Origin of the sequence: Pseudoalteromonas sp. P1-25, assembly GCF_001401805.1 — a bacterium.
Taxonomy (GTDB): domain Bacteria; phylum Pseudomonadota; class Gammaproteobacteria; order Enterobacterales; family Alteromonadaceae; genus Pseudoalteromonas.
Genome location: NZ_LKDW01000004.1, coordinates 57,672 through 115,342, shown reverse-complemented (window position 1 = coordinate 115,342; position 57,671 = coordinate 57,672). Strand labels below are relative to the sequence as shown.

At 40.1% G+C, this 57,671-nt stretch carries 48 protein-coding genes and 1 pseudogene (1 of these 49 only partly in view); 27 read left to right on the top strand and 22 right to left on the bottom strand.

Going from position 1 to position 57,671, the window contains the following annotated elements:
• Positions 1-4,236: the 3' portion of an EAL domain-containing protein gene (locus AN393_RS04570; RefSeq protein ID WP_055017462.1), read on the top strand. Its footprint begins 267 nt before the window's first position; the window shows 4,236 of its 4,503 coding nt (coding positions 268-4,503); its start codon lies off the left edge, out of view; its stop codon occupies positions 4,234-4,236.
• Here AN393_RS04570 and AN393_RS04565 read toward each other — a convergent pair.
• On the bottom strand, positions 4,233-5,129 hold the full coding sequence (locus AN393_RS04565; protein WP_055014451.1) for a cation diffusion facilitator family transporter: 897 nt from the start codon (positions 5,127-5,129) through the stop codon (positions 4,233-4,235). The genes AN393_RS04570 and AN393_RS04565 overlap by 4 nt on opposite strands.
• 199 nt (positions 5,130-5,328) lie before the next feature.
• On the opposite strand from AN393_RS04565, the gene AN393_RS04560 reads away from it, so the two are divergent.
• The gene (locus tag AN393_RS04560) at positions 5,329-6,771 is read left to right on the top strand and encodes a diguanylate cyclase domain-containing protein (RefSeq protein WP_055017461.1); all 1,443 of its coding nucleotides are present in this window, start codon (positions 5,329-5,331) and stop codon (positions 6,769-6,771) included.
• A 10-nt stretch (positions 6,772-6,781) separates the two neighbouring features.
• Here the strand turns inward: AN393_RS04560 and AN393_RS04555 are convergent, their stop codons facing one another.
• A complete protein-coding gene (locus AN393_RS04555) occupies positions 6,782-7,654 on the bottom strand; it encodes an SMP-30/gluconolactonase/LRE family protein (protein ID WP_055017460.1) in 873 nt (290 codons plus the stop codon).
• 354 nt (positions 7,655-8,008) lie between these two features.
• On the opposite strand from AN393_RS04555, the gene AN393_RS04550 reads away from it, so the two are divergent.
• Positions 8,009-8,845 carry a patatin family protein gene (locus AN393_RS04550; RefSeq protein WP_055017459.1) on the top strand — a complete coding sequence of 279 codons (837 nt, stop codon included), beginning with the start codon at positions 8,009-8,011 and terminating at the stop codon, positions 8,843-8,845.
• Here the strand turns inward: AN393_RS04550 and AN393_RS04545 are convergent.
• The 3 genes from AN393_RS04545 to AN393_RS04535 are packed head-to-tail and all read right to left on the bottom strand — an operon-like array spanning position 8,837 to position 10,952.
• Positions 8,837-9,076: a hypothetical protein gene (locus tag AN393_RS04545; protein WP_055014456.1), complete on the bottom strand. Its 240-nt coding sequence runs from the start codon at positions 9,074-9,076 to the stop codon at positions 8,837-8,839. The genes AN393_RS04550 and AN393_RS04545 overlap by 9 nt on opposite strands.
• Positions 9,073-10,668 carry a PepSY domain-containing protein gene (locus AN393_RS04540; protein ID WP_055017458.1) on the bottom strand — a complete coding sequence of 532 codons (1,596 nt, stop codon included), beginning with the start codon at positions 10,666-10,668 and terminating at the stop codon, positions 9,073-9,075. Before AN393_RS04540 ends, AN393_RS04545 begins: the two co-directional genes overlap by 4 nt.
• A complete protein-coding gene (locus AN393_RS04535; RefSeq protein WP_055014531.1) occupies positions 10,665-10,952 on the bottom strand; it encodes a hypothetical protein in 288 nt (95 codons plus the stop codon). Before AN393_RS04535 ends, AN393_RS04540 begins: the two co-directional genes overlap by 4 nt.
• A gap of 485 nt (positions 10,953-11,437) precedes the next feature.
• On the opposite strand from AN393_RS04535, the gene AN393_RS04530 reads away from it, so the two are divergent.
• From AN393_RS04530 to AN393_RS04520, 3 genes are all read left to right on the top strand, one after another.
• On the top strand, positions 11,438-11,659 hold the full coding sequence (locus AN393_RS04530) for a hypothetical protein (protein ID WP_055014458.1): 222 nt from the start codon (positions 11,438-11,440) through the stop codon (positions 11,657-11,659).
• 184 nt (positions 11,660-11,843) lie between these two features.
• Complete coding sequence (locus AN393_RS04525; RefSeq protein WP_055014459.1) at positions 11,844-13,871, top strand: ATP-binding protein; 2,028 nt, start codon at positions 11,844-11,846, stop codon at positions 13,869-13,871.
• Between the two features lie 17 nt (positions 13,872-13,888).
• Complete coding sequence (locus AN393_RS04520) at positions 13,889-14,140, top strand: hypothetical protein (protein WP_055014460.1); 252 nt, start codon at positions 13,889-13,891, stop codon at positions 14,138-14,140.
• A 111-nt stretch (positions 14,141-14,251) separates the two neighbouring features.
• On the opposite strand, the gene ahpF is transcribed toward AN393_RS04520, so the two are convergent.
• A complete protein-coding gene (gene ahpF, locus AN393_RS04515; RefSeq protein ID WP_055017457.1) occupies positions 14,252-15,835 on the bottom strand; it encodes an alkyl hydroperoxide reductase subunit F in 1,584 nt (527 codons plus the stop codon).
• 156 nt (positions 15,836-15,991) lie between these two features.
• Positions 15,992-16,561, bottom strand: coding sequence for an alkyl hydroperoxide reductase subunit C (gene ahpC / locus AN393_RS04510; RefSeq protein WP_055014462.1), 570 nt, complete (start codon positions 16,559-16,561; stop codon positions 15,992-15,994).
• Positions 16,562-16,817: 256 nt separating this feature from the next.
• On the opposite strand from ahpC, the gene AN393_RS04505 reads away from it, so the two are divergent.
• The 3 genes from AN393_RS04505 to AN393_RS04495 all read left to right on the top strand — a co-directional run bounded on the left by AN393_RS04505 (position 16,818) and on the right by AN393_RS04495 (position 18,531).
• The gene (locus AN393_RS04505) at positions 16,818-17,237 is read left to right on the top strand and encodes a DUF3429 domain-containing protein (protein WP_055017456.1); all 420 of its coding nucleotides are present in this window, start codon (positions 16,818-16,820) and stop codon (positions 17,235-17,237) included.
• Positions 17,238-17,304: 67 nt separating this feature from the next.
• A complete protein-coding gene (locus AN393_RS04500; protein WP_055014464.1) occupies positions 17,305-17,703 on the top strand; it encodes a hypothetical protein in 399 nt (132 codons plus the stop codon).
• A 3-nt stretch (positions 17,704-17,706) separates the two neighbouring features.
• On the top strand, positions 17,707-18,531 hold the full coding sequence (locus AN393_RS04495) for a class I SAM-dependent methyltransferase (RefSeq protein ID WP_055017455.1): 825 nt from the start codon (positions 17,707-17,709) through the stop codon (positions 18,529-18,531).
• On the opposite strand, the gene AN393_RS04490 is transcribed toward AN393_RS04495, so the two are convergent.
• Positions 18,526-20,136, bottom strand: coding sequence for a GMC family oxidoreductase (locus tag AN393_RS04490; RefSeq protein WP_055017454.1), 1,611 nt, complete (start codon positions 20,134-20,136; stop codon positions 18,526-18,528). The genes AN393_RS04495 and AN393_RS04490 overlap by 6 nt on opposite strands.
• Positions 20,137-20,237: 101 nt before the next feature.
• Here AN393_RS04490 and AN393_RS04485 point away from each other — a divergent pair, with 101 nt between their 5' ends.
• The 4 genes from AN393_RS04485 to AN393_RS04470 all read left to right on the top strand — a co-directional run bounded on the left by AN393_RS04485 (position 20,238) and on the right by AN393_RS04470 (position 24,717).
• Positions 20,238-21,254 (top strand): AraC family transcriptional regulator, encoded by a 1,017-nt coding sequence (locus tag AN393_RS04485; RefSeq protein ID WP_055017453.1) that lies wholly within the window; start codon positions 20,238-20,240, stop codon positions 21,252-21,254.
• Positions 21,255-21,541: 287 nt separating this feature from the next.
• Positions 21,542-22,534, top strand: coding sequence for a Gfo/Idh/MocA family protein (locus AN393_RS04480; protein WP_055014468.1), 993 nt, complete (start codon positions 21,542-21,544; stop codon positions 22,532-22,534).
• Between the two features lie 355 nt (positions 22,535-22,889).
• Positions 22,890-23,639: a FadR/GntR family transcriptional regulator gene (locus tag AN393_RS04475; RefSeq protein ID WP_004587131.1), complete on the top strand. Its 750-nt coding sequence runs from the start codon at positions 22,890-22,892 to the stop codon at positions 23,637-23,639.
• 220 nt (positions 23,640-23,859) lie between these two features.
• Complete coding sequence (locus tag AN393_RS04470; RefSeq protein ID WP_055014469.1) at positions 23,860-24,717, top strand: DMT family transporter; 858 nt, start codon at positions 23,860-23,862, stop codon at positions 24,715-24,717.
• 75 nt (positions 24,718-24,792) lie between these two features.
• Here AN393_RS04470 and AN393_RS04465 read toward each other — a convergent pair whose 3' ends face one another.
• Both AN393_RS04465 and AN393_RS04460 read right to left on the bottom strand, forming a co-directional pair.
• Positions 24,793-25,971, bottom strand: a complete 1,179-nt coding sequence (locus tag AN393_RS04465) for an MFS transporter (RefSeq protein WP_055017452.1) — start codon at positions 25,969-25,971, stop codon at positions 24,793-24,795.
• 78 nt (positions 25,972-26,049) lie between these two features.
• Positions 26,050-27,144 (bottom strand): NADH:flavin oxidoreductase/NADH oxidase, encoded by a 1,095-nt coding sequence (locus AN393_RS04460; protein ID WP_055017451.1) that lies wholly within the window; start codon positions 27,142-27,144, stop codon positions 26,050-26,052.
• A gap of 412 nt (positions 27,145-27,556) precedes the next feature.
• Here AN393_RS04460 and AN393_RS04455 point away from each other — a divergent pair, with 412 nt between their 5' ends.
• From AN393_RS04455 to AN393_RS04435, 5 genes and pseudogenes are all read left to right on the top strand, one after another.
• Complete coding sequence (locus tag AN393_RS04455) at positions 27,557-29,974, top strand: TonB-dependent receptor (protein ID WP_055017450.1); 2,418 nt, start codon at positions 27,557-27,559, stop codon at positions 29,972-29,974.
• Between the two features lie 92 nt (positions 29,975-30,066).
• Complete coding sequence (locus tag AN393_RS04450) at positions 30,067-31,647, top strand: sulfotransferase (protein WP_055017449.1); 1,581 nt, start codon at positions 30,067-30,069, stop codon at positions 31,645-31,647.
• A gap of 218 nt (positions 31,648-31,865) precedes the next feature.
• Positions 31,866-32,825 (top strand): glycoside hydrolase family 19 protein, encoded by a 960-nt coding sequence (locus AN393_RS04445; RefSeq protein ID WP_055017448.1) that lies wholly within the window; start codon positions 31,866-31,868, stop codon positions 32,823-32,825.
• Between the two features lie 42 nt (positions 32,826-32,867).
• On the top strand, positions 32,868-33,473 hold the full coding sequence (locus AN393_RS04440) for a hypothetical protein (protein WP_055017447.1): 606 nt from the start codon (positions 32,868-32,870) through the stop codon (positions 33,471-33,473).
• A gap of 75 nt (positions 33,474-33,548) precedes the next feature.
• Positions 33,549-33,854, top strand: a pseudogene (locus AN393_RS04435) (sulfotransferase); the annotation flags it as partial.
• Between the two features lie 215 nt (positions 33,855-34,069).
• On the opposite strand, the gene AN393_RS04430 reads toward AN393_RS04435, so the two are convergent.
• Together AN393_RS04430 and AN393_RS04420 are read right to left on the bottom strand one after the other, a co-directional pair.
• Positions 34,070-34,414, bottom strand: coding sequence for a hypothetical protein (locus AN393_RS04430; protein ID WP_055017445.1), 345 nt, complete (start codon positions 34,412-34,414; stop codon positions 34,070-34,072).
• Positions 34,415-35,068: 654 nt separating this feature from the next.
• Positions 35,069-36,028, bottom strand: a complete 960-nt coding sequence (locus tag AN393_RS04420) for a hypothetical protein (protein ID WP_055017443.1) — start codon at positions 36,026-36,028, stop codon at positions 35,069-35,071.
• Positions 36,029-36,307: 279 nt separating this feature from the next.
• Between AN393_RS04420 and AN393_RS04415 the strand changes: the two genes are divergently transcribed.
• The 3 genes from AN393_RS04415 to AN393_RS04405 are packed head-to-tail and all read left to right on the top strand — an operon-like array spanning position 36,308 to position 40,038.
• Entirely contained in the window at positions 36,308-38,161 is a 1,854-nt protein-coding gene (locus tag AN393_RS04415) for a CIA30 family protein (RefSeq protein WP_055017442.1), read from the top strand.
• A gap of 27 nt (positions 38,162-38,188) precedes the next feature.
• Positions 38,189-39,229 carry a histidine kinase gene (locus tag AN393_RS04410; RefSeq protein WP_055017441.1) on the top strand — a complete coding sequence of 347 codons (1,041 nt, stop codon included), beginning with the start codon at positions 38,189-38,191 and terminating at the stop codon, positions 39,227-39,229.
• On the top strand, positions 39,226-40,038 hold the full coding sequence (locus AN393_RS04405) for a LytTR family DNA-binding domain-containing protein (protein WP_055017440.1): 813 nt from the start codon (positions 39,226-39,228) through the stop codon (positions 40,036-40,038). Before AN393_RS04410 ends, AN393_RS04405 begins: the two co-directional genes overlap by 4 nt.
• Before the next feature lie 16 nt (positions 40,039-40,054).
• Here AN393_RS04405 and AN393_RS04400 read toward each other — a convergent pair whose 3' ends face one another.
• A complete protein-coding gene (locus AN393_RS04400) occupies positions 40,055-40,465 on the bottom strand; it encodes a hypothetical protein (protein WP_055014477.1) in 411 nt (136 codons plus the stop codon).
• 183 nt (positions 40,466-40,648) lie between these two features.
• Between AN393_RS04400 and uvrA the strand changes: the two genes are divergently transcribed.
• Entirely contained in the window at positions 40,649-43,231 is a 2,583-nt protein-coding gene (uvrA, locus tag AN393_RS04395; RefSeq protein ID WP_055017439.1) for an excinuclease ABC subunit UvrA, read from the top strand.
• Between the two features lie 50 nt (positions 43,232-43,281).
• On the opposite strand, the gene AN393_RS04390 is transcribed toward uvrA, so the two are convergent.
• Positions 43,282-43,899 carry a LysE family translocator gene (locus AN393_RS04390; RefSeq protein WP_055017438.1) on the bottom strand — a complete coding sequence of 206 codons (618 nt, stop codon included), beginning with the start codon at positions 43,897-43,899 and terminating at the stop codon, positions 43,282-43,284.
• 69 nt (positions 43,900-43,968) lie between these two features.
• Positions 43,969-46,431 carry a prolyl oligopeptidase family serine peptidase gene (locus tag AN393_RS04385; protein WP_055017437.1) on the bottom strand — a complete coding sequence of 821 codons (2,463 nt, stop codon included), beginning with the start codon at positions 46,429-46,431 and terminating at the stop codon, positions 43,969-43,971.
• 165 nt (positions 46,432-46,596) lie between these two features.
• Between AN393_RS04385 and AN393_RS04380 the strand changes: the two genes are divergently transcribed.
• From AN393_RS04380 to AN393_RS04370, 3 genes are all read left to right on the top strand, one after another.
• A complete protein-coding gene (locus tag AN393_RS04380) occupies positions 46,597-47,574 on the top strand; it encodes a LacI family DNA-binding transcriptional regulator (protein ID WP_055017436.1) in 978 nt (325 codons plus the stop codon).
• Complete coding sequence (locus AN393_RS04375; RefSeq protein ID WP_055017435.1) at positions 47,574-48,803, top strand: glycosyltransferase; 1,230 nt, start codon at positions 47,574-47,576, stop codon at positions 48,801-48,803. The genes AN393_RS04380 and AN393_RS04375 overlap by 1 nt, the downstream gene beginning before the upstream one ends.
• Positions 48,804-48,910: 107 nt before the next feature.
• Positions 48,911-50,137: a threonine/serine exporter ThrE family protein gene (locus AN393_RS04370; protein ID WP_082422665.1), complete on the top strand. Its 1,227-nt coding sequence runs from the start codon at positions 48,911-48,913 to the stop codon at positions 50,135-50,137.
• Positions 50,138-50,193: 56 nt separating this feature from the next.
• On the opposite strand, the gene AN393_RS04365 is transcribed toward AN393_RS04370, so the two are convergent.
• The 3 genes from AN393_RS04365 to AN393_RS04355 form a co-directional block, all read right to left on the bottom strand.
• Positions 50,194-51,252 carry an alcohol dehydrogenase family protein gene (locus AN393_RS04365; protein WP_055014533.1) on the bottom strand — a complete coding sequence of 353 codons (1,059 nt, stop codon included), beginning with the start codon at positions 51,250-51,252 and terminating at the stop codon, positions 50,194-50,196.
• 11 nt (positions 51,253-51,263) lie between these two features.
• Positions 51,264-51,770, bottom strand: coding sequence for a TetR/AcrR family transcriptional regulator (locus tag AN393_RS04360; RefSeq protein WP_055014483.1), 507 nt, complete (start codon positions 51,768-51,770; stop codon positions 51,264-51,266).
• 396 nt (positions 51,771-52,166) lie between these two features.
• Positions 52,167-53,162, bottom strand: a complete 996-nt coding sequence (locus tag AN393_RS04355; protein WP_055017434.1) for a transposase — start codon at positions 53,160-53,162, stop codon at positions 52,167-52,169.
• Positions 53,163-53,463: 301 nt separating this feature from the next.
• Between AN393_RS04355 and AN393_RS04350 the strand changes: the two genes are divergently transcribed.
• The gene (locus AN393_RS04350; RefSeq protein WP_055017433.1) at positions 53,464-55,371 is read left to right on the top strand and encodes a tetratricopeptide repeat-containing diguanylate cyclase; all 1,908 of its coding nucleotides are present in this window, start codon (positions 53,464-53,466) and stop codon (positions 55,369-55,371) included.
• Positions 55,372-55,381: 10 nt separating this feature from the next.
• Here AN393_RS04350 and AN393_RS04345 read toward each other — a convergent pair whose 3' ends face one another.
• Genes AN393_RS04345 through AN393_RS04335 form a run of 3 tightly spaced genes read right to left on the bottom strand, consistent with a single transcriptional unit; the run spans position 55,382 to position 56,193 of the window.
• Positions 55,382-55,600 carry a DUF6500 family protein gene (locus AN393_RS04345; protein WP_055014486.1) on the bottom strand — a complete coding sequence of 73 codons (219 nt, stop codon included), beginning with the start codon at positions 55,598-55,600 and terminating at the stop codon, positions 55,382-55,384.
• 26 nt (positions 55,601-55,626) lie between these two features.
• Entirely contained in the window at positions 55,627-55,884 is a 258-nt protein-coding gene (locus AN393_RS04340; RefSeq protein ID WP_055014487.1) for a hypothetical protein, read from the bottom strand.
• Between the two features lie 57 nt (positions 55,885-55,941).
• On the bottom strand, positions 55,942-56,193 hold the full coding sequence (locus AN393_RS04335; RefSeq protein WP_055014488.1) for a hypothetical protein: 252 nt from the start codon (positions 56,191-56,193) through the stop codon (positions 55,942-55,944).
• Positions 56,194-56,506: 313 nt separating this feature from the next.
• Between AN393_RS04335 and AN393_RS04330 the strand changes: the two genes are divergently transcribed.
• Positions 56,507-56,932, top strand: coding sequence for a hemerythrin domain-containing protein (locus AN393_RS04330; protein WP_055014489.1), 426 nt, complete (start codon positions 56,507-56,509; stop codon positions 56,930-56,932).
• A gap of 85 nt (positions 56,933-57,017) precedes the next feature.
• Here the strand turns inward: AN393_RS04330 and AN393_RS04325 are convergent, their stop codons facing one another.
• On the bottom strand, positions 57,018-57,431 hold the full coding sequence (locus AN393_RS04325) for a hypothetical protein (protein WP_055014490.1): 414 nt from the start codon (positions 57,429-57,431) through the stop codon (positions 57,018-57,020).
• Positions 57,432-57,671 lie beyond the last annotated feature (240 nt).

Below are 57,671 nucleotides of genomic sequence, written 5' to 3'. Positions count from 1 at the left end.
TTTAAAACCCATGAAGGCAATATTATTGTGTCAACTGAGCTTGCAGGCGCTTTTTTGGTTGATCCTAAAACGTTAGCTACTCGCAATATATTTTCAGGTAGCCTTGCTGGCAATACAGCAAACTACGCCTCAATTGAAGCTGTTGAACAGTATCAGGATACTTTTTACTTTGCCATTTTAAACAACGTGTATTCACTGAGTTCTAGTACAAACTCACTCACCTTAGAGTTTACAGCACAAAGTGAAGAGACCATGGTACGCGCGCTAAAATATTACCAAGGCACGCTTTTTATAGGCACACAAGCAGGTTTATTTAGTTACGACCTAAAAACAGAATCTTTACGCTCTCTTAGTTTACAAGCCCCCAATAAACAAACAGCCGATAATAATAATGTTAAGTTTTTAGCTATCGACCCCATGCTAGGGTTATTAGTCGGCACAGTTGAAGGCATGTACGCGTTAAGTTTAGATAAAAAAGCTCATACGCCTGCATATCAAAGCACTAAACGTGTTATTGCTGATTACAATATTTGGGATTACACCAATACACCTTATGGCGAATTTATTGCCACAGAGCATGGCTTGTTCGAATTTAAGCGAGCAAAAGGGACGACTGAGCTGGTACTTAGCTTTGATCAAAGCAAATTTAATATTACCGAAAATACCATTAACGATTTAATGGTTGACTCAAGCGGCGTGTTTTGGCTTGCATCGCGCACGCAAGGTGTGCTTACTTGGTCAATAAACACACGACGTTTTAAAAAAGTAACCTTACCCAAAAACAACCATATAAATAGTATTTTCCAAGATGCTGACTTAACTATGTGGTATGGCACCGATAATGGCCTCGCTCATGTAAATGCTGACAATCACACCACTTATCACTTAACCTCGCGAGACCCTAAAGCGGTGTATGGCGAATACGCAATTTTTGCCATTAATAAAGCACATTTAGAACCCAATTCGCGGTACTTATGGCTAACGGGATACTACAATTTAATTTTATTTGATAAAAAAACGGGGACCACGGTTGCAAAAAAAGATTTAAATAACGTTATGTCCAAAGATGCAACTATTTATGGTGTGTCAGAGATAGCTCCAGATACATTTGCGTTTTATAATGATCACGGCTTTTATGTTTATAATGGTAAAACGGGATTAACACGCGAAATTAAAGGCTTAAAACAGCATATAGACCCTCTAAATGCGTACACTTTTCATCGTCCTTTTAACGATTACCCCAATGAGTTTGTAATAAGCACAACCACCCATTTTTATCGATATAACGAGCAAACAAACACCTTAACCGCTATTTATAAAACCAGTAAAAAAGGCAACCAAAGTTACCACACAGTAGAAAACTGGTTGATTGATAAAAACAACATTTTATGGCTTGCCACAACCAGTGAAGGCTTAGTGGGAATTGATGCACAAAGCTATGAAAAAAAACACCACTTTAACGTCACTAATGCGCTAAAAACGCAGTCTATTTATTCACTTATTAGCGATGACTATGGGTATTTATGGTTTAGCAGCAAAAATGGTTTGTACCGCTTAAATACCGACACGTTAAGGCTGCGAGTTTTTACGGTAAAAGATGGTTTGTCGGTTAATTCATTTAGTACCTTAGGGGCCATTACGCTTAAAAATAACAATATTATGTTTGGCAGCAGTTATGGTGCGATTTCGTTTGACCCAGCTGAGTTTTTACAGCAAAGCAAACAAACAACCACGGCAATAACCGATATTAGGTTAATGTCGCGCGACTTAAACTATAAACCCAGTCAGTTTGCCGTCTCTGCGTTGGAATTAACACATGAAGATATGGGCTTAGAGGTAAGCTTTTCAAATTTTGATTTTCAAAATAGCGCGGAAACACGTTACAAAATTACGCTTCAAGGGCCTACTTCACTCGAGTATGATAATTTAAAGACAAATAAAATATTTTTTACAACGCTACCGCCAGGTAATTACCAATTAACGGCCAGCGCATATAATTTTAATAGTGCGACAGAGTCGAAGCCGGCGCTGTTAAATTTTAAAGTGGCGTACGCGCCATGGAAGTCTCCTTATGCGTATGCGGCTTATATTTTAATTATAAGCACTATATTGTGTTTACTTTTTTGGCAATACAGAAGCAGGCAGCTAGCTATCGCTAATGCGCAAAAAGCGACTATACACTCGCAAAAACAAACCGAGCTTGCCCTTACAAACAATAAAAGTGGCATTTGGGACTACCACTACCACGACGAGTCGGTAAATACTAACCGTGGTAGTGAACTTGGTTATACAAATTTACCAAAACGCATACCACTAAAGCACTATTTAGCTTTGATTCACCCTGAAGATAAACCACGCGTGATTTCTCATTGGTTAAATTTTACAAAGCAAAAAAAGCAAGAGCATTGGCAAGCAACATACCGGTTAAAGCACAAGTTGGGCCATTGGCTATGGTATCAAGATTTAGGGCAAATTATTTATGATGAACAAACACACAAGCCTGTCTCTGTATCTGGTATATACACCAACATTACTGAGCAACGTGCCAATGAACAGCAAGCCAACATTTTAGGTGAGGCGTTTGGACAGATAAATGACTGGTTGCTTATTTTAGATAATAACTTAGTGCCGGTTTCTGCAAACAACAGTTTTATAAAAACCTTCTCACAAAGTCATACGCAACCACTAAGCTTAAAAGTGTTTGTTAAAGCGATAGGTAAAGCGCAATGTAAACGCTATGCCAACACATTAAAAACCTTAACCGCTAAGCAAAACTGGCGAACTGATACCATTATTAAAACCGCGACTAATCAGCACCACCCGATCCATATAAGTGCTACCGCAATCGCGAAAGAAGCAAACAGCATTAGCTATTATGTAATTGTTATATCCGATCTAACCGAGCAAAAAAAGGCCGAAGATGAGCTACGTTATTTAGCTAACTTCGATCCGCTCACACAGTTGCCTAACCGCAGTTTAATGCATCAAAAAATCAGTCAATCTATTGAGATTGCGCGTGAACAACTAACGCAAAGCGCATTATTATTTATTGACTTGGATAAATTTAAACCGGTAAATGACACGTTTGGACACGCTGTTGGTGATCAGCTTCTATGTAATATTACCCAAAGGGTAAGTTCAATGCTGCCAAGTAATGCCACACTTGGTCGCCAAAGCGGTGACGAGTTTTTAGTCCTTATAGATAAAGTTGAAGACATTTCGATTCTTAATCAAACAGTTAAAGGCATAAGCTCAGAACTTGCTAATAAAGTGATTATTGAAGATTTTTCTATAAATATATCTGCAAGTATAGGCGTCGCTTTATACCCGTATGATGCCAGTTCAACAGATTTATTGATCAGAAATGCAGACGTAGCCATGATGCACGCAAAGCAGGCTGGCAGAAACGGCTTTAAGTTTTTTAATGACTCGATGAACGAGAAAATAAAACAAAAACTCATCCTTGAAAACGATTTAAAAGATGCCGCTAAAGATCAGCTGTTATTTAATCATTACCAACCCATTATCGATACGCAAGCGCAAACAATTAATGGCGTTGAATTACTAATGCGCTGGGAAAATAACGGTCAATTTGTCTCACCGGCTTTATTTATCCCATTAGCAGAAGAAACAGGCCTTATTGAAGCGTTGACTGAACAAGCTTTAGAGCGTGCGCTATCTGAACTAGCACCTACTTTAGCTAAAAACCCATTATTTTATATCTCGCTTAATTTGTCACCAAAACACATTTTGAGAACCAATATAGCCACCAAACTGATTAATATTTTAAAACACCATAAAATGAGCCCAGTGCAGCTGCGCTTAGAAATAACTGAAAACATATTGCTCGAAGATAAGCAAAAAGCCGCTAAACAATTACAAAAATTAAAGGCTGCTGGCTTTAAGCTTTTACTGGATGATTTTGGTACTGGCTACTCATCACTCACCTATCTAAGTCAGTTCCCTATCGATGTTATTAAAATAGATCAAAGCTTTGTTAACAGTATTGGGAGTGATAAGAGTGATGAGTCTATAATCAAAACCATTTATACTTTGGCCCAAAACCTTGGGCTTTATTGCATAGCCGAGGGCGTTGAAACTAAGCAACAAAAAGCGTTTTTAGAAGGCTTAGGCTGTCATGTTGTGCAAGGTTATTATTTTGCAAAACCAATGCGCGCACAGCAATTGCAAAGCGCAGAAACCATTGAGCATATTCAGAGTTTAATAAACAATTAGCTATGAATATGTTGGCATTCGTGGCTCTCTATTTGCAATACACTGCTTTTAACATTAAAACGAGCCGCAAGGAGCTTTTCTATTTTTAAGCGACAAGCTTCGTCGTGCTTTTCAATAGTACAATGCTGTTTTAACACTACATGAGCGCCGACAATAATATCATTGTCTTTACGCAGTACCGTCACATTATGTACATTATGTACATGCTCTAAGTCGGTAATAGATTGCTCAATGTCTTTTACTTTAGGCAATTTAGCGCTATTAAAAAACAGTCCTTTAATACAACTAGTAATTACTTTACCGCCTGTAAAGAGCACAAACGAGGCTATCAACATGCTCGATAAAATATCAATAATGCTCCAACCTGTATAGTAAATGAGTACACCGGCTATAAACGTAGAAATGGTCGATATAATATCGAAAAACGAATGTAAAAACACAGCGTAAACATTAATGCTCGCTTTGCGCCCTTTGTAAAGTACCCACGCTGCGGCACCATGAAATAAAAATCCTACAGAGGCAATACTCGACATTAAAAAGCTGTTTATTTCTAAATCATGGCCATCGTTATGATGGGAGATTCTTTCAATACCTTCATATAAAATAACGGAACTAATAGCCAAATACAGCAGACCATTTATAAGACCACCAATAAGTTCAGCGCGTTGGTAGCCATCGTTATAAGTTTTAGCAAAGTGAATGGCTAAGGTAGAGGCAATAAGAGCAATAAATAGCGAGCTGTTATGCACAAATAAGTGCCCCGCATCAGCAAGCACAGCAAGCGAATTTGCGTAATAAGCGCCAATAACCTGAATTACCATAAATGAACATGTGATCGCCAAAGCGATAAGTAGCCGACGACGAGACGCTTGGTGTGTAGTGATTTCTGTCATGAAAAGCTTGAAAAACCTATACTTAAATTGCAAATAAGCCGGCAGATGGCTTAGAGTAGAAAAGGGCAATGATATACAGTTGCAATTGTAATACGAAGCACCTTTAAACGCACTAAAAACTTAGCAAAATTGCTAAAACTGTACTAAACAATACATAAAGGGAATAACACATTCTATAAACAAGCAACTGGAGCAATGAGTGGGCTTAAAACAATTAGAGGATATTTGGAGTACTGTTAAGCTTATTCCATTTGCTGTTGTACTTTATGACGTTAAAAAACACACCTATAAAGCAAACTCGCAAGCACAGCTTATATTTGACCTACCTGAAAAACACACCCTAAACAAGGCTGATTTTAAGCACCTTAAGCTCAGCAGCCCTGAGAGTAGAAAACAATTTACGATTGAGCAATTGTTTGAAAAATACTTGGTGATAAATACTAACTGCCACGTATTATTACAAAAACAAACCAAAAGCCTGTTGCTAAATGCCAAACTCGCCCAGCTAAATAAACACTTACATATAGCAACGTTTGAAGTTATTGAGCACAACCAAGATGCGCAATATAACTTTGATAAAATAATCTCAAAAATTTCTACTGATTTAATAGATATCCAAAATGACAATATTGATACGCATATAGGGTTTGCACTTAAAGCCATTGGCACTGTTTGCCATGCCGATAGAAGCTACTTATTTAAATTCTCTGAAGATGGTAAGTCAATGCGTAATACTCATGAATGGGTTAATCAAGGCATTCAGGCGTTTAAAGAGCAGCTACAACATGTCCCAACAAACTCACTCCCCTACTTCGCTAATTTAATGGATACCACGCACTTATTTAAAGTAAATGATGTTGCCAGTCTCCCAATAAAAGCAACTAAAGAAAAACAAGAACTAGAGCGTGAAGGAATTCAATCAGTATTATGTATTGGCCTTCGCTACGATAAAGAGCTGGTAGGCTTTATAGGTTGTGACTGTGTAAAACAAAAACGCGAATGGACAGACCTAGATTTAATTAGAATAAAGCTTGTAGGCGAGATAATTGCTAACGCATTTAAAAATTTAAATTACAAGCAAGAACTTCAACGCATACAACAGCAGCTAATAACTGCGAATCAAAAGCTCAACCAACTTGTAAATACCGACAGCCTCACCTCAATTGCAAACCGGCGATGTTTCGACAAAGCACTAGAGAGTGAAATTAAGCGCTGCGCACGTGCTGAACAACCCGTTAGTTTAATTATGTGCGATATAGATTTCTTTAAAAACTACAACGACAGTTATGGCCATCAGCAAGGCGACGAAGCCTTAGTAAAAGTAGCAGCTGCGCTTAAGGCGCAATGCCGACGCGAGGGCGATTTAACCGCACGCTATGGAGGTGAAGAATTTGCCGTAATTTTACCGGCAACTAATGAGCAAGACTGCCTGCAATTTACCCGCTTAATTCAACAAACAATTAAAGCGGCAGGCATAAAACACAATAAATCTAGTGTAAGTGAGTACCTAACGTTAAGTATTGGTTTTTATTCTGCCATGCCGGATAAAAACAGCACACCGCAATGCTTTATAAATAAAGCCGACCAAGCACTCTACAAAGCAAAAGAAACAGGACGAAATAAAGTGTGCCAATTTAAATAACTAAATTCAATCATAGCATCACGGGCGGCTCTAGCTGCCCGTTTTGTATGCCTGTTATTTTAAATACATTACCTTGTAATGACTGGTTAGTTTTTACATTACTATCATCTGCAGACGTTACAAATAGCCACTGCGCGTTTTTGCCACCAAACACAACGCTTGTAGGCTTTTTAGCGGGTAATGGTTGTGTTTGTAAAACTTCCCCATTTGGGGATAAACACATAACGCAGCCCATATCCCACACTGCAAGCCATAAATTCCCTTGTGCATCAATCACACAACCGTCTGGGTCCACTTCAGTATTTTTAAATTGATAAAAAACACTCGCTGGTAAAATAGGCTCACCACTTTGTGGGTGTACATTCAAAGAAAAAATACAACTGGCTTTAGAGTCGCAGTAATACGCGCGTGAGCGTGCTTTATCAAAACAAAGACCGTTGGGGATGGTTAACCCTTGCACCACACAATTAAGCGAATTTTGATAAAATCGGTAAATTTTTCCCCCGCCTGAGCGGGCGCTTTTATCCATAGTACTTAGCCAAAACCCACCCCAAGGGTCGGCTCGGCCATCGTTAGCGCGTCGTGTAGGCTGGGTGTTTTCTAAAAATGTAAGCGTTTGGCGCACCCCAGAAGCTATATGGTATTTATAAATACCCGTACTGGTGCCAATAATAAGGTGTGCCTTGTCAAGCCACGCTAAGGCCGAAACCGTATCTTGCATTTCAACTTGAGCTAACGAGTCTGGTTTTGTCAGACACATACTCAGCAATAGATTTTTTTCTATGTCTACCCAAAATAGCGTTTCAAGCAAAGGGTGCCAAAGCGGGCTTTCACCTAACTTATTTTGTAGATTACTAAATACGGTCACATTTGAGTCAGTCATAAATAACGATTCTTTATTATTAACAAAGCCTTGTATTAATAAATACCTTATCAGAAATACCCGACACTTACGATTAATCAAAACACATTAACAACTAGGCACGTTTTCTAAGCTAAACAGTGCACTAATACTAAATAGCTTAATTAAGTGGCTTAGTCTCAAATAATAAACATGTAGATGACGGGGTTAAAGTTTCGTAATTCGTCTGTTTATATCAAAATTTTTAGCACCGCTAACATCACGTTTCATTCCTTAAATGAATTAAGTAATATGTCAGATGGGTATAATTATTTTAAGCATTTGATCGCGCTTTACTTAGTTAGTTGGTAATATCATCTAAAGGGAGGTAATAGTATGATTAATAATAACAATAAACATTCTTTAGTCGTCGAGGGAGGGGCAATGCGCGGTATTTTTGCCGCCGGGGTGCTTGATGAGTTTTTAGCGCAGCGTTATCAGCCTTTTACTAATTATTTTGGGGTTTCTGCTGGCGCTACCAATATAGCCGCTTATTTATGCCAACAACCTAAACGAAATTACCATGTGATTACCGATTTTTCGTGTCGGCCAGAATTTATTAACTTAGCGCGCTTTATCAAAGGCGGACACTTGTTTGATTTAGATTGGCTGTGGCAAGCAACCATTGATGAGATCCCGCTAAACACAAACACTTTTGCAAAAGCGGCTCATGAATTTTATATCGTCTCCACCGCCATCACCACAGGGCAACCTCAATACCTAAAAGCAACGAGCGATTTAATGATAGAGCAACTTAAGGCATCGTGTGCTATCCCTATTGCGTATCGCAACTACCCTATTATTAATGATATTGCGATGACCGATGGCGGCGTAGCAGACTCTATTCCTGTTATAAAAGCTTACGAAATGGGTGCTAAAGAAATAACCGTCGTACTTTCTCAGCCATTAGGTTATAGAAAAAAGCCAAATAGATCCCAGTGGTTAACTAAAAAACTATATAAAAACTACCCAGCTCTCATAAAAAGCGCGACGAACAGAGCGCACGTTTACAACAGGAGCATAGATTTTATTAATAACCCGCCTAAAGATTGCAAAATCAATGTCATTGCCCCACCGCCTCAATTTAGAGTGGGCCGTACAACCAAAAACGTTAAACGGCTCAACGATGGGTATAAAATGGGAATTGATACAGCCAAAGCCTTTTTAACTTAAGCGCTGTTTACCTAAATACACCGTAACCAGTATGCCCATTACGGTAAACGCTGCAATGGTGCATACAACACCCGCTATTATAGCGTAAACATGTATAAAACATGCCAAGGCAATAGCTGTTAAAACAAAACAGTACAGCCATTTATGGGTTACTTTGTAGTGCTTACTTCTCATTAATAATAAAGCAGCTAGTAAACACATTAACGCAATCACTATCGCCAAAGTATTCATGCTGTTTTTACCTCTGTAAGTGGCGTTGCTGCAGAGTGTGTTTTTAAGTACCCCCATAAAAACGCCAGTCCAACAATTAAAAAGCTGATATCGGTAACTACTACCAAGGTACTGTTTGCGTTAATAACATTATTTACACCTAACACGCTATTAAGTGGTAAAACACTCATTAGTGACAGAGCGCAAAATAGCACAGTGGCTTTAAAGTAGCTTTTATAGTTTTGCCAAAATATGGCAATTACTAGCCAAACTAACCACGAGTAAAAAAATAGCGGCCCAAAGTAAGCGTTGTGCTCAACACCTGCCACGGCATAATTTAAAAGTATTTGCATAGGGAATAATACACAACAGGCAAGCACTAAACCGCCGCAACTGCCTATAATAAAGCGGTTCCACTTTGCATATGCGCCAGCACTAAGCGTTGGTGTGCTACCTCTGCTACGCTTTGCTAACCACATCATCATGCCTGAAAGTGGCATTAAGGCACATGCTAAACCAAGCATTACCCAAAGTAGTTTCACAAATAATCCAGCAAAATTACCAAAGTGTAATGGGAAGAGTATTTCAATAATTTTAATTGATACCCCTGCTATATCGCCAAAGCTACTCATTGAAGCGATGTACTCCCCTTGTCCATTGTAATGCAATAGCTGAGAAGCCACAGCCTCGCCTCCTAAAAGACGTAAATACACTTGTGCGTTTGCATCGTTATGCGCCATTACCGTGGCATCTAAAATTACAGCATGTGGGTAGCGTTGCTGCGCATCACCTAAAATAGCGGTTATGTCAGTCGGCTGATTTACATGACTAATTATAGGTTCAGGGATAGCTGTAAAGGTTTCTATTAACTTATCTTGGTCGCCACCAAAACTAACAAAAGCGGCGGCAGGTAGTAAAATTACGGTGGCCAAGCCTAAAAATGCGCCGCTAAAGCCAATTACAATATTAAAAATACTGCCCCAAATACCCATTACTTTGTGGCCGTCACTAATAGTGACATCAAAACCTTTGAGCCATCTAAAGGTAAACAGTTCTTTAATTAATTTACGATGTATAAATAGCCCCGTTACCGTACTTACTAATAACGTTAAGCCCAAAAAGCCAGTTAAAATAAGACCTATAGGGCGCCCTAAATGTAAGTCAGCATGAAACTCAGCAATGTAACTAGCTGCATCTGTTTTTCTGTTGGCATAATATTGCTTACTTGGACCATAGTAGGTATTTACCAATGCTAAGCTTGCTGGGTCAAATTCAAATGCTCTAAGTACTTCTTGCTGGTAATTTTCATCACCATGGTGAGACTCGAATACTAAAGCAAGCAAGTGAAAATTATGCCCTGTCGGCATAAATACATGAATATTTTCACCAAACTCTTCAGGTACTTGTGCGTGGTAGGTATTTACTAACGAATTAACTTCACTATTAGGAATATGTTGAGTTTGATGCAACGATTGGTTAGCCCAAATTTTAAGCTCTGGTCTGGCAAGTACTGCAAGCGCACCAGTAAAAGCTACAATAAATAATAGAACAGCTGTAACTACACCCACCCAGCTATGTAATAGGAATAGCTTTTTTAATGTAATTGATTTCATCCTTGTCCCTGCACTAATGCTAAATAACTTAAAACTCCATGCACTAAACACAAAGTGATCATGAGTAAAAATGGTTGCCATGCTTTTTCGCAAATGTAGGCATAGATAAACAGCCCTACCCAAATAATGGGAAACAGTAAAATAGGCAGTAAAATTTGTTCACTCATTTGAAAGGGTAAATAGGTAGTCATACCGGTGATCATTACCGTAGCGGTCACCAGTGCTAATACGCACGCCATAAAATGGCGACGCTTTGTAGCGCTAAATGTTTTTTTATTATTCATTTTTAGCTCGTTTAAAAAAGTAGCAAGCGCACATCTTTGCGCATGCAAATAACAATTGTTCGCATTATATTGCGTATTTGTGAATATATGCAACAACTTATCGTTCTAATAAAAAACAAGCATACAATTACCCCTCAATAGCAAACTAAATGCACTTAAACTAAAAGTAGGTAACAGTCCAACACCAACTACAACAATAATGACCAGTCAGGGCTTGACTGCTTTGTAAGTTGTTAGACAACAATGCATGGGGCAGCTACTTTTAAATAGTACAAAGTATGTACCTTTAATGGGCTTAAATAGTATGGCGCTATCGAGCACATTAAGAATCCACGTTAAAAGGTAAGCTTTAATTTTTAGTGTCACTATTACTAATAATTGTTACGTTGTGAGCGCCTAGGCAATAAAAGCTAAAAGCCACTGGGCTACGCCTTAAATAAGCTGTAAAATTAACCGTTATACATTTGATTATATGAGAGAAAATTATGAGCGATAAAATTAATCCAGAAGCGTTACACGCGCTAAAAATTGCATTCACTTACATGCCACAAGCGATTGAAGTAACAAAATACGAATATGGAGAGCGCTATCAAACGGTGCTTGACCATATTGAAGCTGTGCGCGAAGTACTACTTATTAACGATGTTGATCCGGAGGAAGTCGGGGGCGACATAAACCCAGAATACACGCCTAATTCAACATATTAAGTAAGGTAAATTTTACTAATGACATACATCCATTAAGCGCGTGTATTAATTTCATAACCGTCTTTACTTCATAAATTTTTCAACGGTTTGTCTCTATTAGTATAAACTGTAACAAACTGGCTAAACAATTATGCCTATCTGCCGATACGCATAGCGATATAAAAATAAAACGAAGGTAATTGCAGTGAATTTTTTAAGGCGTTTTCACGATATAGTCTCAAACCAAACACTAGATTTTGACTCCAAAATAAAAAGTCTACTTGCGTTTGGTCTAGAAGTGTTTAGCCTTGATATAGCAATAATTAGTAAAATTGAAGCCAATACCTACACAGTACTCCACGCCATAACACCCGATAACAGTTTAGTTACTGGTACACAATTTGAGTTAGACGGCACCTATTGTGTTCATACTTTATCTGCAGGCTCAGCGCTTTCGTTTCATAAAGCCTCACAAAGTACGATTGCAAACCACCCTTGTTACATAAACTTTCAACTTGAATCTTACATTGGTGCACCCATAAAAATAGCTGATGAAACATTTGGCACCGTTAACTTTTCATCCCCTAACGAGTCAACTGCATTTAGCGACGAAGCGTACGATTACATAGAGCTATTTGCACAGTGGCTAGGCTCTGAATTTGCAAAAATAGACACCAAAGAGCAGCTTTTAAAAAATAGCTACACCCTATCTAAGCTTGAAAACATCGCTAACATTGGCACTTGGGAAGTCGATTTAATCGAAAATAAAGTGTATTGGAGTAAGCAAACTAAACGTATACATCAGGTTGCCGATGACTATCAGCCAATCATGGATAATGCAATTGAGTTTTACAAAGACGGCTCAAGCAAAGATGCGATAAATCAAGCAGTTGAAAATGCCATTAACAAAGGAGAAAAGTGGAATTTAGAGCTTGAGGTTATTACTGCACAAAACCAAGAAATTTGGATCTCGACCTTTGGAGAAGCCGAATTTCATGAAGGCAATTGCATAAGGCTATTTGGTACATTTCAGGACATAACCGAATCTATATTACTTAGAGAAGAACTTAAAAAGAAAAAAGCCGAAGCAGAGCATATGTTAGAAGATAGAAGTATGCTATTTGCTAAAATTAGCCATGAGTTACGCACCCCTCTAAATGGCATAACAGGCATGCTCACCACCCTAATAGATGAAAAAAACACTGAAAAACGAGACGAAAAAATAAAAATAGCGCTACGCAGCGCTGACATTTTACTTAACATAATTAATGAAGTACTCGATTTTTCTAAAATTAATCATGGTGAGTTAAAGCTAGAGCCAACCGATGTACTGCTAAAAACCATATTTAGTGACTTAGCCTCTTTATATACCCCCTTGTTTAAAGAAACCAGTGTTGAGTTAATCATAGAAAATACGATTGATGATAGCTGCTGGGCTTTTTGCGACAGTACCCGCCTTAGCCAAATTACCTCTAACTTATTAAGTAACGCATTAAAGTTTACCGAGCAAGGCCAAGTAAAACTCAACACCCAGCTCATAAATAATAACGATGCGTTATCTCTTGGTATCACAGTTTCTGATACTGGCCGCGGAATGACCCCCGCTTTTTTAGAGTCTTTATTTTCGCCATTTACACAAGAGGTTGATGCTAAAAACAATAAAGGGGGCACTGGTCTTGGCCTAGCAATTATAAAAGAACTTGTAGAATACATGGGCGGCACAATCACTGTGACGAGCGAGCTAACAAAAGGCTCTACGTTCAGTATTAATATTCCGCTAGAGCTTGGTAAAGAACAAATAATAGATGATATTCAATCAAAAATTGAGCTAAACAACCACTCGCTCAGTGTGCTTATTGTAGATGACAACGATATAAACCGCCGTGTGCTTGATGCCTCTCTTGATAAGTTAAACGTAAAAGCCGACTGCGCCATTGATGGTCAAGACGCTATTTTTAAGTGCAAGCAAAAGCATTACGACCTTATTTTTATGGATTGCATTATGCCGATTTTGGATGGCTTTGAAGCGACCAGAACACTAAGAACGCAGCGTATTTGCCCTAAAGAAAGCACCTACATTGTAGCCCTTACAGCCAACACCTCCTCGCAAGACAAGTTAGCTTGCCAACAAGCGGGCATGGATATGTTTGTCTCTAAACCGTTTAAGCTGCCGCAGATTGAAAAAGCGCTTGCCAATGCGCTCGAGCATACAACTAACGTTAACTCGCTTTAATTTAGTAAGGACATACTATGAGAAATATAATAAGAACATTACTTTTTACTGTACTGCTGTTAGCCATATTTAAAGGCATTTCTACAGGGCAATGGGGTTCATCAATAACCGTTGTTATTGTATCAAGCGTATTGCTATTAGTTACGTTTATCAGTGGTAAGGCATCACAAGGCCGTTCAACTTATACAAGCACTGACTCTTCAATTTATGCTAGTAATAACTCACACTCTAATAATGATTGCGGTGGGGATTCTGGTGGCTGTGATTAATAGAGATATTGTTATAAACATTAAAAAAGCCGCCTTTGGAGAGGGCGGCTTGGGTTAACAAACAGCATTTGGGTGTACCTTTTGCTGTTACATCAAGAGACGATTTGCCTATTAAGCTGCATTTTGGTCTTGATTACTTTGCTCGCTGTGGCGAATTAAGTAATCAAACGCGCCTAAGCTTGCTGTTGCACCACTACCCATTGCAATAATGATTTGTTTAAATGGCGTATTTGTCGCATCACCCGCACCATAAACGCCCGGTAACGAGGTTGCGCCTTTAGCATCAATTTCTATCTCACCAAATTTGCTTAGTGTAAGGTCGCTCTCTTTTAACCATTCGGTATTAGGGATCAAACCTATTTGTACAAAAATACCTGCAAGTGCTAATGATTTTTCCTCGCCTGTTACACGGTCAGTGTAATTAAGTCCGGTTACTTTTTTACCATCGCCTACCACTTCAGTGGTTTGTGCATTTTTAATAATAGTAATGTTACTTAAGCTATTCGCTTTGCGAACGAGTACTTCATCAGCGCGCAGCGTATCAGCAAACTCGAGTACAGTTACATGCTCTACAATGTTGGCTAAGTCGATTGCCGCTTCAATACCTGAGTTACCACCACCTATAACGGCAACTGGCTTACCTTTAAATAAAGGGCCGTCACAATGCGGGCAGTAAGCGACACCGTGGCCGCGGTATTCTTGCTCGCCAGGTACATTCATTTCACGCCAGCGTGCACCGGTGGCAAGTACTAACGATTTAGCTTTTAAAGTCGCACCGTTTTCAAGGGTAATTTCATAACCATTAGTACCGCGACCAAGCCCTGCTGCGCGTTGGTTATGCATTACATCTACATCATATTCCTTAACATGCTCTTCTAGCTGAGCAACAAGCTTTGGACCCTCAGTGGCTTTAACCGAAATAAAGTTTTCGATAGCCAACGTATCGGCAACTTGACCACCAAATCTATCGGCTACAATACCGGTGTTTAAACCTTTACGAGCAGAATAAATAGCGGCTGAGGCACCCGCAGGGCCACCACCTACGACAAGTACATCAAACTCATCTTTTTCACTTAGTGCTGCAGCTTGCTTAGCTGCGCCCTTCGTGTCTACTTTATTTAAAATGTCGGTCAAGCTTAATGCACCTTGGCTAAATGGTTCGCCATTTAAGTACACAGCGGGTACTGCTAATATATTGCGCTCTTCCACTTCATCTTGAAATAGTGCGCCGTCAATCATTGTCGCTTTAATTTTGCTGTTTGTTGCGGCCATTGTATTTAGCGCTTGCACTACTTGCGGGCACGTTTGGCAACTTAAGCTTATGTATACTTCAAAATTAAGTTCTTGTTCGAGTGATTGTATTTGTTCAATGTCTTCGCTTTTGGCTTTACTTGCGTGACCGCCAGTGTGTAAAAGCGCTAACACTAAACTTGTAAATTCGTGGCCCATAGGTACGCCAGCAAACGTAATGTGGGTGTTTTTTTCAGGTGAATGCACAACCATAGATGGGCGACGTGCGCTCGAGTCTGGGTTGTTAACTACCGTGAACTTGTCACTTAGCGAAGCTAAATCGTTTGCTAAGCTTTCTACTTCTGCTGATTTTTTGCTGTCATCCAAGGCAATAAGCAGCTCAACAGGTTGAGTAAGCGATTCAAAATGGCTTTTTAATTGATTTTTAATGTTGTTATCTAACATGGCTTAACCCTTTTTAGGAAAATTTAAACAGCAAGCCTCCCATGCCAACTAATGCATGTGCTAATGAGTCCGAGTTGAAATAGGAGGCACCAACAAACGAAATGATGTTGGTTTAAGGGCAGTTGCCTGCCCCTATAAAAGTGGGTAAACCTGTATTTAGATTTTACCAACTAGGTCTAGTGAAGGAGCAAGTGTGTCTTCACCTGGCTGCCAAGATGCAGGGCAAACTTCACCGTCATGCGTTGCAATGTATTGTGCAGCTTGTACTTTACGTACTAACTCTTTAGCGCTACGGCCAATGCCTAGGTCATGCGTTTCGATTACTTTGATTTCGCCCTCAGGGTTCATTACAAACGTACCACGAAGTGCAAGGCCGTCTTCTTCAATCATAACGCCGAAGCTGCGAGTAATACGGCCAGTTGGGTCGCCAATCATTGGGAATTTAATTTTACCAATGGTGTCTGACGTGTCATGCCATGCTTTGTGCGTAAAGTGAGTATCAGTTGATACTGAGTAAACTTCTACGCCCATTTCTTGTAGTTGCTCGTAGTAATCAGCAACATCGCCAAGTTCAGTAGGACATACGAATGTGAAATCTGCAGGGTAAAAGAAGAAGATTGACCACTTACCTAGTACGTCTTTTTCAGACACTTCTACAAAGTCACCATTGTGGTATGCAGTTGCGTTGAAAGGTTGAATTTTTGTGTTGATCAATGAAGTGCTCATAGTATTCCTCATTTATATTTAATGTATTAATTTAAGTTACCAAGCAAAGCTAAATTTATCGGCTAGCTCTGCTGGCTTGATTAATACAATAAGCCCATTGATAAATTAAATAAAATTGATTGTTTAGATTAAAACAATCGATTTTTAGGATTGAACTATCTGGCTGTACTATTCGTAAGTGATTAGTTAGCTATAAGTGATAAGAATACTGCTACAATAGCGGAGCTTAAAACATACAAACATAAGGCATGCTGTAATGGAAAAATTTGTTAATCATATTCAACTTGGCTATTTGGGGTTACTGCCCTTTTTAGGCTGTGTAGCGTGGCCGCTTATGTTTGGTAGCAACAGTATTAATCTTGAGTTTTTTACTTTTTATAGCATTGCCATATTGGCATTTATGGCGGGCAATTTATGGCGCGCTGGATTGCAAAGTTACGGCGATGCAATTAAAGCGGTTTTGCCCGTTATACCCATACCATTTTTATCGTTTATTCCGCTGGTGTGGGCGCTTGCCTGGTTAGGGGCAAGTTTTTGGTTAGTGCTTATCTTTGAGAAAGCCACACCACAATGGCAAACCTACCATCGTGATTATCAAAAAATGCGCTTTATTCTTACTTCTGTGGTATTTGTGTGCCACATACTCACCATTGGTATGAGCCTTTACCCAAAATAACCTTGCGCTGCTTAACCTACTAGGCGTAATAGTGTAACATCCGCGCACTGCTATTTAAGGACGCACCATGATTGATACATTACGCCAGCAGCTTAACGAGCTTGGCGAAAACTACGTAGAAAAAAACGCCGCTTTTAAAATTAAAGTTATTCCGTTTTTTTGCGCTATTAGCATTAAAAAAGATCACAAAAATGAAGGCCGGCTCAGCTTTTACTCAAATCAATTAATAGAAATACTGTTAGTGGTATTATTTATGTTGTTTGGGCTTACGCTTTATAACCCAGAAGCGGGTTTTACACATGGCCCTGTTCATATTGTGTTTGCTATTTTAATTACCTTTAATTTAATTTTAAAACAAATAGCCATTGAAGGGCTCAAAACACGCCTTGCGTTTTATCGTTTGCAGGGTGCTAATACAGCGCAACATGCGCAAAGTTCAGATCAAAACTCTCACACACCTAATTAAGTTATGTATTTAAATCCTAATTGGCGAATTCTCACCGTAGGCGATGGCGATCTATCGTTCTCACATGCGGTGGTTAACCATATAAAACCGACAAAGTTAGTCGCATCTACTTATGATAGCGCCGAAACAATAGAGCAAAAATACCAACATAATGCGCTCAGTAGTTTAAAAAAATGCAATGTTAAAGTTATTAATAGCTTTGATGTAACTGACCCTTTATGTTGGCAAGAATTAGCGGCCCACCAACACAGCTTTGATCTGGTTATTTTTCAGTTTCCGCTTATTCCTGCCTTTGTAGGGCGCGAAGCATTTGAAAGCAACACGCAAAAAACCAGTATGAACGTGCTTAATCGTGCCCTGCTTCATCAATTTATTAAATATGCAAACCATTATGCGCTCGACAAAAGCGGCCCTATGCTATGCTACATAACCTCAAAAGATGTAAAGCCCTACCGCGAGTGGAATATTGAAGGCAGCTTAAGTATTGGCCTTGAAGCTAAATACGCGGGCCAAATGTCTTTTGATATTAACCAGTTCGATGGCTATAAAATAAGAAATGTAGACCGTGATAAGCACGTAAAAGACACCAGCGGCATTACGTATGTGTTTACGCCTAAAGCAACCTCGCTACACATAAACGAGCTAAGCACTCACCTTAAAAAACCTGCGTACTTAGATGAAAATTATTGCTCGCTTTGTCGGGTAGGCCCTTTTATTGCCACCGAAGATGAAAACAAACACCTTAACGCTAAAAAGCATCAACAAATGCTTAAACTAGAAGATGACTGGCAGGCGTGGCTTACTGACTTTTACAACCGCACCTTATAACCCTGTTTTATAGCTCAATTTAATTAAATCAGCGGCCTTTTCAGCAATGGCGATAACCGGCGCATTTGTATTACCTGTTACTATGGTTGGCATAATCGAAGCGTCAATAACCCTTAGGCTGCGTATACCGTGAACTTGTAGCTTACTATTGACTACCGCCATTTTGTCGTTACCCATTTTACAAGTGCCAACAGGGTGGTATTCGGTATCGGCCGTTTGGCGTATAAACTCTATAAGTTGGGCATCGTTGTTTACATCAAGCGGGTAAACCATATTGCCCCGAATTTTATCAAAGGCACTGCTTTGCAAAATGTGTAACGCTTTTTTAAGCCCCGCAAGCATAAGCGATAAATCATCTGGGTGGCTTAAATAATTAGGGTCGATAAGTGGCGCACTGCGTGGATTGCTATTGGCAAGCCTTATTGTCCCTCGGCTTTTGGGGCGCATAATACTGCTGTGAATACTATAGCCATGACCTCGGTGAAGCTTGCGGCTATGATCGTCCACCAGCCCAATAACAAACTCAAGTTGAATATCTGGCGCGGGCGAATTATCCCACACATTAATAAACGCATGCGACTCAGCAAAATTACTGGTTAACACTCCCCTACGTTTATTAAACCACTGCGCACATCCTTTAATAATACTTGCAGCGCCTTTAACGCTTACCCCAAAGGTGCCTTTTGCTGTATTTGTTTTACACAAAGGCACCACAGTTAGGTGATCTTGCAAGTTAGCCCCAACGCCTTCCAGTGCATGCTTAAGCGCAATGTTATGCGCCTCTAAATGTGCTTTAGGCCCAACGCCTGATAGCATTAACAACTGAGGGGAGTTAATCGCCCCAGCACTTAAAAGCACTTCTTTTTTTGCCAACAACGTCGTGGTTTTACCGCCTTGTTGAAGCTCTACCCCGCAAGCAATATTGTTATTGATTATAATTTTGTTAACGTGACTGTGGGTATACACGCTAAGATTTGGCCTGTTTAAGTTTGGTGTTAAGTACGCCTTAGCAGCACTACAGCGCTCACCATTATGTTGCGTAACTTGCGAAAGCCGCGCTCCATGTTGTTCAGCGCCATTAATATCCTCGTTTAGCTGTATACCCTGCTCAACACAGGCGTTTAAAAAGCAGTCATTTACAGCACTTGGCTCAGTTAGCTCTTGTACATGCAATGGCCCTTGCGTGCCATGTAACGCGTTATTAAATGTTTTATTATTTTCGGCTTTTATAAAGTACGGTAATAAACTGTTATAGTCCCATCCAGGGTTACCATTTTTTGCCCAATTATCGTAATCGTATTTATTACCGCGTATATACACCATGGCATTAGTAGAGCTAGACCCACCAAGTACTTTACCCCGTGGCACAAAGCCACATCGGTTATTTAGCGCCTTTTGCGGTACCGTATTATAATGCCAACTATTTATGCCATATGGCACACTGGCCGCAATACCCGCGGGCATTTGTACTAAAGCACTCTTATCGCTCCCGCCCGACTCGATTAAACATACACTTATATGCTGATCTTCTGATAGGCGTGCAGCCAGCACGCATCCTGCACTGCCTGCGCCAATAATAATGTAATCGAATGTCTGCTTAACCATAGGCACCTTTAAATTAACACTGCACAAAACACTATAGTGCATAGATTAATGCCACAAAACTTGATATTTTTAGACACCCCCTTAATTTACAGTACCAGTGTATGAGCAGCCCAATACGTGCCACCTCTTTATATTCAATCGATTCGTTAATTAAAGAGCTTGGAGCAGAGCCAGCAAGCATACTGGAAAAATGTAAGGTCAATGTCGACTTTAACAACCTCGAAAACCTCTATTTACCCTACCTCAGCTACGCAAACTTATTAGAATACTGCAGCCACACACTTAACTGCCCAAGCTTTGGACTTAAATTGGCAAATAAACAAAACTTTGATATTTGGGGCCACATAGCCATAGCCGCTAAAAGTGGCACTGACTTAAAAGAAGCCCTCGATTGGGTTGTAAAATATTTACACTTACACAGTCCAGCATTATGTTTAACAACCCACGCATTAGATAATGACGATACCTTATTTTTATCATTTGAATTTAACTTAAAGCCACTACCACAAATAAACCAAGCGATAGAGCTGACGTTAGGCTTAGCCATGAGCATAATTAAGAAATTAAGTAATAATCAGTGCAAGCCCCGCACTGTATTTTTACCGCAAAAGCTACCTGCTAATACACACGCATACAAAACCTATTTTGGCTGTAAAGTAATAGAGCATCGTAATAGCGCGGGCATTGTAATAAACAAAGCCGATTTATCAATTAAACTTAGCCACAGTAGCCTCAATAAAACCGATGCCGCGTTAAGCTTTTTAGCTAAACGCGGTGCGCATAGCCATTCATTGCCTGCCCAAGTAAGTGCATTAATAAGGCCAATGCTGCCTATTTATCAGTGTTCAAATCAAACTATCGCCGCGGCTCTTAACATGCACCCACGTACTTTGCACCGAGAATTGGCAAAACATAACACCAGTTTTGTAAAGCTCAAAGACACCACACGTCGTGCGCTGGCGGCGCATTATTTATTACAAAAACACTATTCTATCAGCACTATTTCAATGCTTTTAGGCTACCAAGAACAAGCAACCTTATGCGCAAGTGTTAAACGCTGGTTTGGCGACTCTCCTAGGGCGTGTCGAACTTTGTGGATTGAAATTTATTCAATCTAGGGGCGATTTAATCGCGGCGCGAGGTTTGTAACCTAGTGGGCTAAGTAAAAATCGAGCAACAAAGAGTCAATCGTCCCTAGAAAGAACCCATAGGGCAGCGCATGTTTGGTCTTTATGCTGCGTTATCGCCTATTTATGGGGAATAACCACACTACATAGGCTCTGCCTTGCCTAAAAACCAAACATACTGCTGTAAATTCAACCACCAAAGGTCAACACGCCCTAAAGCATACAGGGCTAAAAAATGTTAAAGTAACGGCTCTTATTATTTAAGCTAAGGAGCAGGCATGAACTTTGTCATTGTCGGTACAAATTTTATTAGTGATACCTTATTAAACGCAGCTAATACGTTACCTGTATTTAATTTATACGGTGTGTGCTCTCGCAAGCAATCAAGCGGCGAAGCCTTTTTATCTAATCACCCTAATACCGATGTAAAAATTTTCACCTCTGTTGAGCAGGTATGCCAAGATCCCAATGTTGATGCGGTTTACATTGCAGCGCCAAACAGCCTACACAAGCAATATGCAGTAATGTGCCTAGAGGCAGGCAAACATGTACTAGGCGAAAAACCTTCAGCTGCAAATAGCCAAGAGCTAAACGCTATTTTAACTGCAGCCAAAGCCAATAAGCGCCTTTATATGGAAGCAATGATGACCACGCATTTGCCAAACTTTGCGCGACTTAAAAGTGCGCTTGAAAAAATTGGTACACCGCGCAAGTTTATTGGGCAATACAGTCAATACTCATCACGATACGATAAATACAAAAACGGCGAGCGTCCAAATACCTTTTTACCCGAATTTGCCAACGGCGCTTTACTCGATTTAGGCGTGTATCCACTTTACCTACTCATCGCGCTTTGGGGCGCCCCACAGCGCGTGAGTGCCAGTGGTGTGCTATTAGATACGGGCGTAGATGGTGCAGGCGACGTATTATTAAATTACGATGATAAACAAGCCGTTATTAGCTATTCAAAAATTTCTCAAGGCGATAACATTACCGAAATACAAGGCGAGCGCGGCCGTTTGCGAATACATGCCGTGTCGCAGTTAAAACACATAGAGTTTGTTTCTAATAGCGGAGAAGTTGAAGTTATTTCTGATGAGTTTGATGAGCACTTTATGAAGTACGAAGTTGCGCACTTTATACAAACCGCCAACGCTAAAAAGCTAGAGTCAGATGTTAATACACATAAGCTTGCCCGCGACGTAATGAACGTACTTGATACCGCAAGAAAACAGCTTGGGGTCGTTTACCCTAATGACACAAGCGCTTAAGCTTACTAAAGTTGACCCCCATCCGTGGGCAATCAAGGTTAGGGCAAATATAAAATTATCGGCTTACTTATTTTTATCGAGTACAGATAATTAATACGCCCTAACTTCTCTTTACTAAAAGAGTAAAGCTAACTTACCACATAAAAACATGACCAATCAAGCTAGCCAATTATTAAAATTTATACTAAATTGGTAACATAAACAGGTTAACACTCATTTATAATATTATATGACCGTTACAACACTTTAGAATTTTGACATAATAGTGAATTTTGGGGTAACCTCTGCTAATAACAGTAGGTTTAGGCTATTGAGGCCTATTAGCCGCTATTCCTTAAGGTAATAAAGGTAGAATATGGGAAACCGTCGCTTATTTTGGCGCATTGTTGATAAAGTTGAAGCTTTGATAAACCAAGGAGAGTTTTCTGCTGGGAGTCGTTTACCACCAGAGCGAGAACTTGCCGACATGTTTGACGTAAGCCGCCCAACAATTCGTGAAGCTATTATTGCATTAGAAGTACGAGGCCGCGTAGAGGTTAAAACCGGCTCTGGCGTCTATGTAATAGAACAACAAGAAACATCTGTAAAAACTAAAGAGATCAGCGCGTTTGAACTAACCCAAGCCCGCGCACTCATTGAAGGTGAAATAGCCGCACTTGCCGCTCAATCAATCACCGATGAAGAACTAGCTCAATTAAAGCAAACGCTAATAGCCATGGAAAAAGGCTTATATGTAGAACAAGCAGACCGAGAGTTTCACGAAATAATAGCGCGAGCTACACGTAACAAAGCCCTTGAGTATGCGGTGGCAAATTTATGGGATTTACGTTTAAACAATTCACAAATTGTGGCTGATTACGGCAGTGTGTGTAAAAACAATAACGATTGCGTAATGGATGAGCACACCGCTATTTATAATGCGCTGCAAACCCACGATGCAAGCGCCGCACGAACGGCAATGCATAAACACTTTAACCGTTTAATTAATGCATTATTTGATGCTGTTGAAGCACGTGCTCTTGAAGAGATCAAACGTAAAAACGATGAAAAACGTGGCCTTTATTCTTTAGATGGCCTAGTTAAAAGTGCTAGCAAAACACACTAAAACAGCCTAAACGTTTTTAAGCCAGTGATCTATTCGCTGGCTTTTTTATTTTAAGGGCACCCAGCCTTTGCTTTTGGTTATTTATCAGTAGTTACGCAAATTCATCGCACATATTAGTTACTCCCTCCCAAATTTAATTTGTACGCCATATAAGCTATTACTTAGCTAATAAAAAACAGATACACTGCGCAAAACTAGACGATTGTTACCAAGGAAAACAATGCAATCATCCACTAAAAACTTTTTGCTCGCGCTTGTGTGCGTAATTTTAGCCATGATCACAATTCAATCTGGCGCTTCATTTGCTAAGCAGCTATTTCCGATTATAGGCCCTGAAGGCACCACCGCGCTTAGGCTTGGCTTTTCTGCACTTATTCTGTGTTTAATATTTAAACCATGGAAAAAGCTGCCGGCTAAAGGTAATCGACTTTCAATTGTAATATACGGTTTAAGCTTAGGCGGAATGAACATTTTATTTTATTACGCCATAGAGCGTATCCCTTTAGGAATAGGTGTTGCGCTTGAATTTACCGGCCCACTCGCTGTGGCGTTATTTAGCTCACGCGCAAAGCGCGACTTGTTTTGGGTAGCGTGTGCCATTGCGGGTATTTTACTATTACTACCGGATATGAGCAGCCAAGAGAGCCTAGACCCAATAGGCGTAGTACTTGCGCTAGGTGCTGGTGCCTGTTGGGCAGCCTATATTTTATTTGGTAAAAAAACAGGCACGCAAAGCTCGGGCGGCGCAACGGTTGCTTTGGGTATGACTGTTGCAGCCATTGTACTTGTACCTTATGGCGGCATATTACAAAGCAGTGCGTTTACATGGAGTGTAATACCGCTGGGCATTGGCATTGCTATTTTATCAAGCGCGCTGCCCTATACGCTTGAAATGGTTGCCCTGCGCAATATGCCCGCTCAAGGGTTTAGTATTATGCTAAGTTTAGAGCCTGCATTTGCTGCTCTTGCTGGGTTTATTATACTTGGCGAGTTATTAACCCTGTGGCAATGGTTGGCTATTTTATTGGTGATTATAGCCTCGGTGGGTAGCTCATTTTCGAGTGTTAAAAAACAATAATCGCTTCTGTAAAAAGGCCGGCACATAACTGCGCTGGCCTTTTAAATAATAAACCCTTTTATGATTTATACCGCGCTACTTTCTACTTGTTATTAAATAGCCGATTAGTGATATAACTGGCATACCCGCTGCTACTAACGCCACGCTTTGCCAGCCACCAGCTTCGTATAATGGGCTTGCCATTAACGAGCCAAGCGCCCCACCTACAAAAATACTGGTCATGTAAATGGCGTTTAAGCGAGCACGGCTTTGTGGCTCTAATGAATATACCACTCGCTGACCCAGCACCATATTTGCCTGCACAGCAAAATCAATAAACATACCCGTAAGCGCTAAAATAATCACGCCTTGTGGTAGCTCAAATATACTGGGTAAAAAGCACGCTGCGGCAATCACTTTTGCCAATAACGATAACTGATGTGTATAGCCTTTGTCGGCTAAACGCCCAACAATGGGGGCCGCAATAGCGCCTGCGGCCCCAACAAGCGCAAAGAGCGCGATGTGTGTTTGCGATAAACCATACTCTCTGGCTAATACAACCGGTACACTGGTCCAAAATAAGCTAAAAGAGGCAAACATAAGCGCTTGATACAGCGCCCGTTGACGCAGCACTGGCTGCTGTATTATTAGCTGCTTAAGCGATTTTAATAACTTAAAGTACGTTGTATTTTGTGTTGGTTGCCTGCTCGGTATCGCAAAATAGATAACACTGGCTATAAATGCCATACAACCTGCGGCAAAGTAAAATACAGCTCGCCAACCAAAGTGATCGGCTATTAAGCTTGAAACTGGCCTCGCTAATAAAATACCCAATAACAGCCCCGCCATTATATTACCCAGTACTTGCCCGCGTTTTTCATCTGACGATAAATGCGCAGCAAGCGGTATTAATACCTGCACCGATACAGAGCTTGCCCCAACGAGTAAGCATAAAACTAACATTACTCCCGGGCTTTGCGCCAAACCTGCGCCTATTAAACTTAAAAATGTTATCGCTAAAGTAATTAGCATTAAGCGTTTGTTTTCGACTAAATCAGCCAATGGCACTAAAAAAAACAGTCCTAACGCATAACCAATTTGAGTAAGCGACACAATAAAACTTGCGCTATGTGCACTTAAGCCAACATCGGGCGCTAATAACTCAATGATTGGCTGGGCATAATAAATATTTGCCACAATAAGGCCACAGCACAACGCAATAATGCTCACTAAGGTATTACTTATTTGCACAGGGTGTGCAGCAGTTTGGTTCATGAAACACTCTAATTTATAAAAATAAAACCCACTGCAAATAAATGCAGCGGGTAGCCATGGTAAATGTAAAAATATAAGTTACTTAATAGGTGAAGGCTGCCCATGCGGACTAGAGCGCAAATACTGCTTTGGTGCTTTAACAGTTGCGCCAAGCTCGGCTGCGGCATGCCAAGGCCAATGCGGGTTATATAAAATACCACGGGCAAGGGCCACACCGTCTGCTTGCTGCTCGCTAACAATATTTTCGGCTTGTTGTGGCTCGGTAATTAAACCAACGGCTATAACAGGCATGCTTACGGCCTTTTTAATAGCCGTTGCAAATGGCACCTGAAAGTTAGGTTTTACTGGTATTTGCTGTTTTGGGCTTAGCCCTGCTGTACTTACGTGCATAAAATCGCAGCCAAGCTCATCAAGTGCCTTGGCAAGCGCTATTGATTGATCTAAATCCCAACCACCTTCAACCCAATCAGTCGCTGAAATACGAATACCCACGGGTTTGCTACTGTTAAACTCTGCGCGCACAGCATTAAATACGTCTAGCACAATACGCATACGGTTTTGCAAACTACCGCCATATTCATCATCGCGCTTGTTACTTAAAGGTGATAAAAACTGGTGTAACAAATAACCATGTGCAGCATGTAGCTCAATTAAATTAATGCCCAGCTCATCAGCACGTTTAGCCGCGCTAACAAAGTCGTTAATTAATGAGTCTATGTCGGATTGGCTCATGGCTTTGGGGACTGGGCTATTATCGTCATACGCAACTGCTGAAGGCGCGAGCGTTTGCCAGCCGTTTTCATCCGTTGGGTTTAATGCGCCACCACCATCCCATGGTTTTTCTGTAGATGCTTTACGCCCAGCATGCGCAAGCTGAATACCAATAGGCATAGGGCTATATTGTCTAACCGCTTTTAAACTTTTATCTAATGCTTGCTGAGTTTCGCTGTTCCAAAGCCCTAGATCGCCGTAACTAATGCGCCCCTCTGGGTTTACCGCGGTGGCCTCTAATATTAATAACCCTGCACCACTTAAGCTCAATTGCCCGAGATGGATGGTGTGCCAATCACTGGCAGCTCCATTGTGTGCTGAGTACTGGCACATAGGCGCAATAATAATACGGTTGTCTAGAGTGAGTTCACCGAGCTTTAAAGGTGAGAATAATTGACTCATAAATATTCCTTAATACGCGTACTTTAGTACGAAATGCTATAGCTTACGGTATGAAGGGTTAATGGGGATCAAACTTCACTTTTATAGTGCTAAAACGTGAATAAATGCTGTTTAGTAAAATATTCAACAGGGCCTTATAGGTTTTTTAACTGTATTAACACATTTAGGTAATAAACCAATGCGAGCTGCTATTTACATTTACTCAACGAGTAAAACATGCTCGCTTGTACCTTAATTAGCCAATTGTTTGGATGTTATACATATTTATATTATCTCCCGCTAAAGCTAACCTATATTTATTCTAAAAAAGTGAATTAAAATTCATTTTAGCATTCCCACCACTTTAACTCCCTGATAAACTAATTAACCTACATTAACTGGTGTTAAATTTTAAATCTGGGGATCACTTTTTATGTTTAAACCAAGCTTACTAGCCTTGGCTATTTCGAGCGCTGTATCTGGCGCATTTATATTTTCTAATTCTGCAGTGGCGCAAGAAGAAGTTACCGCTCAAAACAAATCGCTCGAAGTAATCGAAGTTACAGCAACCAGACGCAGCGGCTCTGTACAAAATGCACCGCTAAACATTACCGCACTTGATGCCGATGTAATGAAAGATCAAAACATTGGCGAACTAGCCGATGTAGCGCGTTGGGTGCCTGGTTTAACAATTACCGATCAAGGTGGTCGCTCAGGCTCGCCTATTATTGTACGTGGTTTAAATACAAACTCGTCAGGTCCCTCATCAGATGGTGGTACCGTAGCCACATACGTTAACGAAATTCCAGTGTCAGTAGATATGCGTTTAGTCGACATAGAACGCGTAGAAGTACTTATTGGGCCACAAGGCACATTATATGGCGCTGGAACACTCGGCGGTGCAATTCGCTACATGCTTAAAGAGCCAGAGCTTGATTTTACCTCAGTAGAAGTATTTGGTGACCTATTTCAAACCCAAGAAAGTGACTCATTAGGCGGCGAAGGTGGCTTTATTGTTAACCTGCCAATTATTGAAGATAAATTAGCTGTACGTGCAAGCTTAAACGTATACGAAGACCCAGGCTTTATTGATTATGCTTATACAGTGCGCGAACCAGGTGTATCGCTACCGGACCCTGATTGGAGCAACGCCGACGAAGTAAACAACAATATTAAAAATGTTGAAGATGCTAACGGCGAAACCACCACGACTGGGCGCATTTCGGTACGCTTCAAACCAAGCGAAACATTTGAAGGAACGCTTAATTACTTTTATCAAAACCAAGACAGCGAAGGCCGTTCAATTGTTCATTACAACAGCCTAAACGATGATAACGGTTTAAGCGATATTGTAGGTAAGTACGAGTCGGCTTATCGTTATGAAGAGCCGCGCGAAAAAGAAGATCAACTACTAAGCCTCGAGCTAAAAGCCGACTTAGGTTTTGCAGAGCTTGTATCGGCAACCGGTATTTCGAGCTTTGATGCCGACGGCCAACGCGACCAAACCGATTTACTTATTCGCCTTGATTACGGTTATGAAGAGTTCCCTTCATTCTCAGCATTTACCCGAGAGGTTGATGAAGAAGATACCTTTACGCAAGAGCTGCGTTTAGTATCGCAAAGCGACAGCGACCTAAATTGGATTGTAGGCGCGTTTTACAACAAAACCGAAACAGAAGCATCAAGCAGAGAGTTTACACCTGGGTTTGACCAATTCGCTATCGATAACTTTGGCGGCGCGCAGCTAAGACCTGACTCATTAGAATACTTAGAGCTTACAAAAAGTGAAGTTACTGAGTCCGCACTATTTGGTGAAGTTGGCTATCAAGTTAACGAAAAGTTAGATATTACTATCGGTGCACGTTTTTACGAATACGATGTAGAGTCGCAAGCGGCTTTTGACTTCCCGCTTGCAAATACTCTTTATGGCGATGCAGACCCTGATGCAATCACCGTTGCTTACGAAAAAGACAAAGCCGGCGATAACGGTAACTTATTTAAATTTAATGCTAAATATCAATTTACTGATTCAGTAATGGCTTATGTAACAGTGAGTGAAGGCTTTAGAATTGGCGGCTCAAACGGTTTAGTGTCTTGCCCAGATCCAATCCCTGAAGATCAACAAACAGGCTGTGGTAAACCTGACGAATTATTATTTGAAGCCGACACTACAACAAACTACGAGTTAGGCTTTAAAAGCACCTGGCTTAAAAGCCAGCTACACTTTAACGCCGCGTTATTTAACGTAGATTGGGATGATGCACAAATTACGGGCGCTACTGATGTAGGCCAATTAACTTATCTTTCAAACGCAGGCAGTGCAAACGCAAAAGGGGTTGAGCTATCTACCCGTGCCATTTTATCTGACTCGTTTACCGTGTACGCAACTTATGCATATACAAAAGCAGAGCTAACCTCAGATGCACCATTTTTATTTAACGCCGATGGCACAGATGGCGCAGAAGACGGCGACCGTTTACCGGGCTCGCCAGAGCATCAGTTCTCAATGGGTGTAAACTACCAAACAGATGTATTTAGCGACAAAACCCTTGATATTAACTACGGTTTAACCGCGCAAAGCGATGTACTTTCAAAAGTAGGTTTGCATGACAGCGGTGAAACACTACCAGGTTATAGCTTAAGTAATATTTCTGCTAAGTTAACAGCCGATGAGTGGTCAACAACTCTTTATGTTGATAATCTATTTAATAAATATGCATTTACATCGGTTCGTCGCTCAGATGCAGACATAACAACTGCAAACGGTGCTGACATACAGCGTAACTACGGCCACTATGTTAACCGCCCGCTTACGGTAGGCGTTAAATTTAACTACAAATTTGAAATATAATTTATAGTCACTTTTAAACAATGTTGTAAGGCTCAAATTTATTTGAGCCTTTTTTCTTTATAAACGCGTAACTAAATAATAAAAATTAAACAATGCAGCCAAATTTAAAACATCTTCATCAAAGTGCAATTAAACATTTAAACCAAGGCAATATTGAGCTTGCTCATAAAGCGTTAGTTGAATTAGTAACGCAAAAAAGCGACTTTGCCGATGGCTACTTTTTACTGGCCATGGTTAATTTACGCGTAGGGCAAATACACAAAGCCATAAAGCTTATAGAAAAAGCCCTTAGCTTTGGTAAAAGTATTGAATACAGCGCCCAACTTGCAAAGTGTTACGCAATTACAGGCGAGCTAACTAAAGCCAAAAACACCGCTTTAGCCATACCCGTTGAGCAAATAAAAAAGCCGCTTGATGCCGACACCCTAGGTGTTGCACTTACACAAGCAGGCCTACACAAAGAGGCCCTAAATTACTTTAACTGCGCAATTGAACTGGCTAACCATGCAAATAAACCACAACCTCAGTTTTATTATAATTTAGGAGTGAGCGCTAAATTTTTAGGCCAATTTGAACAAGCCCAAAATGCATTTGAAAGCGCCATTACGCTAAACCCGCTGCACCATCAAAGCCATTTTGCATTAAGTGACTTAACCAAAGCCACTGCGCAATCTAATCATATAGCGCGCTTAAAAACCGTAGCTGAGCAAATCACTCATCCCGATGCAAAACTACACATTGGCCACGCACTTGCAAAAGAGTACCAAGACATAGGCAAGTTTGATAATGCGTTTAACAGCCTAGAGCAAGGTAAAACGGCTAAACGCGCTACGCAGCCGTTTGATCATAAAAGATCAGCCGCATTATTTGAACACATTAAACATTTAAGCGAGCAGCATAAACACGCGCTCACACAGGGTAACCCAACACCAGAGCCTATTTTTGTATTAGGTATGCCCCGCTCTGGCACTACATTGGTTGACCGTATTTTATCGAGCCACAGCGACGTACAATCAGCCGGTGAATTACAAGACTTTGGCCTTAGCGTTAAAAAGCTCAGCCAAACTCAAACACCCCATGTACTCGATACTCAAACACTCACTAAAGCGTATGAGCTTGATTTTAATCAGCTTGGGACAACCTATTTAAACGCAACACGCGTAACCACTGGCAGCCATAAACACTTTATAGATAAACTCCCGTTTAACTTTTTTTATATCGACTTAATTACTAAAGCGCTGCCAAACGCTAAAATTATTTGTATGCTGCGCGATCCCATGGACACCTGCATTGGTAACTACCGCCAGTTATTTACAATAAATAACCCGTATTATGCTTACTCCTTAGACTTGCTCGACACAGCCAAGTTTTATAGCCGTTTTTACAAACTTATGCAGCACTTTAGCGCCCTGCACAACAATATAAAATTAGTAAAATACGAAGAATTAGTCGCAAAGCCCGAGCAGCAAATTAAAGAGCTAGTTAGCTTTTGTAATTTAGAGTGGCAAGCACAATGTATAGATTTTCATTTAAACACCGCGCCAGTATCTACAGCCAGTAAAGTACAAGTACGCCAACCACTTAACAACAAAGCAATCGGCCGTTGGAAGGCATTTAAGCCCCATACTGATGAGGCTGAGACCTACTTAAAACAACAAGATATTATAGGATGAAATATCACTTCTATTTTATATAAATTCGCTTAATTAATTTATAGTCAGGTAATTACTTTTTAAAATAAATATAAGCACTGTGACGATCAAACTAACACAGTTGCCAATGCTTACTGAAAAATATTGATAGAAAAGGAATAATATAAATGGAATAAAATTCAGCTAACGTTCCCTTGAAGGGGCCACATAGTGAGTGGCATAATTACTAAAGGATTAAAATGTTAATATTTAAAGAACTAAACTTAGTAAATATAACAAGGTTAACTAATAGTGTTGGCCACGGTGCTAGGAATGCCCCACTAGATGTTTTAGTACTACAAAGGCTTTTATTAGGTACCACAAAAAAGTATTTCGGTAAAAAAGTACTAAAGCCCGATGGATATTATGGTAGTAAAACTGAAGAGCAACTAAAGCTATTTCAATCCGCTGCATTGGGTAATAAACACCCAAGTAAAAAAGTTATACCTGATGATTTAACTCACAAAGCACTTGTAGCCTCATTAAGTCAGAACTTTCTAAAAAAGCACAAAGAAGCTGCGCTTTTAAATCAAGTTCAAGTTATTGATTATGAACACTTCATTAAAATATATAAAAAGCAGTTCCCTAATGAGCAAGCATTTAATGATCTAAAAAAACTCTTGATTGAGTGTGTAATGGATCCTCACATTACCGATATCCGATGGATTGCTTACATGTTAGCGACAGTAAAACGTGAGTGCGGACGTACCTGGAAACCAATTAAAGAGTGGGGAAAAGGAAAAGGTAAGCTGTATGGTAGCGTACACGATGTTCCAACTACTTCAACTGTAGAAAAAAACATATACTACGGAAGGGGTTATGTACAATTAACATGGGATTATAATTATAAAAAGGTTGGCGATGCTTTAGGGCTAGGAGATAAGCTCTATATAAATCCTGACCTAGCACTTAATCATAAAATTGCTTATGCAATAATGTCTTATGGCATGCGAGAAGGTTTATTTGCTAAAGCGAAGCTAGGCCAATTTATATCAGGTGCAACTTCTAATTATATTGGAGCTAGGAGAATAATTAATGGTCAAGATCACGCTTTAGAGATTGCTAATGACGCTATAATTTTTGAGCGACTATTGAAAGCGTCACGAGGTACATTTGAATTTGAAAAGTTATTATTCTCAACAAATGTAGCGTTAGCTTAACACACATATACTTTTATGGACTAACTCTTGGTGAAATTAAATATGACCTTATTTGTTATGATCTTTTTATTATGCTCGCATGTTAATGCCGCTTCACTCAATGCAGATATTAAGAATAATAACCCCTTAAAAATGCAGATACCCTCTGGTCAAAAGTTGCCTCTAGATTTTGAACTATTAACTCAAAAAAAGCTTCTTGGCTCACTAAATAAAAACGACAATTGTTCTATCAAAGACGAACATCATAACAATCGATTTGTTTCAGTTTTTAAACTAAGTTCGGGTGATAAATTGCTTGCATTAGCTTGCAACACTGGAGCATATCAAGACAGTTATTTGACCTATTATGTCAAGACGTTAACTAACATGGCTTACCCCATAACTTGGTCAGAACCTACTTTTATTGATAATAAGTGGGAGCTAAAGCAAACTAATTTACTTACCGGCAGTATTGAAATTACCGAAATAGGGAACCAATTAAAGTCTCTGCGCTTATATTCTGCTTTTGGCTCTTGCGGTTATAAAGTCAATTACACCATTTCGTTCCCACAGTTGGTTAATCTAAAACCTAATTTAATACATGCAGACAACGATTGTGGTAATGGCATTTTAGTTGACGAGTGGCCAGTAATTTCCAATTCAAAATAACATCACTAGTAATTATATTAAGGTCATATACTAATTTGATAAATGCCCCCAGTATGGGGGGATTTATCTTTTTTAAATAGCCGCTTTTATAAACTCATGCAGCACTTTAGCGCCCTGCACAGCAATATAAAATTAGTAAAATACGAAGAATTAGTCGCACAGCCCGAGCAGCAAATAAAAGAGTTAGTTAGCTTTTGTAATTTAGAGTGGCAAGTACAATGTATAGACTTTCACTTAAACACCGCACCAGAGTCTACGCCTAGTAAAGTGCAAGTACGCCAACCACTTAACAACAAAGCCATTGGCCGTTGGAAGGCATTTAAACCCCACACTAATACAGCAGTGAAGTACCTTTTAAGCCAAGGTATTAGTGTTGAATAAGCGTTTTATTTTACCGATGGGAGAATCTAAATAGGCGACTTGTGTAAGTGTAGGCCGGATAAGCGAAGCGCCATCCGACGCAGTAAAATACCTTGCAAATTATTATCTCATTTTATGTTGTCGAGTGGCTGGAAGGTGCCATTTCCGGACGTTCGTAACGACTCGTTAAAAGCCAACTGTTTTTGTCCTTTTAAACGACTTCTTAGCAGTTGACTCTACCTAGGTTCGCCTGACTTTATTAACGTGTGACGCTTATCTGTCCATGAGAACTCCGATAGAGCAAGAAAAACGGCATTGTACTTTTTTAATTTTTCAACAGATTCTAATGAAAAACAGCCTCCAACAACTATTAAAGTATCTTGGCTCGGCTCTCCAATCTTTTCTAATGCTTTTTCTGTAAGGTTACTTTTTATCACATCTTTTCTATTATGTGGAAAAGTAATCAAAGTACATTTTTCAGAAAACTGAGATTCACAAGCTGCCGCTAAGCTCTTGTACTCAGTTGGTACACGATCTTTAATAATATGTGCTTCAATGCTTCTAATTATGCGAAATTTCATATCGACTGCTAACACCCCAATAAGGGGCAGTTGCTTGCATGCGAAAATTGCGGAGCCGCATGCGAGTAACTGTCCCAGCGAACGGAGTGAGCGACCTTGATTGGTTTGTTAGGTGCCATGTTTCTCATACAATTTTATGCCGACATAAGGTAACCAAAACAGGAAACCCAAAATAAATCCTTTAACCATGTAATTTGACTTGCTTTCATATGACCATCCTAGCTCAGTTCCCCAAGGGTAAGTAGCTAAAACGTCGTCATTGGCGAACATCCCAATGTACAAGCCATCCCAAATAAAGGCCGCACTGCCGAGTAACCCCAAGACTAAAAAGCTATGTTTATAGAACCTTTGCATTGGAATATTTCTCTTGGCACTTAACAATTTAATATCGACCCATTGGGTCGTTTTTCTACCGAGCCGCGGGTCATTTTTATCATTATACCAGTTCTATCACACTAACTAACTTGTTGCTACAGATAAACTTTTAATCATTATAGAAATTATGAAAATGGTAAAAACGACCAAATGGGTCGTTTTCCTGAATATAGGAGAAACACATAGCAAGTGGACATAAAATCAGTGTTGTAAAATAATTTTCTAATGACCGCTATTCGCTCATAACCGCCTTTAAAAACCACTCAAGCGAGTTTAAATTTAAAGCCCTGCCTTAAAATAAGCATGCTCGTCTATGTAATCTATCACTAAGTCAAAATACTTCAGACCTGAGCCACCGAATGCGCCATCAATTTTTTTGTCCATCATTGAAGACATAAACTCATGAAAGTTATTATCCTCTCTTCTTGTAAACCAAACAGGTCCAATACTTTGTTCGGCTATAATAACGAAAGGTACCTTAATCATAGCTTCCTCGGTGCCATGTTCGGCTTTTTCGATAACGTCCCAATCTGGGTTTCTGGCTTTCCAATTATCAAATACACTAGCCGCAATAAAAGAAGTACCAACTACATTCGATTTGCTCTGTATTTGTTTTTTTGCGCTATTGGTTAAAGTTGATGTTGCACCAGTATCTAACAACGTTTGATACTCTATTCCTTGAACTTTAATACTCATTCTAGGAAATGCTGTGGTGTATTTTTGCTGAGAGTCTTTTTGAAAACCCAATTCTACTTTTTTGAATTTGTTTAAGTTAACCTCATCAAGAGAATCAAGGATGAACATTGATTCAGTTACATAATCAATTTTAATAATTTTTTCTGCGTGCCATCGACCACCTAAAAAGCCATCAAACTGTTGCTCTTGTGATAGTTCTGCTTCAGGGGCTATAAACAAATACCCAGCCATAAAGTTTTCAATGCCACCAGCAGGTATTTTTGCTTCTGCGTTAAACTTTGGCATTTCTGACAAGATATACTCTTCGCCATCAGCTACTTTTATGATTGTTGGCCAATTGTATTGCTGGTGAAGTTCTTTCGAAATGGCATTCCACCCACCGCCCGTATCTGTAAAAAATCTTAGCTTTTTGCCACTAGTAAGTTCCGGGATTAAAATTATACGATTATTATCAAATTGGGTAGGGAGCTGTTGCTCAGCTAAAAGCTGTAAAGGAGCCAAAACTAAGGTAATTGAAAAAAGTATTAACTTTATACTATTCATTGATCTTCCATGACTTTTTTATAATTTATTATACTAGCGCATGACTATTATAAGTGTAAAAGCTTGATTAATCTCGTTTCACTTTTAGCTACATATTAGGCATATAAACAAAGTAATGCTATAAAGTTAACCTCTCCTACCACAACCCCCATTTATTTTTATGTCGGTTCAACCTCATATAATGTCGATTCAGATAAACATTAATGAAGCTGGTTAAAAAACTCGCTAAATTTCTTATCAACAAAACGCCAAATACCTATTTTGATAAGGAATATAGTCATGAACATTATTACAAAAACAGTTATCGCACTGAGTTTAGTAAGCCACTTTAGTGCGTATGCCATCGACCTGCGAGTCGACAACATTCGTTTATACCAAAGTAGCTCGCAAAGCTTTTCTAAGCCAAGTTCGCTGTATATTGATGACGGTAAAATTGTAAGTATTACTAAAGCGAGCGACCCACTACAAAACGCCGACAATACTATTAATGCCAACAACCAGTATGCAATACCCGGTTTAATTGATTTACATGTACATTTGGGTTCATCGGGTAGTAACTTTTCTGAGTTTCAGTATTTGCCGGTTAAATCGCACTTTAATTCTAATTTGTATTTAGGCGTAACTAATATTGTTGATTTGTTTTCGTTTGAGCAAACCCTAAACGAAGCCGCACAATTAAAAAAAGCCCAAGTGACCCCTAACCTTTTTTACGCAGGTACTTTGTTTACCAACCCTGGCGGGCATGGCACGCAGTTTGGCGGGCAAGCTTATGAAATTGCAAAAGATGAAGACATAGAAGCGCTATGGGAAAAACATATAAGCACTCACCCCCATGTAACTAAAGCGGTGATAGAAACCTTTGGCGGTGTGGGTAAATCGTTAACTGATAGCCAGTTAAGCGAATTAGGTAAGCGCTCTAAGGCTGCTAATTTACCGTATTTTGTGCATGTTTCTACACTAGATGATGCTAAACGCGCTATTAAAGCGGGTGCAACGGCTTTAGCCCACGGTATTAATAGCGAAGCGATTGATGATGAGTTTATTACGCTTATGAAAAAGCATAACGTAACCTACATTCCTACCCTTGCGGTGTATCATAACCATAGCGATGAAAAGCATAATCATACTATTAGCTCACAAAAAGAGTTACTAAAAACCATTCCCGAAAAGCTTCAAGGGTGTTTGTTTGAAAACGTGCCTGCACCTTCAAAATGGAAAGAGCACGCGTGGGATGAACGTAACACCGCTTATACAAATATACAAAAATTACATAAAGCTAATATCATTATTGGCACAGGCTCTGATGCCGGAAACCCTTACACGCTGCACGGTACTGGGTTACACAACGAGTTAGATGCACTTAAAAAAGCGGGCCTAACAAATGGTGAAATAATTAATGCGGCAACGGTTAACGGCGCAAAGGCTATTAATAAAGCCAATAGCATTGGCAAGCTGGCTAAAGGCTTTGAGGCAAGCTTTGTACTGCTTAAGCAAAACCCGCTTGATGATATAAACCATATTCACACTATCTCAGAGGTTTACAAATCAGGTATACAAGTAGACCGCCCAGCGCTTATTGCTCAAAACAAAGCCATAAAGCCAAAAGGCCCTGCTTGTAATGAAGTAATAAAAAGCAGCCAAGCGCAGCATGTTATTGATGATTTTACCGGTGATACACCATGGCAAGCCTTGAGCGACTCGGTTATGGGTGGTCAGTCTGTGGCAACACTTACTACGCATAAAAACAGCTTAACCATAGATACAACCATTACAAAACCAACCAGCTTTGGCGCGTGGGCAGGCGCTGAAATAAAATTTACATCGCCGGTTGATGCCTCTGCATTTAAAGGTATTCGATTAACCTATAAAGGTTCAACCACGCCTTTTGCTATGTCTGTTTATCATAGTGATGTAAAAGATTGGGATCACTTTAGTGTACTTTTAAAGCCGCGGGATGAGTGGACAACGCTTGATATTCCCTTTTCTACTTTTAAACAATTCGGCTTTGGTAGTCCCGTTACGTGGTCGGCCACTCAATTAACTGGGGTTAACTTAATGTGGCGTAAAATGCCAGGCACAAGCAATGAGCCACTAAAAAATACTTTACAAATCAGCGAGCTAACTTACTTTTAAATACGATGCAGTCAAAACACAAAGTCTTTGGGTTTTGACTGTTTTTTGTTATGGTTTAATCACTTACAAAAAGAAGCACCTATTATGCTCAAACATCCTTTCTATAAATACAGCTTTTTTATTCTACTTATAATAGATATTGCTTATGCCATTGGGCTCATAATTGCTAACTCTACACCTTTTACTGCGGGTAGTGCACTCGCAGCCGCCGTGTGGTTTGTTACTTTTTACTGGGTGCCGGTGTGGAGTGCGGCAGCGGTTATTTTTTACCTGCGCAATAAACACATTCATAAAATAGCGTTTGAATGGGTAATTGCCGTTATGTTTATGGCACTCGGTAATGTACTTACTGATACAGTGCTCACAGCGCTTTTTGAAGGGCATAAGTCCATGGGGGTATTTGTTGTATTTAACGGCTTACTTTGGGGCTCGTGTATTTACTTTACCAGTATTTTTATTGAGAGCAAAAAGCGCGCAACAGCCGAAAAACACGCACTTAAACAAGCCCAACTTGCTACATTGCGCTACCAGTTAAACCCACATTTTATGTTTAATAGCTTAAATACAATTTCGGCTTATATTCATACAAAGCCCGATTTAGCCGATGAAGTACTGCATGAACTGGCTGATATTTTAAGGTACTCGCTTGATACTGCCGAGCAACAGCAAATACCTTTACAACAAGAGCTGACAATAATAGAAAAGTACCTAAATATTGAAAAAGCACGCTTTGGCGATAAGCTTCAGGTTAATTACCACATTCCTAGTACGCTTAAAAACATATCGCTACCACCGCTGCTTATTCAGCCCATAATTGAAAACGCCATTAAACATAACGCCAAACAAACGTCGTTAATACTTAATATAACGCTCAGTGAGCTGCCTAACGGCGTTAAAATACAAATTAGCGATAATGGTAAAGGGTTTTCGAGCGAGGTAATAAAACACGGCCATGGCAGTGGTGTAGGGATGAAAAACATATTAAAACGCGTTAAACAACTTGGCAAAAGTAAGGTATTCCTCAGCAATAATAATGGTGCAGTGGTTACGTTGGAGCTAACACTATGAGCAATAAAAGCCAGCCAAATACAGTCGCTAAAATGCGTGTATTATTTGCTGATGACGAGCTTCCCGCTCGCGAAAAATTAAGCCATCAATTAAGCTTAATGGAGCATGTTGATGTAGTGGGTATGGCTACAAATGGTAAAGAGGCCATAACATTAATAAATGAGCTAAAACCTGATGTGGTATTACTTGATATACAAATGCCTGAAATTAACGGCTTAGAACTTATTGATTTACTTAACTACCAGCCCATTATTATTTACACAACCGCGTATGACCAATTTGCGATTGAAGCATTCGAGAACGCCTCAACAGATTACTTACTAAAACCTTTTCCTATTGCTCGGTTAAAAAAAGCACTCGCCAAAGCGCAGCAGCAACTTGAGCAACAGCGTGCCCACTGCCAAGTTAACAGCCAAGTTAACAGCCAAGTTAACAGCCAAGAACACGAGCAAACCTTTGCATTAACCGAAAACACATTAAATAAGTTAATTAGTAAAAGTGGTGAGCGTATATTTTTACTCTCCCCAGGTGACATTAAATTTATTAAATCGGAGCAAGGTAATAGTTTGGCATGGAATGGCGACACATTTCATCATTTAAGCGATACGCTCGACCAGCTTGAACATGCCTTAGTAGCAAAAAACTTTGTGCGAATTCATCGAAGTTATTTGGTTAACGTTGACCACATTAAAGAAATACAACGTTGGTTTAACGGTAAGCTAATGGTGATTGTAAATGATGATATTAAATCTGAGCTAAGCACAAGCAGAGCCGGTGCCGATAAACTAAAGCAATTACTACACATTTAACGTATCTAAAAATGCGTTACTGATCATTGCTCGAATACACACTTAAAATAGGAAACTTATATTCCGCAAACGATACCGTTACCGACTGTGTTTGGTTGCCATTAAAGCCTAACTTAAATTCATTGGGTGTTAGCCTGCTGCCATCTGCAAACAGCGCTAATAAATGATCCTGATTAAGTTCACGCTTGCCAGAGGCTAAATTAGTAAGGGTAATAACCGCCCAACGCTCCCCTTCTTCGTTGCTCATAAGTACATAGTTTACAATTGAAAAGTCAGACTTTTTAGGCGTTATATTGTTATCGTTTGGAAACGACAACTGCATACTATTTGGTATGGCTCGGTCTACGTTTAGTACATTATTTTGCGCTGCAAACACATTGGCGCAAAGTATTAATAAAAATAATAAGCTAAAGACAATTTTTGCCACACTTAAAGTCCTTTTAAATTTAGATGCTTGATTAAAATTTATACTCGCAGTTTTTACCTATTATGTAAACACTCTATTAAAAGCTCAGTAAATTAACTAAGCCCTCATTCAGTGTCACCCCATTAGTATTAATACTTTGCGGCACGTTAATAAACACACGGTTATTAAACAGGAGTAAATTACATGGCAACCACACCTAAAAATTCACATGAGGTTAGTAACGCGCAATCGGCTTTATTAAACCCAGAGCACAGCATTCAAGTACGAGGCGCGCGTGTTCATAACTTAAAAGATGTGGATGTAAACTTGCCCCGTAATTCACTTGTTGTTTTTACCGGTATATCAGGCTCGGGTAAATCATCGCTCGCCTTTGGAACATTGTTTGCCGAATCGCAACATCGCTATCTTGATTCGGTATCCCCTTATGCACGCAGATTAATAGACCAAGTAGACGAGCCTGATGTAGATTCAATTGAAGGGCTGCCACCCGCGGTAGCCCTGCAACAACAACGTGGTGCACCCTCGGTACGCTCATCGGTAGGGAGTGTGACCACTATTTCTAACGCGCTGCGAATGCTTTACTCACGCGCAGGCGAATACCCCAATGGGCAAAGCATACTGTACGCCGATGCGTTTTCGCCCAATACGCCACAAGGCGCCTGCCCAGAATGCCACGGTATTGGCCGTGTATTTAACGTAACCGAAGAGCTGTTAGTGCCCGACCCTACTAAATCAATTAAAGAGCGCGCTATAGCCGCATGGCCGCCAGCTTGGCAAGGTAAAAACCTAAGCCGTATTCTCACCTCGTTAGGTTACGATATTAATAAACCGTGGAATACCCTGCCTAAAAAAGCCCGTGATTGGATTTTATTTACCGACGATACACCCACAGTGCCCGTGTTTCCTGAGTACACGCTTGAACAAACCCAAGCGGCGATTAAAAATGAAGAAAGCCCTAGCTACATGGGTACCTTTATAAGTGCTAAACGTTTTGTTTTACAATCGTTTGCGAGCACTCAAAGCCCACGCACTAAAAAGCGCGTATCGCAGTATATGCAAATATCACAATGCCCGCAGTGCGAAGGTAAAAAGCTTAAAAAAGAGTCGTTATCGGTTAAAGTAGCGGGGCGTGATATAGGTGAGATTTCGCAATTAACACTCAATGAGCTGGCAGATAAATTAAGATTTGCCGTTAGTAACCCCGCTAAAAGTAACGCTGCAAATCCCGAAAAAGCCATAGTTGCAAAGCGTATAGCAGGCGACATTCTTAAACGCGTAGAAGCACTCACCAAACTTGGTTTAGGGTATTTATCGCTTGAGCGCACCACTCCATCGTTATCGCCGGGTGAGTTACAACGCTTAAGGCTTGCAACGCAAATTCGCTCAAAATTATTTGGCGTTGTGTATGTGTTAGATGAACCTTCGGCAGGTTTACACCCTGCCGATACTCAAGCTTTATTAGCCGCATTAGATGAACTAGTAGCCGCTGGTAACTCAGTGTTTGTAGTTGAGCACGACGTAAGTGTTATTCGCCATGCCGATTGGGTGGTTGATGTAGGGCCAAATGCGGGCTCCCGTGGCGGTAATATTGTTTATAGCGGCCCTGTTGAGGGCTTAAAGCAAATTAGCAGCTCACACACGAGCCAATACTTATTTAAAAATAACGAATCTCAGCAAGCTCAATTACAAGGTAAACAACGCCCAGCAAAAGCATGGCTTACGCTTAAAAATGTTGAGCGTAATAACTTACAAAAGCTTAATGTAGAATTTCCGCTTGGGGTTATTACAAGTGTTACAGGAGTCTCTGGCTCAGGTAAATCAAGCTTAGTAAGCCAAGCGCTTGTTGAGCTGGTTTACGATGCACTAGGGCAAAAATTGCAGCCACAAATACCTACCGATGAAGCCGAACTGCTCGAGCAAGAGCTCGATATAACAACCGGCGGGCAAATAACTGGGGGCATTGAGCACATAAAGCGCCTAATAACGGTTGATCAAAAAGCCATTGGTCGCACACCTCGCTCAAATCTTGCAACTTATACGGGTTTGTTCGATCACGTACGTAAACTGTTTGCCAATACCAAAGAGGCAAAAGCACGTAAGTACGACGCAGGCCGTTTTTCGTTTAATGTTAAAAAAGGACGCTGCGAAAATTGCGAAGGCGTAGGCTTTGTAAGCGTAGAGCTGTTATTTTTACCTAGCGTGTATTCGCCTTGCCCTGTGTGTAACGCCAAGCGCTACAACCAAAAAACACTCGAGATTACCTATAAAGATAAAACCATTGCCGATGTACTTAATTTAACCGTTGAGTCTGCGCATACATTTTTTGCCGATGAACCCGCTATTTTACGTGCGCTCAATGCGCTTTTACAAGTGGGCCTTGGCTATTTACGTTTAGGCCAACCTGCTACTGAGCTTTCGGGCGGCGAGGCCCAGCGCATCAAACTTGCCACAGAGTTGCAACGCACACAGCGCGGCGATACGCTTTATATTTTAGATGAACCAACCACAGGCCTACACCCAAAAGATGTAGCTATGCTAATGACGCAGCTAAATGGCTTAGTTGATGCGGGCAACACCGTCATTATGGTTGAGCACGATATGCAAGTAGCCAGTAACACTGATTGGGTTATTGATATAGGCCCAGGTGCGGGCGACGAAGGCGGAGTAATAGTTGCACAAGGTAAACCTGAAAGCGTCGCTAAATCCCCAAAAAGTAAAACGGCACCATTTTTAAAAGCGCAGTTAAATGACGCACGCGCTAATTAAAATGTTAAAAGCAATATGCATAATATAAAAAGAGCCTAGGGCTCTTTTTATTAGTCTAAGGCTAACCAAACGCCTACAAGCATCATTAAACTGCCTGCTATACGGTTCATCCATTTAATATTATCGCCTCGGGCTAAAAACAGACGCAGGCTTTTACCACCCGTTGCGTAAGCTAACATGCTTACAAATTCGGTTACCATAATTACGCTAAGTAAAATCACTAATTGTGGCGCAACGGCCTGATCAACATTAATAAACGGTGGGAGTAGTGAAATCATAAACGCCCACCCTTTAGGGTTAGCAACAGCGGTAATAAACCCTTGCGTAAAAAGCGACTGCCTACTTACATCGGTTGGGCTGTGTGTATTAACCGACATTTTACCTTTAGCGCGCCACATATTTACGCCAATATAAATTAAGTACGCGCCGCCTACCCACTTTAGAATAGCAAACGCATCTGGGTAATTTAGCATTACACTTGCAACACCGAGTACCGCAGCAACGGCAACGGTTGCTACGCCTAATAGCTCACCTATCATCATCCATAAGGTTCGGCGCACACCGATGCTCATGCCGAGTGTCATGGCAAGGGTCATACACATACCTGGGGTGATAGATACAAAAAAGAAGGTAGGAATAAAAACCGCAAGCGCTGCTACATCAATCATTAATTTACTCTCGTATTAAAACAAAAACGCGGCTATAAGTAGCCGCGTTTTGCTTACTTATGTTTATTACTATTGCCCAGTACTTGCCTCTGGTTCAGTAATTACCTCTACAGGCTCTGCTGTATCATTTAACAAATACTTATCTAACCACTGCTCTTGTTCCCACAGTACGTGTAATAAACTTTTACGTGCGCGGTAACCGTGGGCTTCGTAAGGAAGCATAACTAAGCGAGCGTCTTTACCTAAGCCTTTAAGCGCTGCGTACATGCGCTCACTTTGCATTGGGAAGGTGCCTGAATTAGGATCTTCTTGACCGTGAATCATCAGCATTGGCTCATTGATTTTTTCTGCGTGAAAAAACGGCGACATATTAGCGTACACACTTTGTGCTTGCCAAAAGTCGCGCTCTTCACCTTGAAAACCAAACGGCGTTAATGTGCGATTATACGCGCCACTGCGGGCAATACCGGTTTTAAATAAATCACTATGAGCCAACAAGTTTGCGACCATAAATGCACCGTATGAGTGCCCTGCTATGGCTATTTTGTTTTTATCAGCAATACCCTTATCAACTAACACATCAACGGCTGCTTGCGCGCTTGCTACAAGTTGTGTTCTAAAGTTATCGTTTGGTTCACTGCCATCAATACCTACAATCGGCATTTTAGGGTCGTCAAACACGGCAATACCTTTAGCAAGGTAAGGCATTGGGCCCCAATAGCCAATGTAAGTAAATTCATAAGGCGACTCGCGAACTTGCGATGCTACGGCTTTATCTTTGTATTCAAGCGGATACGCCCACATAAGTACTGGTAACGGGCCTTGGGTTACGTCGTAGCCTGGTGGTAAATAAAGTGTGCCTGAAAGCTCTACGCCGTCATCGCGTTTGTAACGTAATTGCTCTTTTGTCACCCCTTTAAATGCAGGGTATGGGTGAGCAAAATTAGTTAATTGGGTAAGCGTATCATTATCTAAATCACGAATAAAAAAGTTAGGCTGCTCAGTTTTAGACTCTCGCACAGTTATAAAGCGCTCGCCTTCATCGTCAAGCAATGCACGAACACGCTCGTAGTATGGCGCTTGTGATTGCCATAAACGCTTGCTGCTATTTGTTTTTACATCGTACCTGTCTAAAAACGGAATATTACCTTGCTCTGATGCGCCATTGCCGCGCAGGTACATATAGCGCCCACCAACAATTTTAATCACGTTGGCGCCTAAATCGTTGCGCTCGTAAATAAAGCTACCTGGGTCTTTATACGCATCGTTATAGCTTCGCTCTGAAAACAGCACGCGGTTTTTATCGGCATTACGCGGTTGAATAACAAATGTACGTACTTGGCGGTCGCTAAAGCGCCAGTCGCTAAGCATGGCAACATTTTGGTTACCCCACTCAATACCTGCAAAACGGCGCTCTACTTTAGCAAACAGTTTAGGCTCGCGTTTAAACGGCGCACGTAAGCTGTAAATATAATCATGGTGCTTAACATCGGTTTTCATGTCGCCGCCATCTTGCGCCTCGGCCCAAATAACTTCAGCGCCTTGATCCGCGCGCCATTCAAAGTTGCGTCGGCCAGTGCGAACACTGTCGTAGCCTTGCGGAATGTTATCGGCAAGTGGCTGTTTTACAAGTTCGGCTAATGCATAACCGCGCATGCCCCATATTTGCCATGTACTCGCAAACCGGCTGTACGGTACTTGGTACGAAAACGGCTCGTTTATCGCAGCCACTAATATATTGGTTGAATCGGGCGATACCGAAAATGACTTAAATAATGCAGGGCTACCAATAGCTTGTGTATTGCCATCAAGCGTTACGTAAGCTAATTGCCCTTGGCCGTAAAATTTAAACTGTGCTTCGTCAAAGGGGCTGGTTAATAAGTTTTGATAGGTACGCGCAGGGGCTTTTTCGCCTGTGCTTTGCTGTATAACAGGCACTACATTTTGACTACTGTTTTTAAGCGCGGGCTTACCTATATTAACCGCTAAATTTGCAACCAGTGCGCTGCTATCGGGCAGCCATTGGTAGGGCGTAGCGGTAATAACCGAGTTAAGCGCTGCGTTTGAGAGTATTTTTGCTTGCTTTGTCTCTACACTGTAAAGCCATAAATTTGCTTGGTTTTGTTGCTCTACAACAAACGCTAAATATTTACTATTAGATGACCATTTAGGCGAGCGAATAATACCGTTTGGTAAATTGTTAATATTAATAACGGTGCCGCTTTGCACATGCTTTAGCTCAACAGCGCTGTATTTAGCACTTACACGCGAACGTGAAAAATTAGCAGGGTTAAGCTTTATACCTGCAAGTTTAAGCTCATCTTTGGCAAGCTCATCTAGTGTTACTACGCGCTTTCGCTCAAATAAAGCAAGCCACTGGCCATCGCTCGATAAAAAACTAGTCGGTGCTAATTTGGCATCTACCACAGCAGCAAGCTCTGGCGAAGGTGTTTGATAGCCTTGCTCAGCATAACTGCTTGGCATTATTACAACACAACAAATAAAGGCAACTAACAGCCTAAATGCGTTCATGTTTTTATCCTTTTGTTATTTTTAAGATTATAAAAGGTATATAAACATGTTTTGCCCTGTTCATAAAGTATTAAGCTTTAAATTGCAGGGCTAAAAGATGACTTAAATGCATTATATACGCTACACTACGCAGCTATTTACTCATTACTGTGCGCTTAAAATTCCATGCCTAATAAAGCTAAATCGGTCACTATTTTTGATGTTGCTCACCACGCGGGGGTGTCTAAATCGACTGTGTCGCTGGTGCTTACGCACAGCAATAAGGTAGCCGATAAAAGCAAACAAAAAGTGTTACAAGCCATTGAAGAGCTAGGCTATGTGTATAATCGTGATGCTGCAGCTATGCGCTCTGGGCGCACTAACTTAGTGGTTGTAGTAATTGACGATTTAACAAACCCGCTTATGGCATTGCTTGCTAAAAATATAGAGCAGGCTTTAAGCGAGGCTTTTTTTCAAGCCATTATTGTTAGTAGTAACAACAGCGTAGAGCGCCAAACGCAGCTAATAAATAATTTAAAAGAATACAAAGTAGCTGCATTTATAATTTGCCCTGTGGAAAATACCTGTGCACAGTGGCTCGACAACCTTACTACTGCCTACCCTGTCATTAGCCTAATGCACGAAGTGGCCTACAGCTCAGCCCCGTGTGTTTTGCCCGACTACACTAAAGCAAGCCACCTAGTCACATTGCAGCTAATAAATGAGTCGCCTAAAAACATGCTGTTTATAGGGGATGAAAGCTTATCGGCACAGGCTTTATTAAGTGGCTTTAATAGCGCGTGTCAAAAACACAATATAACCCCCGAGCCTGCAATTACGTGCACAAAAAGCACCCCATTACATGCTAAGCAAGTATTTAGTAACACATTACTTAATAAGCCGAGTATTGACGCGGTAGTATGCGCTAACACTGTTATTGCACATGGCGTTTTAAGCGCCGCCCCGCATTTAAAAAACAGTATAGTGAGTTGCTTACATATTCCTGATATTACCGAAATGCAGCCTCGCTTTACTAGCGCTAATATAAGCACACAAGAGCTTGCTAAGCGCAGTATTTTAGTGCTGCAAGAACAACTCCAAACACACACAGCACCAGTAAAAACGCTGGTAAATGTAAACCTTCAAATTAGAGAAACACCGTAATGAAAAAAGTGCTGGTAATTGGTTACGTATGGCCAGAACCAAATTCGTCTGCTGCGGGTACGCACATGATGTCGTTATTAAACGCGTTTAAAGCGCAAAATTGGCAAGTAGAATTTGCCACCCCAGCACAACGCACCGAGCACATGGTAAACCTAGACGAGTACGGTATTACCAGCCAAAGCATAGCCCTAAACTGCGAAAGCTTTGATGAGTACGTTAAAGCGTACAATCCAGATATAGTGATGTTTGACCGCTTTATGATGGAAGAGCAATTTGGCTGGCGTGTAGACAAACATTGCCCTAATGCCATTAAAATTCTCGATACAGAAGATTTACAATGCCTACGAAATGCGCGCCACGAAGCGCATAAAGGCGAGCGCGAGTTTACCACCAACGATTTACATTCCGACATAGCAAAACGCGAAATAGCGGCTATTTTGCGCTGCGACCTCAGCTTAATTATTTCAAGCTACGAAATGGAATTGCTCAATAGTGTATTTAAGGTCGAACCAAGCTTATTACACCATTTACCGTTTATGGTCGATTTAAGTGCATTACCTAAAACCACAAAAAGCTTTGATGAACGCGCGCACTTTATGACCATAGGTAACTTTAGACATGCCCCCAACTGGGACGCCGTGCTGTATTTACAAAAAATATGGCCGCTTATTCGCAAGCAACTACCAAAAGCCGAGCTACACATTTATGGCTCTTATCCGCCCCCAAAAGCAACTGCACTTAATAACCCTAAAACAGGGTTTTTAATAAAAGGCTGGGCCGACGACGCCTATGAGGTAATGCAAAGCGCGCGCGTGTGTTTAGCACCGCTTCGTTTTGGCGCAGGTATAAAAGGCAAGCTGCTAGAAGCGATGATAATGCAAACGCCCAGCGTTACCACTAATATTGGTGCAGAGGGAATGCACAACGATTTACTTTGGCCTGGTAAAGTGGCTAATAATACCGACGATTTTGCAAATGCAGCCGTTGAGCTTTACACCAATCAAGCCGATTTTGAACACGCGCAACAAGCTGGCAAAACACTACTTAATACCCTGTACGACAAAGTAAAATTAAGCACGGGGTTAATTAATAAAATTGACTCAATAAGCAAGGATTTAAAAGCGCACAGGGAAAAAAACTTCACAGGACAAATGTTAAAACACCATACTATGCGCAGTACGCAATATATGGCGCAATGGATTGCTGAAAAAAATAAAAAATTAGATTAAAAATGACTAGACTCCTACAAATTTGTGTTTAAAATCGCGCCCATTACAAATGGGCGTTTTAGCCTATACTTTTAGCTAATTTATTTACTCACTGGTCCATACAAGATTTGAAAACTGCAACCTTTACTGAAAAGCGCAAATTTATCGTTAAATTAGGTAAAATGCTACACAAGTACGGCACCCCTGCGTACCGTTTAGAAGCACACTTAATGGAAGTGGCCACCTACTTAGGGCTTAAATCGTCTTTTGTTATGTCGCCAACTTCAGTAACGTTTGTAATTTGGACTGATGGCCACGAAGACGAATACACCCACGTGGCACGCGTAGACCCGGGCGATCACGACTTAGGCTCACTAGCCGATACCGACGATTTGGTAAATCAAATGCTCGACGACAAGCTCACTTTACAAGAGGTTGATGCCCAGCTTGATGCCATTTACGACATGCCAAATCCGTACAACAAACTCGTAACCGGTATTGCGTTTGCAACGTCGGGTGGCGCGTTTGCTATGTTAATGGGCACCAGTTGGACAGACGTTATTTGGTCTGGGTTACTCACCTTAGTTGTATATTTATTTGTGTTATGGTCAAGTCGCTCTAAACGTGTTGCACATATGCTTGAGCCACTTGTAGCCATTATTTCAGCTATATTAGCTTGTGCGGTAAGTGTGTATATAACCCCCGAAATTAATATACGTTTAGTGGTGCTTTCAGCCATTATTGTATTTATACCAGGCCTAGCCCTTGCACTTGGTTTAGCCGAACTTGCAGCTAGGCATTTGGTGTCGGGAACTGCGCGGGTAATGGACTCGTTTATGCTATTGTTTAAATTGTACTTTGGTGCATTTATTGGCATAGGCATTGGCTTTGCCATTTTCGGCCAAGCAGACTTTGTGCAACCTGAGCCTCTTCCTAAATGGACTGCTTGGCTAGCAATACTTCTGCTTTGTAGCAGCTTAGTTGTTATATTTAGAACTAAAATTAAGCATGCGGGCTGGTCTATCGCATCTGGTTTTATAGCCTATGGCACGAGTATTGGCTCAGCAATGTACCTTGATTATACGTTAGGTACATTTGTTGGTGCGCTCTCGGTTGGTGTATTTAGTAACTTATTTAATCGCGTTGCAAATGCCCCAGCCTCCATTGTTGCCATGCAGGGCTTAATTGTACTGGTACCCGGCAGTAAAACTTATATTGGCTTAAACTCGCTTATTGAAGGCCAAGATTTTGTTTATGCTGAACATATAGGCCAGCAAACGTTTTTAATATTTATGTCGCTTGTAGCAGGGCTCATATTTGCAAACGTGGCTTTACCGCCTAAAAAAAGCTTATAAACTCGTTACAACTAATAAGCCCGTTAACTTTGTAACGGGCTGTGTTGTTTAAACTGCTATTCGTTATGGGGGATGGTTAGTACAATTTTTCCTACGTGTAGTTTTTGTGCAAACACCTTTTGCGCCGTAACAATTTCACTCAGTGGGAATGTTTGCGCCACTATGGGCTTAATTTTTTCTTGTTCAATAAAGTTAACTAAGCTTTTAAATACCTCAGGCTCTATAACTGTACAGCCAAAAAAAGTTAGATCTTTTAAGTACAAAGTACGTATATCAAGCTCTACTAATGCCCCGCCTATAGCGCCCGACACCGCATAACGCCCTTTTGGCTTTAATACTTCCAAAAGCGTCGGCCATTGCTCGCCAGCAACGAGGTCAATGACTACATCAACACTGTTTTTACCTATAGCTTGAATTAAATCATCTTCACGAAATATAACCTTATCGGCACCTAACTCTTCAAGCTGCTGTGCCTTACTTTTACTTGTAATAGCAATAACAAAAGCACCACGCGCTTTAGCTAATTGCACCGCCGCAGAGCCAACCCCGCCCGAGGCCCCCGTAATTAAAACAGTTTCCCTTGGCTGTGGGTTTGAGCGAAATAGCATGTTTTCGGCTGTAGAATATGAGCACGGAAAAGATGCCAGCTCAGCATCACTAAAGTTACTATTAATTTTATACGCATGAATAGTGTCAACGCGCGTAAACTGTGCAAAACCACCATCGCACTCTGAGCCAAAGTACCACGGTGCTTTTAGTGTTTCGCCGTTAGCTTTAATTAAACATGGCTCAACTATTACTCGCTCACCAATACGGTTTGGATCTACGTTTTTACCAACAGCCACAATCACACCGCACACATCTGCTCCCTGAATACGTGGAAAAACAAACGCATCACCAGACCAACTTGCATCGTCCTTACTGCTTTGTTTTTTAGCGTACCAAGCTGTGCGAGTATTAAGATCGGTGTTATTAACACCCGCCGCCATAACTTTTATTAGTACATCGGTTTGTGCAAGCGTTGGCAGCGGTAAGTTAGTTGCATACTTTAATACATCAAAATCGCCATGTTCGGTAAGCTGTACGCCATGCATTGTAGTAGGTAAATTTGCCATTAATAGCTCCATTATATTAATTTAAGAATACTGTTTTTTGCTGATGTTACCGCCTCATCGCCCATAACTGGCCACGCACTCGACACGCCTTCGTGTAACAAAAACAGGCTACTAGCCAATGATGAATTTAACCCTTGCTCACCTAGCAGTTTTTTTACGTCATTTTTATGAGTTTGCACCGCATGGCTAATAGCTTCATCCTCAGGAAACGCCGACAGCGCATTGATAGATAAACAGCCGTTAGGCGCAAATTCCACCATCCACCCTTTTAGCTGATCAAACATGTGCAAAACCGCCTCTAAGCCCGGAGCCGGCACATCTTTGAGTAAAAAATTAATATAGCGATTATGGCGGTACTCTAGCGCAGCAATGATCATTGCCTGCTTTGACGGATAGTATTTATAGAGAGTGCGCAAACTAACGCCACTGAGCTTTTGCAGCTTAGCTACGCTTGGCTCAGCAAAACCATGTTGACTAAAAGCCACCTCAAGCGCAGCTGCTATTTCTTGTTTTAGCATAGTATTTAACCTGTGTAGAATGAATGCTCTACTCAATATTGTAGAGCATTCATTCTACATGTCAACCAATACAGATTTATACAAAATAATTACTTTGACACCCATCTTAAAATTTAAAAAATAATAACTATGACACCCATTATAAAATTAAGATGAGGAAAGCCCTCGAGTTCAAATATAAATAATAATATGATGACACCCACTCTAATTATTTATAACAAACAATGTAGTGAGAAATATTTGGTTGGGGCTATATGTTGAGATGTTGAGTGGTAATAGAGATGTTTAAATTTATAGACTTGAGCTTTTTATCGTAATCTTATGGCCATTAAGAAACTTAACGCAGCGTAAAAGCTCAGCAAAGCTAAGTGACATACTATTTATTTAATGGTTTTATTAGGCTAATAATTTTTTACTGTTTGAATAGCTAGGCCTTCGCTTAATAGCTTGATGTTTACAATAGCTATCTAATGAACTTATACGCCCCACCGCTCCATGAAAAATGTTGCCAAATTTAGTTGTAAGTTTTAACCAGTTCTCTGGCGCTATATTCAAACGTATCAATAATTCAGGTGTTGAATGCGCAATAAAACCTATTTTATTAGCACGAACACACCGGCCTGTTAATTCAACTAACTCTAAATATGTTTTTAATTCGAATGGTAAACCTTTTGGCATGTATTTTTTGGGTTTACCCGCAAAGCGTAATAACTGTTTTGGCTGCTTAACTTTTAACGACTGGTCGCTTTTAGAAGCAATTAATTGTATGCGTTGTTTTACGCTTGTAAAGTGCGAACCCTCAGGCGTGACAGCCGCTTTGGCGCGTATTGGGTTTAAATCTACATATGCCATGCACGCTAACAAAGCAGCTTCATCTAGTAACGCTTGAGATTTAAACCGTCCTTCCCAAAACCGGCCTGTGCAGCCATCTTCTTTGTTAGCTCGCCTTGCAATATTTTCATTCAATACACGCATAAACCAACTAATACTACTTAATCGTTCACGGTACTGTTTTATGCTTTCGTTTAAAAACCAACGCTCGGTAGCCGATAGCTTCTCACCACTTGTAAATTTATGTGTGATAGCAGTGCCTTTAAAAAGCTTCTGCCAACGAATTGCTATTGCTCTATCGTTTAACCTATTCGCCTTATTATCATCTACATGCAACACTATATGAGTATGATTACTCATAACGGCATATGCACATACATCTATACAAAAAACCTTTGCGAGGGTGATAAGCTTTTCCTCTACCCATTCTCTTCGATGCGCATAACTTTGCCCAGTAAAGGGGTCTTCACCACACAAATAGGCACGGCGAACACAACGGGAAATACAGTGATAATATTTTGTATCTGCCAAACTTATTTGGCGCTTACGAGCAATAGCCATTACAAAACCCTGTTTATCATTTAATCTAAAGCGTAGTTTGAACCAGTGTTTTATACAATTATCTAATGGGTGTCTTTTTATTATTTAGGTAGGTGTCTAAATTAGTTTTTAGATGGGTGTCATGACTATTATTTTTAGATGGGTATCATGTCTATTATTTAGTAAATCCCATACTTATTTGCGAGATAAGGCTATATTTAATGTTCGCGATGAGACTGACCGAATAAAGTATTAACTTATTATTTACAAGCAATGCTATAGTTAGCCAATTAGATTTAAGTTTTAATTCAGAAAACAATAAATGACGAACAATTCAATAACAAAAATTAACCCGTTATGCCTTTGCTTGTTCGGGCTCGTTTTATTTTTAATTACCAGTTACTCATCATTTGCTAATAGTTCTTCACTAATTTCATCTGATATAAAATCAATCCAAAGCCTGCTGGCTGATATAAAATCCAACAAGCTAGATTACCTTTTGCACCAAAAAGAGCTAACCTACGCTTATAATGTCACTAAACATACAAAGCACAAACAGTTGCACCTTGAAGCGGCAGCCTTATATTCAGAGCTACTTTTTAGACAAGAAAAATACACCGCACTGAGTACTCATTTACTTGAGTACTTAAATAATACTGATCTTATTAATTATAAAAGTAGTCACCTGCTACTTTTAGAGGTTCAGCTTAAGCTTTATGCAATTAACAAAGAGCTAAGTAATGCGCAATCGCTTGCTAAGCAGCTTCAAATCCAGGTAAAACAACTCGCTCCTAACGAGCAAATTATTATTTTTCGGGCTATGGCCTATTACTACACCGAAACCGACGAACTTAAAAAAACATTAAGCGCAGCATTAATAGGGTTAGAGCTTGCTATAAAAGAAGAAGACATAGCCTCGCAGGGCTACTTTTTCAGAAAAATTGCCGACGCTTATAACTACCTCTACAAAGATGATAAAGAAAAAGCCATTTATTATGCCCAAAAAGCGGTCGATGCCTACGAGCAAACAAACGATGGTCTATTTACTGCAAAGGCTTATTGGAGCTTAGGAAATGTATTACTAGAGGTCGGTCAGCCTAAAAACGCGCTTGTATACTTAAATAAAGCGCTGGCTTATTTTAGTAAAGTGAATATGAAAAAAGGGTTAGCCTTTGCTCAATATTCTATTGCAAATATTCAATACCTGCAGGGTAATTACGATACGGCTTTAATACTCGCAAACAAAAACATTGCACTTGCAAGCTCCGCCGGCATTAACGATATGCATTTAGCCTCAATGATTTTATTATCAGACATTTACATTAAACAAAATTTATTAAATAAAGCCAACCAAGTAAACGACGAGGTATTTTTAAATCTCGATAAATTTAGTCGCAGCATTTATAAGGCTGATTTTTTAAGCAAACGCTATAAATTAAAGCGTCAACTTAACTACACCGAGGATGCCTTTAACGCCATTGAAGATGAGCTTGCTTATACAATAAAACATTACGAAGCCACCAGCGAAACCAATATAAAAACCTTGCAGGTTAAATTTGAAGTAAAAGAAAAAGAAGACAAGATTTTACAGCTAGAATACGAAAAAAACATAAACAAATTGCAAGCAACAGAAGAACACCAACAAAAAATAATTTGGCGGTTAAGTGCATCTATTGCCTTTATTGTGGTGATCGTATCGCTATTTTTATTTTACCGACAAATGCGCCAACGTAAAAAATACCATGCTATAGCATTAACCGACTACCTAACTAACAGCTTAAACCGACGTGGCATACTACAAAAAGCTGATGAGTGCTTATCCCAGCAGAGCCTAGCAATAGCTATTGTCGATTTAGATTACTTTAAAGCTATTAACGACAAATTTGGCCACGATATAGGAGATTTAGTACTTATAAACTTTGCTCAAGCAGCAAAAGACACTCTAAATACTACTAACAAGTTTGGACGCTATGGCGGCGAAGAGTGGTTATTTGTTTTAAAAACGCAAAATCGCGATAAAATAAACAACTTTTTCAAAAATCTTGAAAATAAGTTAGCGCAGTACTGCAGCGATATTGAAGCATTGCCAAGTAAAACACACATTACCTTTAGTGCTGGTGTGGCAATAAGTCATGCTAAAAGCGACTCACTAAGTGAGCTCATTAAACGTGCAGACCAACAGCTCTATAAAGCAAAAGAAAATGGCAGAAACCAAATAGCAATCGCGTAAATATACGTTATTACTGCCCTTCTATAATCATTTGTTTTATTTTTATCGCTTTTTCAAAGTGATCTAACTTATGGGTGTGTATCCACCACGTAGCGGCTTGCATCAGCAGCTCTGGATTGTCGTTTTTATTTGCAAAAAAAGCGTAAAAAGAAAGACCTACGTTTTCGCCTTTGGCTGCTATTTTTTTATCGCATACAGCTATAATTTTTGCTTTTAGTTCTTCCTGCATACATACCTTATTTAATTGTATTTTAATTATCTAAATATACCGTTTAAAAAACTAACAATTAGCTGTAAAAGACTTCTATCAACAATACTATGATTCTCAAACTCTTTATTAGGCGTATTTACTTTTGTAGCTTTGCATTCATTATTTAGCGGCTCATTTTTATGTATATTGGTTTCATAAGCTATATCAGCTTGCTCCATACATTTTGCAGAGCCCGCATAAGGCTTTGCCGCACAGCCCGTTAAAAATATACTCAGCAATAATAAAGCTAAAACCGCTTTCATCATCCATCCTATTTTATGCACCCTTTTGCTTTAGATTATAGCTGTAAGTTTGCTTAGTTAGTCGGTTATCAAAACAAGTAGATCAATAAAAAACACACCTACTTCATCTACAAAAGCGTCGTCTTTAGCATCCTTTTTTATTTGAGCGCTAATACATTCATTGTAAACCTTTAAGCTTGTTTGAATTCCCTTTAGCTCGGTCATTTCAGCTTCTTCTCTACATAAACGGCTACTGTAATGCGATGCTGTAGTACATGCATTTAATAACACACACAATATTAATGCTGTAGTGGGGCTTTTTAAGTTCATCCTTAAACTATCCTAATATCTAAAGTTTTATAAAAAATATATAAGGCGAGTATTTTCAACTCGTACCTAAATAATGCGCCACTTTAACACCCCTTTAAAATACCCAACCAGTAAAAATATGTAAGCTTATGTAGCGTGATAAGCAACCTTCTTCTTTTAATCTGAAAAAATTGCAGCTTTTTATGTGTAAAAGTTACAGAGCAATTCTATAGCAAGCATTTATAATTCATTTAATTCATATATATCAACAGCTTAAACTTTGGCACTTCGCTTGCTTTTAAGTTTGTAAAGCAATTACAGCAAGGAAAGAGTTATGAATATTTTTGAAGCACTACGTCACGATCACGACAAACAACGCGAGTTAGTAGATGCTCTTATTCAAACGCACGGCGATACCACTGAACGCCACAAGCTAATGGACAAGCTAAAAACCGAATTAGAAGATCACGCAAAATTTGAAGAGCGTTATTTTTATAACCCACTTATGTTTGAAGATTTAACACATGAAAAAGCACGCCACAGCGTTGCCGAGCATCATGAAATTGACGAACTAATAGAACAACTTGAAGACACCGAAATGAGTTCATCGGCGTGGTTAGTTGCAGCTAAAAAACTGCACCACTTAGTACATCACCATTTAGATGAAGAAGAGCATGAGGTATTTCAATTAGCGGGTAAAGCCCTAACTGAGGGGCAAAAAGAAAGCCTAGCTAAACAATATAACGATGCCATGCATTAGTTTTAACTTAAACCAACTTCCATACACTCCCTTGTGTACTTATTGGTTATAAGCCTTACGGCTTATAACCATTTTTTTTGCTCTGCTACTTAATTGTAAATTTAACGTCTTGCTCGCGTAATAGGTAAAGTGCAAAACAGGCTGCCCACATTGGCCACGCTGTAAAAAACAATAAATTATTAAAGCCATCAATATACTGATTATAAGATGAGAGCGTAGATAAGCCGTGCATTACAAATATAACGCCATAAGTAAGGCGTTTTTTAATACCCGCTAAAAAAGCCAATACTAATATAAGCTGTAACGCCCCCAGTACATACGCAACCATATCTGTAGAGCCGCTGATCCCATAAAAGTGCTCAAAAATTCGTGCGCTGTGCCCTGGGTTAACAAACTTATCGAACGTCCACATAATCATTACAATAAATACGCCAAGGCGTAGCGAAAAAAGCGACCATTGCAGACGATTTTGAAAGTCAGTACCTGTTGTACCCGTCATAAAATTTCCTTAAAACTAAATAATCTAATGTGAAACTAGCAAGACCGCTTAACACATATTTTATTTCATTTTATGCATAACTTTTTAATAAATTGGGTGCGCTGCATTGTGCTTAAATGCGTATAAAACCGCTATTTGTAAGTTACAACCTTATTAAGACAATAACTAACTACAGCATTTATTAAACAATAAATAGTGCCTAAAACTGAATAACGCTTTAAAGCAATATGCTAGACTTTT

Coding starts and splice junctions, on each gene's coding strand:
- AN393_RS04565 (WP_055014451.1), bottom strand. CDS start 5,129: ATGACAGAAATCACTACACACCAAGCGTCTCGTCGTCGGCTACTTATC.
- AN393_RS04430 (WP_055017445.1), bottom strand. CDS start 34,414: ATGAAATTTCGCATAATTAGAAGCATTGAAGCACATATTATTAAAGAT.
- AN393_RS04465 (WP_055017452.1), bottom strand. CDS start 25,971: ATGAACCAAACTGCTGCACACCCTGTGCAAATAAGTAATACCTTAGTG.
- AN393_RS04545 (WP_055014456.1), bottom strand. CDS start 9,076: ATGAATACTTTGGCGATAGTGATTGCGTTAATGTGTTTACTAGCTGCT.
- AN393_RS04345 (WP_055014486.1), bottom strand. CDS start 55,600: ATGCAGGAAGAACTAAAAGCAAAAATTATAGCTGTATGCGATAAAAAA.
- AN393_RS04385 (WP_055017437.1), bottom strand. CDS start 46,431: ATGAACGCATTTAGGCTGTTAGTTGCCTTTATTTGTTGTGTTGTAATA.
- AN393_RS04405 (WP_055017440.1), top strand. CDS start 39,226: ATGAGCAATAAAAGCCAGCCAAATACAGTCGCTAAAATGCGTGTATTA.
- AN393_RS04470 (WP_055014469.1), top strand. CDS start 23,860: ATGCAATCATCCACTAAAAACTTTTTGCTCGCGCTTGTGTGCGTAATT.
- uvrA (WP_055017439.1), top strand. CDS start 40,649: ATGGCAACCACACCTAAAAATTCACATGAGGTTAGTAACGCGCAATCG.
- AN393_RS04490 (WP_055017454.1), bottom strand. CDS start 20,136: ATGGTTAAGCAGACATTCGATTACATTATTATTGGCGCAGGCAGTGCA.
- AN393_RS04450 (WP_055017449.1), top strand. CDS start 30,067: ATGCAGCCAAATTTAAAACATCTTCATCAAAGTGCAATTAAACATTTA.
- ahpC (WP_055014462.1), bottom strand. CDS start 16,561: ATGAGCACTTCATTGATCAACACAAAAATTCAACCTTTCAACGCAACT.
- AN393_RS04500 (WP_055014464.1), top strand. CDS start 17,305: ATGATTGATACATTACGCCAGCAGCTTAACGAGCTTGGCGAAAACTAC.
- AN393_RS04350 (WP_055017433.1), top strand. CDS start 53,464: ATGACGAACAATTCAATAACAAAAATTAACCCGTTATGCCTTTGCTTG.
- AN393_RS04420 (WP_055017443.1), bottom strand. CDS start 36,028: ATGAATAGTATAAAGTTAATACTTTTTTCAATTACCTTAGTTTTGGCT.
- AN393_RS04460 (WP_055017451.1), bottom strand. CDS start 27,144: ATGAGTCAATTATTCTCACCTTTAAAGCTCGGTGAACTCACTCTAGAC.
- AN393_RS04520 (WP_055014460.1), top strand. CDS start 13,889: ATGAGAAATATAATAAGAACATTACTTTTTACTGTACTGCTGTTAGCC.
- AN393_RS04530 (WP_055014458.1), top strand. CDS start 11,438: ATGAGCGATAAAATTAATCCAGAAGCGTTACACGCGCTAAAAATTGCA.
- AN393_RS04475 (WP_004587131.1), top strand. CDS start 22,890: ATGGGAAACCGTCGCTTATTTTGGCGCATTGTTGATAAAGTTGAAGCT.
- AN393_RS04360 (WP_055014483.1), bottom strand. CDS start 51,770: ATGCTAAAACAAGAAATAGCAGCTGCGCTTGAGGTGGCTTTTAGTCAA.
- ahpF (WP_055017457.1), bottom strand. CDS start 15,835: ATGTTAGATAACAACATTAAAAATCAATTAAAAAGCCATTTTGAATCG.
- AN393_RS04440 (WP_055017447.1), top strand. CDS start 32,868: ATGACCTTATTTGTTATGATCTTTTTATTATGCTCGCATGTTAATGCC.
- AN393_RS04375 (WP_055017435.1), top strand. CDS start 47,574: ATGAAAAAAGTGCTGGTAATTGGTTACGTATGGCCAGAACCAAATTCG.
- AN393_RS04335 (WP_055014488.1), bottom strand. CDS start 56,193: ATGAACTTAAAAAGCCCCACTACAGCATTAATATTGTGTGTGTTATTA.
- AN393_RS04505 (WP_055017456.1), top strand. CDS start 16,818: ATGGAAAAATTTGTTAATCATATTCAACTTGGCTATTTGGGGTTACTG.
- AN393_RS04380 (WP_055017436.1), top strand. CDS start 46,597: ATGCCTAATAAAGCTAAATCGGTCACTATTTTTGATGTTGCTCACCAC.
- AN393_RS04365 (WP_055014533.1), bottom strand. CDS start 51,252: ATGGCAAATTTACCTACTACAATGCATGGCGTACAGCTTACCGAACAT.
- AN393_RS04455 (WP_055017450.1), top strand. CDS start 27,557: ATGTTTAAACCAAGCTTACTAGCCTTGGCTATTTCGAGCGCTGTATCT.
- AN393_RS04325 (WP_055014490.1), bottom strand. CDS start 57,431: ATGACGGGTACAACAGGTACTGACTTTCAAAATCGTCTGCAATGGTCG.
- AN393_RS04330 (WP_055014489.1), top strand. CDS start 56,507: ATGAATATTTTTGAAGCACTACGTCACGATCACGACAAACAACGCGAG.
- AN393_RS04555 (WP_055017460.1), bottom strand. CDS start 7,654: ATGACTGACTCAAATGTGACCGTATTTAGTAATCTACAAAATAAGTTA.
- AN393_RS04495 (WP_055017455.1), top strand. CDS start 17,707: ATGTATTTAAATCCTAATTGGCGAATTCTCACCGTAGGCGATGGCGAT.
- AN393_RS04340 (WP_055014487.1), bottom strand. CDS start 55,884: ATGAAAGCGGTTTTAGCTTTATTATTGCTGAGTATATTTTTAACGGGC.
- AN393_RS04355 (WP_055017434.1), bottom strand. CDS start 53,162: ATGGCTATTGCTCGTAAGCGCCAAATAAGTTTGGCAGATACAAAATAT.
- AN393_RS04415 (WP_055017442.1), top strand. CDS start 36,308: ATGAACATTATTACAAAAACAGTTATCGCACTGAGTTTAGTAAGCCAC.
- AN393_RS04485 (WP_055017453.1), top strand. CDS start 20,238: ATGAGCAGCCCAATACGTGCCACCTCTTTATATTCAATCGATTCGTTA.
- AN393_RS04540 (WP_055017458.1), bottom strand. CDS start 10,668: ATGAAATCAATTACATTAAAAAAGCTATTCCTATTACATAGCTGGGTG.
- AN393_RS04480 (WP_055014468.1), top strand. CDS start 21,542: ATGAACTTTGTCATTGTCGGTACAAATTTTATTAGTGATACCTTATTA.
- AN393_RS04390 (WP_055017438.1), bottom strand. CDS start 43,899: ATGATTGATGTAGCAGCGCTTGCGGTTTTTATTCCTACCTTCTTTTTT.
- AN393_RS04550 (WP_055017459.1), top strand. CDS start 8,009: ATGATTAATAATAACAATAAACATTCTTTAGTCGTCGAGGGAGGGGCA.
- AN393_RS04535 (WP_055014531.1), bottom strand. CDS start 10,952: ATGAATAATAAAAAAACATTTAGCGCTACAAAGCGTCGCCATTTTATG.
- AN393_RS04445 (WP_055017448.1), top strand. CDS start 31,866: ATGTTAATATTTAAAGAACTAAACTTAGTAAATATAACAAGGTTAACT.